The organism is Glycomyces paridis, from assembly GCF_004912155.1.
Lineage (GTDB): Bacteria > Actinomycetota > Actinomycetes > Mycobacteriales > Micromonosporaceae > Glycomyces > Glycomyces paridis.
In genome coordinates, this window is the sequence record NZ_STGX01000020.1 from 1 (window position 1) to 56,273 (window position 56,273).

Sequence of the window (56,273 nt, forward strand, 5' to 3'; positions counted from 1 at the left end):
TACGTCGACCATCACATACCGAACACACCCCACACCGGGGGGGATATCGGTTGGTCGGCATCGTCCGGAGGGCGGGACACACCACCACGCGATGAGGGACGCCAGTCCCTCCCCCCAGGAAGCCGCAACGCCGCCCGGGGAGCGCCAGGCCGGGCCCGGCGACACGCACCACCAGTGCCGTGCCACCCAAGGACCGGTCGAGGAGCGAAGCGACACACCGCACCACCGACACGACCGGCACCATCGGCGCTATCGGTACGACCGAATGCGACCTGGTACGACACCGTGCGCCACAGGCGCCCGACAGAACCGGATCGGATCGGATCGGAACTGGATCGGATCGGATCGGGTCAGGCCAAAGCCGGCCGGGCTGGAGTGAGCCGAAGCGGAGTTGCCGGACCGGAATGGGCCGGGCTGAAGTGGGCCAGGCCGGATCGGGTCGGGCCACATCGGATCGGGCCGGGTTGGGCCGCTTGGATTCTAGAGGTCGTTGCAACACCTTGATCTATAAGGGATTGCGATGGACTTCCAGATCCGAGAGGACCGGCACAAGGCCCGAGGGCGGGTCAGGTTGCACCGGAGCAGGTTAGGCCATAGCGGGCCGAACCGAAGCGGGCGGAGTCGGGTCGGTTCCGAGCAGGTCAGCCGGATCGGATCGGGTCAGGCCGAAACGGGTCGGGCCGGAGCGGGTCGGCGACCGACACTGGTGACAGCGGCGGTCGCGGCGGCGGAGCAGACCGCGACAGTGGTCGTGGGTAGGGTCGGGGCGGCTAGGCAGCGAGGCAGAGTGAAGCCGGTTGGCGCAATGTTCGCCGGGCGGGGCAGGCGAGACGGTGCCGGGCCAGGCGGGGCGGCAGGGCAGCGCGAAGTTGGGTGCTGTGGCCTTCACCGGGCGCAGCGAAGCGGCGCGGCTGGCATAGCGCGGGGCGAAGCGCGAGGGCGCCGGGCGAGGCCAGCGGACCGGAGCGGTCGAGCGCGGCGAAGCTGCGAAGTGGAGCGGCGGTTGCCGCACCATGTGTAGCGAAGCGACAGCGGTGGCGGGCCGGGCAGACCGGCCCGAGACTCGCTAGTCGAGCGGGCCGAAGGCATCTGAGCTGAAGCCGCGCAATCAGTCCGGCAGTGAAACGAACTCCCGCCGCCCGGGTCCGAGACGGCCTGACCATACGAGCGCTCCGGCACCAGCCGACCAGCTCGTTGTCGCCGCCCGCTTTGAGGCCGGGCGAAACCGACCCGGCCCGACATCCCAGCCGCACGAACCGTCCACCACTCTGTCGCCGCCCACTCTCACCCCGTCCCGCCGCGACCCGGCCACCGCGGTGTGGCTGCTCAGGTGGACCGGTTGGGGTCGGCGCTGCCCAGGTGGGCTGGGTCCGGTGTTGGGCCGGTTCAGGTTTCGGCTTTCCTCGGTCGGTGGTGGTCACGTTTTTTGACGTGGGTTCGTCAAGGGGGCAAAGGGAGCGACGAGGGGAGATTCATCATGAAGGAGCGCGGTGCATTCGGGCGGGTCGCGTTGGTGACCGGGGCCAATAAGGGGATTGGGCGGGCGACTGCTGAGCGGTTGGCGGGGCTTGGGTTTGCGGTGGTGGTCGGGGCGAGGGATGGGCGGCGAGGGGAGGCGGTGGCCGGTGCTATTCGGGGGTCGGGTGGGGAGGCGCGGGCGGTCGGGCTCGATGTCACCGTGCCGGCGACGATCGAAGAGGCGAGAAGGTCGATCGGGGAGTGGTACGGCCGGCTTGATGTGCTGGTCAACAATGCGGGGATTTCGGGGTCGGGGAACGCGGCGCCGGGGGATGCGGTGGACAGGGTGCCGAGCGTGGTGGATCTCGACGTGGTGCGGGAGGTGTTCGAGGTCAACGTGTTCGGGGTCATCGCGGTCACGAATGGGATGCTGCCTCTGCTGCGGCGTTCGGCGGGCGCGCGGGTCGTGAACCTCACCAGTCATTCGGCCTCGCTGGCCCTGTACGCCGACCCCGCGGGTCCGCTCGCGGGGCTGCCGTCGGCGGCGTATTCGCCCTCGAAGACCGCGCTGAACGCGGTGACCCTCCAGTACGCCAACGAGCTTCGTGGTGAGGGCATCCTCGTGAACGCGGTCGCTCCGGGTTTCGTGGACACCGAGATCAACGGCAACACCGGCGTCCTCAGCCCGGCGCAGGCCGCTGAGGCGGTCGTGCGCTTCGCCGTGCTCGGCGCGGACGGGCCGACCGGTGGTTTTCACAGCGCGGAGGGTCCGCTTCCCTGGTAGGTCGCTGGGGAGATTCGTCGGGGCGCTTTCGTGGTTCAATGGCGGCATGGCGGGGAGGAAGGCAAGGCGGAAGAAGGCGCATCCGACGCTGCGGTTTCTGGTGATGGCGCGTACGGGTTCGGGGCGGTATCCGCATCCGGTCGAGGTCGGGTTGTACCCGGACGGGGCGGAGTCGATCGTGTCGTTCTCGATCGGGCCGCATGTAGTGAACGCGGGCGGGCTGGTCCGCTTGGCGTTCGTGATCGACGAGCCGAGCGGGGAGTTGAATCCGGTGTTCCAGCAGGAGTTCGACGCGGCGGAGTTGCACTGGCTGGTGCCGTACCTGGTGCGGCTCCTGGCGCGGGAGGACGTCACGGAGGAGATCGTGGCAGCTTACCAGGCGCGGCATGGCAAGCGGCCCGAGTCGATGCACATCGGACGGCCCCGCGTCTGACCGGTCGTGGCCGGTCAGGCGGCGGTCTTGGGGGTCCGGTTCCTGCTGACGAGCCACCAGACGATCTGGAGCACGATGCCCAGAGCGGGGAGTCCGAAGACGACGGTGGCGAGGAGTTCATCCTGGGTCATCGATTCGAAGCCCGGGTGGTAGTTCTCGTCCGAGTAGAGGTACCGGAGTCCGATCGCGAGGGTCGCGGCGGCGAGTGCGGCCGAGCCGTAGACGATGCGGCGGCCAGGCAGCGGCCACGCGGCGGCGATGAAGACCGCGGCGATGGCGAGGAAGCTGGCCGTGAAACCGATCGGGGCGGGTCCAGACTCGTCGAGCATGAAGGCCAGGAACACGGCGTACATCGCGATGAACCCCGTCAGCAGCGCGCCGCCCTCGGCGACGTAGGTGTCCAGGCGGGGCCGGGGCATCCTCCACGACGCCCACAGCAGCCAGGGCACGGGGATCGCGGCGAGCACGATGAACAGCAGTTTCGCCGATTGGGTGCCGGGCTCGGCGAAGGCGAGCCAGCAGAAGAAGGACACGAGCCAGAGGACGGGGGCCGCCGTCCAGAAGGCGATGGAGGCGGGGCGTCCGATTCGGTCGGCGGTGCCGGGTGCGTTCATCATGGAGCAAGTATCGCAATGGTTACTCCCCGGTAAGTAGCGTTTTCGTGCCATCGATTCCGGCAGTCGGGCGGGGTGCCTCGACTCGGGCGGCGCCTGCGGGTGCGGCCGCCATGTGCCAGAGCGTGAACGGGGTATTGACGCGGCGCTCACTTTCGACTATTCCTATAGGAGAAGTCTGCTTTCTTGAGAGGACGTGCCCGTGAGCAGCGAAACTCCCCCCGATAGTGCCTCAAAACCCAACGCCCCCAACGCTGAGGAGGCCGAAGCCTCCGATGACGCCGCCACCCCGGACGAAGCGGGCCGGGCGGCCGTCAGCGAGGACTGGGCGGCGGTCGTCGTCGGCCTGGTCCTCCTCGCACTCGTCCTGATCGGCGCGATCCCCGAAGGAGTGATCCCGTAATGGCCACCGACCCCACCCCGGCCGTCGCCGCCGACGACTCCCCCGCCCCGGAATCCGCTGACCCCGGAACCTCCGAACCCTTCGCCGAACCGTCGACCGTCGAACCCTCCGGTCCGTCACGCCCGCATTGGGCCTTCGCCGCGCTCGGCGTGCTGATCGTGCTGGTGCTCGGCGCGCTAACGCGGTTCCTCGAACAGTCCGTGCCCGAGTGGGCGGCGGGGTCGGCGCTGGCCGATGTCGCCGCGGCCGTCGAGTACCCCGTCTACGCGATCGCGCTGGGCCTCCTGGGCGGTCTGGTGATCAGCCTGACCAGGTTGCGGGACAAGGTGTCCGGCGGCTTCCGCACCGAGTTCTTCATCAAGACGGGCCTGGTGCTGCTGGGCGCGTCGATCAACCTGTCCGTCATCGCGCGCGCCGCGGGACCGGCGATCGCGCAGGCGCTCATCGTGGTCCCGCTGGTCTTCTTCTTCACGTGGTGGCTCGCGGGCCGGCTCGGGTTGGACGAGAAGCTGCGGGCGCTGGTGTCCTCGGCCGTCTCGATCTGCGGCGTGAGCGCCGCGATCACGGCCGCGGGCGCGGTCCGGGCCCGCCGCGAGCAGCTCGCGTACACGGCGAGCCTGGTGATCCTGTTCGCGCTGCCGTCGATCTTCCTGCTGCCGTGGCTGGCCGACGTGTTCGGCCTGTCCGCACCGGTGGCCGGAGCGTGGATCGGCGGCAACATCGACACGACCGCGGCCGTCGCGGCGGCGGGCGCGATCGTGGGCGAGGAGGCGTTGCAGATCGCGGCGGTCGTCAAGAGCACGCAGAATGTGCTCATGGGGCTCGTCGCGGTCGCGCTCACCGCGTACTTCACGTTCCGTGTCGAGCGCGCGCCGGGAGCGAAGCGCCCCGGGCTCGGTGCACTGTGGACGCGGTTCCCGAAGTTCGCGCTCGGATTCCTGCTCGCCTCGGTGGTCGCCACCTGGTATCTCGACGTCGCGGGCGAGTCCGGTGCAGCGCAGATCGGTGTCGTGACCGACCTGCGCACCTGGTTCCTGATCCTGGCGTTCGTCTCGATCGGCCTGGAGTTCCGGCTCGCGCGGCTGCGCGAGGCGGGCTGGCGCCCGATCGCCGTGTTCGGCGGCGCGGCCGTGTTCAACCTGGCCGTGGCGCTGCTGGTGGCGTCGATCCTGTTCCGCGGCTTCGAAGTCTGAGGCCGCAGGCGCGACCGCCCGCCCCGGGGCCCAGCCCGGGACGGGCGGTCGCGCGCTTCAGTCCTGGTCGGCGTCCCAGCGGGCTCGGGCCGCCTCCATCTCGTCCAGGTGGTCGCGGGACCAGTCGGCGATCGCCACGACCAGACCGGACAGACTGCGCCCCAGGGCGGTGAGCCGGTACTCGACCTGCGGAGGGTTGGTCGGGAAGACGGTCCGGTCGACCAGGCCGTCGCGGCCGAGCCGCCGGAGCGTCAACGTGAGCATCCGCTGGGAGAGGTTCGGGACGGCGCGCTGGAGTTCGCGGAAGCGGCGCTCGCCCTTGGCGAGTTCGACCACGACGAGCACGGACCACCTGTCGCCGATGCGGTCGAGGACCTCGCGGATGCCGCAATGGTCCTCGCCACACGGGCCCGCGGCCTCATGCGCGCCGCCCTGGAGGGTTACCGCCGTGTGCCCTACCGACATTCGAGTGCCTCCTTACGCCTGGGCCGAACGCTACCCATCATCGGAGACGGCGCCAAACGGCGCCCGGACGATGAGGAGTTGCACATGATCATGGTCACCGGCGCATCCGGCGCCCTCGGTTCGCGGATCGTCGCGGCGCTGTCGGAGGCGGGACGGGAGGTCGTGGCCGGGACGCGCAGGCCCGGCGAGGCCGCCACAGGCGTCCCCGCCCGGCGGGTCGACTTCGACCGGCCCGGGGAGTTGTCGGAAGCCTTTGCGGGCGTGGAGGTCCTGGTGCTGGTCTCGGCCGGGTACGCCGAGGACGACGTGGTCGTGTCCCGGCACGAGGGCGCCATCGCGGCCGCGATTGAGGCTGGCGTGCGGCATGTGGCCTACACGAGCCTGGCCGGGGCGGGGGATCACCTCAGCATCGCGCTCGCGCATCGGGCCACCGAGCGTGCGCTCGCGACCTCCGGTCTGGAGTGGACGGTGCTGCGGAACGGCCTGTACGCCGAGCTGATCGCGCCTTCGGCAGCGACGGCGGCGGCGAGCGGCGTGCTCGACGCGCCGATGGGCGAGGGAAGCCTTGCCGTCGTGGCGAGGGCCGACCTGGCGGAGGCCGCGGCACTGGTGGCCTCCGAGCCGGAGGCGCACGCGGGCCACGTCTACGAGCTGGTCGGCGACAGGGCGCTGAGCGGAGCGGACATCGCGGCGGCGGTCGGGGCGCGCTACGAGCAGGTCTCGCTGGAAGCGTTCCGGGAGGCGCTGACGGGGGCCGGACTCCCGTCTTACCAAGTGGCGCACTCGGTGTCGATCTACGCGAACATCGCGGCGGGCTTTCTCGGCGGGACGGAATCGGACCTGCCCCGACTGCTGGGCCGCGAACCGAGGAGCGCTCTCGACATCGTCACCGGCGCCGCGTGACGGACTGAGCGGTCGCCGCAGCCCTCGGTGGCACCAGGCTGGAACACTGTCGCCATGTGGTTCAAGGGAATCGAAGCGATCGACTGGGCCGGGCTCGACTGGGCCGGCCTCGACCATGCGTACGGCCCGGCCGGAGACGTGCCCGAATGGCTGCGCCAGATGCGGTCACCGGATCCGGAGGCGCGCAGCCGCGCTTTCGGCGACCTCTACAACCAAGTGCTGCACCAAGGCTCGGTGTACGAGGCGACGGCGGCGGTCGTGCCGTTCGTGGCGGCCGTCGCCGACGCCCCCGACACGCCCGATCGCGGCAGCACCGTCGCATACCTGGCCGCGATCGGCGACAGCGCGATCGAACAGTGCGAGGGCAAGTGGACCAGCGAGCCCTCGGTCGCGGCGATGGCGGCACTGCGGGAACGCGCCGAGCGGTTCGCGGCCTGGTCGACCGACCCCGACCCGCGCGTGCGCCGGGCCGCCGCACCCGCGCTCGCGTGGTGCTTCGCCGACGCCGAGAAGGCCGCGACGCAGATTCGTGCGCGCCTCGAAGCCGAGGCCGACGCGCTCACTCAGGTTGCGCTCGTCGGGGCGGCAGCCGCACTTGCGTTGCGGGAGCATGCGGTCCATGAGGCGGTGGTCGCCGGTCTCGGCGCGCTGGCCGAGGACCGGCGGCGCATTCCGGAGGTCCGGCTCGCCGCGCTCGTCTCGCGGATGGAGTGCGCACCCGACGCCGCCGAGGGGGCTCTGGGTGCACTCCTGGGGCTCCTCGGCGAGATCGCGCCGCGCGAGCCGCGGCCGGACCCCGCCGTCGCGGCGCCGCAGGAGGGCGTGCCGCCGCAGGTCAATGAGGCGTTCCGGGACCTCGACCGGCAGGCTGCGGAGTCCTCGGTCGTGACGGACCTGCTGAAGACGGCGCACCGGGCGCTCGGCGACCGCCTCCAGGCGCGGACGGCGCTGCTGCTCGCGCAGATCGGCCACGGCGACGGGCCCGTGCGGCTCGCCGGCATCGGCAGTGTCTCTGTACTGGTGGGGAAATGGCGCGGGGACTTCCGGGGACTCGTCGGTGCGTTGGGCGCGCAGTTGGGCGAGCCTGATCGGTACACGGCAAGGGCTGCAAAAGCACTCGAAGCATGCGGGCCGATGGCCGAACCCGCGCGGGAGTCGCTGGCGGCCTATGTTGAGCGCAGCGGTCCCGGCGCGTGGGCGGCCGCGGACGCGGTGGTGCGCGAGGCGCACCAGAACGCGGTCCGGGCCCTGGCGAGACTGGACGACGAGCGGGCGCTGCCGAGCCTGCTCCACGCGTTCGAGTCCGGTGTGGACCCGTGGCGGGCCGTCCAGGTGGCCGGGGAGCTCCGCAGCGCCGCAGCGGTGCTCGCGCCGGTCATCGCACGCTACCTGAGCGGCTTGGATCTGAGCGGCGGGCACCGGATGAGCGTGAACGCGTCGCTCACCGCGCTCGGTGCGCTCGGCGACCCCGCGACGATTCCGGTGATCATCGCCGTGACGGCGTCGGCGGTCGGCGCCGAGGAAGCGCACGGGCCGTCACCGGTGCCCGCGTGTCTCAAGGCGCTGGCCGAGTTCGGGCCCGCCGCCGCCGACGCCGTCGAGCTGCTGCGCGGCTTGACCTCCGATGCCGATGCGGCCGTGCGGTGCGCGGCGGCCAAGGCCTGGTGGCGGATCACCGGCGACCGGGACGGCACGAGGGAACTCGCGGCGGGCCTGCTCGGGGCGCCCGCCTGGTTCGCGGTCGGGGACGGCGCCTCGCTGCTCGGCGAACTCGGCGCGGAGGCGGCCGCGTCGCTGCCCGCGCTTCGGCGCCTGTCGGGGCACAGGGACCACTGGGTGCGCGTCAAGGCGGCGTCGGCCGTGTGGGCGGTCGGCGGTGCGGATGAGGACGCGTTCGCGTTGGCGGCGTTGCGGAAGGAGTGGGAGGCCAATCGCGTCGTGGCCCGTGAGGTGGTGCCGGTCCTGGCGCGGAGGGGCGAGGCCGCCCGACCGCTGCTCGACCTGGTGGAGGGCGAACTCGCCAACGGGACTCGCGACGGGTTCACGGGCATCGCGGCGGACGAGCGGCTCGCGGCGCAATGCCGCGCCGTCGTCGCCGGGCTCCGCTGAGCGGGCTCAGTAAGGGAGGTCGAAGAGGGAGACGAGGGCGCGGTTGAGTCGTTCCATGGTGCGGCCGGAGAGGGTGCAGGCGCAGTCGGCGAGGCTCCCGACCGTGGCCTGGCCGAGTTCGGCGACCTGGACGTAGCCCGCGACGGGGTCCTGGTCGCCGCAGGGCACCGAGACGGGCCCCGGTTTGCGGCCGAGCGGTGCCACGAGGACGCGGCCGGTGTGTGTGTCGGCGTTGAACCGGTCGTCGGAGAGGACGACGACGCGCTGGCCGGTAGTGGTGTGCATGTAGACCTCGCCGCGCTTCAGCGCCGTTCGCTCCGGCATTGCGTCACTGCTCCTTGGCGCCCTCGGTCCATAGGCCGCGGGACTCGTGTTCGGTGGCTTCGAGCCAGCTCTCGTCGTCGAGTGCGTTCGCCCGGTTCCATTCGCGCAGCTCCGCGGCCAGTGCGGCCCGGCGGCCCTCGCGGGCGAGCCAGGCGGCCGGCTCGGTGCCCTGCGCGGCGGCGACGGCGGCGATGACCTGCCAGTCGTGCTCGTCGAGGCGAACCGTGATCGCTCGTTTCGGCATGGTGGCCAACCTGCTTTCAGGCGACGAGGGCGGCATTGCGGCCGTTGAGGGTGCAATGCGGGTCCCGTCGAGGATTGCACGGCGAGATGCCGGGGGCCAAACGCTCACGAGTGAATCGATACTGTTATATATTCGTTATCTTGCACATGCATATGCACGCAACTGATGCATATGAAGGGAGCTTACCCCGCGATCGGTCCCACGGCGTTCCCGCGAGGCACTCTGTCGGAAACTTGACAAAGCCGATTGACGTTGCACCCCTTGCAGGTGCGACACCGGGTGACGGAAGGGGTCAGTCCCGCTGATAGACGGTCCGGCCCGAGCGCCGGGCCCCGAGCGCGAGCCCGATGCGCGCGCTGTCGCGATCGGAGAAGCGGGCCGCGGCCTCTTCCACTGGGAGGAAGGCGAACTCGTCGAGCTCGGCGGCCTGGAGGCGGATCGCCGTGGGGTCTTCGATGACGCCGCAGTCGAACACGTAGATCGTCATCGGCTCGGGGACGAACGAGTGGTGCTGGACCCAGTGCAGGACGAGGAGGTCGCCGACCTCCACGTCGATCCCGATCTCCTCCTTGACCTCCCGCGCGCAGGCCTCGAAGGGCGATTCGCCGCGGTCGACCATGCCACCCACGAAGAGCCAGGAGTCGCGGTAGTTCGGCTTCACGATGAGGACCCTGCCCTGGGGGTCGGTGAAGAAGGCGCACGCGACGGCGTACGAGATCGAGAAGCCGTCGAGGATCTCCTGGGGCGGGTATCGGGGGTCGTTCATCTCCCGACCCTATCCGCCCGAAGCGGATCGGAGTTCGGCCGCGGCGGTCCGGCCGTTTCAGGCCTCGTCGCGCTGGTACTCCAGGAGCGCCAGGAGCAGGAAGGCCCAGGTCAAGAGGGCGAAGAACGCGACGTAGAGGACCGCGAAGACGCCCTCGTAGATCGCCGACTTCCACATGAAGTCGGCGTAGTCGGGGGTCGTGTCGAGTTCGATGATGTTGTCGTAGGCGAAGGTCCGGCAGAACAGGTACGCCGCGCCCGCCGCGAGCGCGACGGTGAAGGCGATGCGGGACTTGCGGGCCTGGGCGCGGCGCACGGTGTCGTCGGTGAACTCGTCGCGCCGATGGAAGGTCGCGAAGGTGATGAAGATGCAGGTGACCATCGTGATCGCGGTGAGGGTGGCCGGGTCGAGCTGGGTGAAGGGCCGCCCGTCCTGGTCGATGGGGACGACTTCGGCGAGGAGGTTCGAGAGCGGGAACAGGACGGAGACGCCCGCGAGGAGGCCCCACAGGCTGCGAAGGAAGCCGAGGAATTCGCGCAGCTCGGCGAGATAGGTCCGTCCCGTTGCCACTATGGCCTCCGTCACTCGATGGACATGAGGACAGCTTATAGTTGCGCGGCGATCCGCACGGTCCGAGGACGGTCCGAGGACTTCCCGCGCGGGGCGGTCGGTGGGAGGCTGGGGGTTCGGAGAGGAGGGGCCGATGCGGTTCCAGGGGTATCGGGTGGTGGTGACCGGGTCGGGGCGCGGCTTCGGCCGGAGCCTGGCGGTCGCGTTCGGGCGCGCGGGGGCCGAGGTGTTCGTGTCGGCGCGCGACTTCGCGGCGGCCGAGCGGGTCGCCCAGGAGGTCAGGCGGATCGGCGCGCGGGCCCACGCGTTCGAGTGTGATCTGGCCGAACCCGAGTCGGTCCGGGAGTTCGCGGCGGCGGTCGGCGACGTGGCCGATGCCGTGGACGTCCTGGTGAACAATGGCGCGCCCTATCTGGATGCGGGCGGCTTCCTCGACGCCGAGGACGAGCAGATCGCGGCCGTCGTCGCCGCGGGCGCGACCGGGACCGTGCTGGCCTGCAAGCACTTCCTGCCGCTGCTGCGCGGTTCCTCAAAACCCGACATCGTGACCGTGGTGTCCGGCTGCGGCGAGTACGGGAACCACCGGTCGGCGGCGCACGAGGCGTTCTACGCCGCCAAGAGCGCCCAGGCCGGGTTCGCCGAGGTGCTCTCGAAGCGGCTGCGTCCCGAAGGGGTGCGGGTGGTCTCGCTGTACCCGCCGGACTTCGACAACCCGGACCCGTTCGGCCCGGAGTGGGACGCCGAACGCCGAGACGGAGACCCGCTCTCGGCGAGGTCGCTTGTGGACTGCGTGCTGTTCGCGGTCGGGCAGCCGCGGGACTGCTACATCAAGTCGATTCATTTCGAGCAGGCGTGAACGGGCTACGGCCGCTCGCGTAGCGCGGAATACGTTCCTGCGCCGACGCGGGGATCGACGGGCGTCGAGGAATGTGGACGCAATGAACCGATCAACGATATTCAAGGGGCTCGCCGCGGCGCTGGCAGCCGCCGTCGCGCTCGTCGCGGTGGGCGGGCCGGCGCAGGCGCAGGACCCGCTGCTCGTCGAGACCGAGGGTGGGACGCTGCGCGGCGCCGCGTCCGGGGAGACCCGGCAGTTCCTGGGGGTGCCGTACGCGGCGCCGCCGGTGGGCGACCTCCGCTGGGCCGCGACCGAACCCGCCGAGCCGTGGGAGGGCGTGCGGGACGCGACCGAACCCGGCGCGGCCTGCGCGCAAGTCCGGGGAGGGGCGCTGTACGGCTCCGAAGACTGCCTGTTCCTCAACGTCCATGCCCCGCTTGAGGACACCGGCGACTCGCCGGTCCTGGTCTTCCTCCACGGCGGGGGCCTCAGCACCGGCGACGGAGCGATGCACGACCCGACGCGGATCGTGGAGCGCTCGGGCGCCGTGGTCGTCACCGTGAACTACCGGCTCGGGGCGCTGGGCTTCCTCGCGCACCCGGACCTGACCGATCCGTACGCGGGGAACTTCGGGCTCGCGGACCAGGAGGCCGCGCTGGCGTGGGTGGCCGCGAACATCGGCGCGTTCGGCGGCGACCCGGGCAACGTGACCCTGTGGGGCCAGTCGGCGGGCGGGCGCGCGGCCTGCGCGCTGTTGGCCGCACCAGGCGCACAAGGCCTGTACGACAAGGCGATCGTGCAGAGCGCCCCGTGCGGGAACGCGGTGACGACGCGGGCCGAGGCCGAACGGCGAGGCGCGGTCCACGCCGAGACGCTGGGCTGCAGGGAGGACACCGAGGCCTGCCTGCGGGAGGCCGACCTGGCCGACCTGGTGGCGCTGGGAACGGACGCGCCGCCGATCGTGCGCCGCGCCGCCGAACAGCCGTGGTCCCCGGTGGCCGGGACCAAAGCCCTTCCGCTGCAACCGCTCACGGCAATGCGGCTGGGCCTGGCCGCGGACGTGCCGCTGCTGCACGGCGGCACGAGCGACGAGATGCGCTCGTTCGTCTACCGCGCCTACGACGGCGGGTCCGGTCCGGTGACCGTCGAGGGCTATCGCGACGAGGTCGCCGACCTGTTCGGCGGCCGGGCCGCCGACGCGATCGTGGAACGCTATCCGGCGCAGGCGTACTCTTCGCCGAGCGTGGCGCTCGCGACGCTGCTGACCGACTACGGCGCCATGATCGGCACCTGTTCGCAGGTGCCCGCCTTCGAGGCGGCGCGGTGGGGCGCGCCGGTGTACGCCTACGAGTTCGCGGAGCCTTCGCCGCAGGTGATCAACGGGTTCCCGATGGGGGCGCATCACAGCGTCGACCTGGACTACCTCCTCGAAGTCGACTACGGGTGGGCGGAGCCGACACCGCCCGAGGGCGCGGAGAAGGTGCTCGCCGACGCGATGATCGACCACTGGACCGCGTTCGCGGCCACCGGCGACCCGGGCTGGGACCGGTACCGGGACGGCGAGGCGCTCGCCATGTCGATCGACGGGACCGGCATGGTCGACGTCGCCGAGGGGCACCACTGCGGGTTCTGGAAGCGGTACCGGTGAGTGAAGGCCCTGGACCGCAAGGGGTCCAGGGCCGTGAGGCGAGGGCCGGCGTCTTCGCGATCGCGAAGACGCCGGCCCTCGCCGTTCGAAGCCGGGCCCGCCGGTCTCCCGGCGGCGCGCCTGCGACCGCTGCCGTTCGGACCGCCGTTCCCGAACCCGCCGCCGCTCAGGCCGCCGCGGGCTGGACCTGCGGCACGACGTCGGTGATGAGGTCGGCGCACCACTGGAGGAGCGCGAGGCCCTCGACGGGCTTGCCGCCGATCTTGGAGGTGGTCGGGCGCGGGACGCTGATGAGCCCGGCGGCGTCCTTGTAGTGCGCGTCCGGGTAGTGGCGGCGCAGGCGCATCTGCCGCGAATCCGGCAGTTCCACAGTGGAGAACCGGAGGTTCTTGCCCTGCAAGGCGACGTCGGTGAGGCCGTGCTCGCGGGCGAGGAGCCGGAAGCGCGCCAGGTGGAACAGGGTCTGGACCTGGTCGGGGGCGGGGCCGTAGCGGTCCTCCATCTCCTCGCGGACCTCGTCCAACTCCGAGTCGGAGTGCACCTCGGAGACCTTGCGGTACATCTCGAGGCGCAGCCGCTCGACCTCGATGTAGTCGAACGGGATGTTCGCGTCCAGCGGCAGCTCGACCTTGACCGGGGCCGGGGGCTCCTCGCCGCCGCCCTTGAACGACGTGACCGCCTCGCCGACCATGCGCAGGTACAGGTCGAATCCGACGTCGGCGATGTGCCCGGACTGCTCGGCGCCCAGGAGGTTCCCGGCGCCGCGGATCTCCAGGTCCTTCATGGCGACGTACATGCCCGCGCCGAGCTCGGAGTGCTGCGCGATCGTCGCGAGCCGCTCGTGCGCGGTCTCCGACAGCGGCTGCTCCGGCGGGTACAGGAAGTACGCGTACGCGCGCTCGCGGCTGCGCCCGACCCGGCCGCGGATCTGGTGCAGCTGAGAGAGGCCGAGGAGGTCGGCGCGCTCGACGATGAGCGTGTTCGCGTTCGGGATGTCGATGCCGGACTCGATGATCGTGGTCGAGACGAGCACGTCGTACTCGCCCTCCCAGAAGCCCTGCATGATCTTCTCCAGTTCGGACTCGCCCATCTTCCCGTGCGCGACCGCCACGCGCGCCTCGGGCACCAGCTCGCGCAGGCGCGTGGCCGCGCGGTCGATGGACTCGACCCTGTTGTGCAGGTAGAACACCTGGCCGTCGCGCAGCAGTTCGCGCCGGACGGTGGCGGCGACCTGCTTGGCCTCCCAGGCGCCCACATAGGTCAGCACCGGGTGGCGCTCCTCGGGCGGCGTGGAGATCTGCGACATCTCGCGGATGCCGGTCACCGCCATCTCCAGGGTGCGCGGGATCGGCGTGGCCGACATGGTGAGGACGTCGACGGCGGTGCGCAGCGCCTTGAGCTTCTCCTTGTGCTCCACGCCGAACCGCTGCTCTTCGTCCACGATGATGAGTCCCAGGTCCTTGAAGCGGGTCTCGGCCTGGAGGAGCCGGTGGGTGCCGACGAGGATGTCGACCTCGCCCGCGGCGATGCCGCGCTGGATCTCGGCGGCCTCCTTCGCGGTCTGGAACCGCGAGAGCTGCTTGATCTTCACCGGGAACTGGCCCATGCGCTCGACGAACGTGCCGTAGTGCTGGCTCGCCAGGAGCGTCGTGGGCACCAGGACGGCGACCTGTTTGCCGTCCTGCACGGCCTTGAACGCCGCGCGCACCGCGACCTCGGTCTTGCCGTAGCCGACGTCGCCCATGACGAGCCGGTCCATCGGCACCCGGGCCTCCATGTCGGACTTCGTCTCGATGATGGCCGACATCTGGTCGGGCGTCTCGATGTAGGGGAAGGCGTCCTCCAGCTCGCGCTGCCAAGGGGTGTCGGGGCTGAACGCGTGCCCCTCGGCCGCCTGGCGGGCCGCGTACAGCTGGATGAGCTCGGCCGCGATCTCGCGGACGGCCTTGCGGGCGCGGCGCTTCGTCTTCTGCCAGTCGGTGCCGCCGAGCTTGTGGACGGTCGGCTGCTCGCCGCCGACGTAGCGGGTGAGCTGGTCGAGCGCGTCGGTGGGCATGAACAGCACGTCGGCGGGCTGGCCGCGCTTGGAGGGCGCGTACTCGATGACGAGGTACTCGCGCTCGGCGCCGCCGATGGTGCGGCGCACCATCTCCACGTACTTGCCGACGCCGTGCGCGTCGTGCACGACGTAGTCGCCCGGGGAGAGTTCGAGCGGGTTGACGACGCCGCGTCGCTTGGCGGCCTTGCCCTTCCGAGGCTTCTGGGCCGCGAGGGCCTTGCCGCCGGCGATGTCGGCGGCGGTGACCACGACGAGACCGGAGGCCTCGTCGGCGAACCCGAGCGCGAGCGTGCCGGTGCAGGCGACGACCTCGCCGGGGCCGAAGGACTCGGGCGCGGACTCCACGCGGGCGCCGACGCCTTCGGCGCGCAGTTGCGAGGCGGCGCGCTCGGCGCCGCCGAGGGCCGGGTAGACGACGGCGACCGCGCGGTCCGCGCGCGTCCAGGCCTGCATGTCGGCCACGAGCCGCTCGCTGTCGCCGTGGTAGCGAGGCGATTCGGTGATGCCGAGGTCCACCGTCACCGCATCGTCGTCCACGCCGCCATAAGTGAGGGGTTCGCCGGTGATGGCCGCGAGTTCGGCCGCGACCGCGTCTTCTTCAGGGGCGGCGGCGAACGGCGAGATCGTCCACCAGCGCCGGCCGCCCGCGAGCGCGGCGGTGCGGGCCTCGGCGAGGTCGTGGAAGGTTCCGGCGCCGAGGTCGACGGGCGCTTCGCCGCCCGCGGCGGCCGCGGCCCAGGAGGCTTCGAGGAACTCGTTGGAGGTGGCGACGAGGTCGAGGGCGCGGGTGCGGATGCGCTCGGGTTCGATCGCGACGATGAGGGTCCCGCGCGGCAGCACTTCTTGGAACAGCTCCAGGCGGTCGGGTCCGGCGAGGGCCGGGAGCAGCGACTCCATGCCTTCGACGGGGATGCCCTGGGCGAGTTTGGCGCACATCTCCCCCAGGCCGGGGTAGGTCTCGCCGAGGGCGGCGGCGCGTTCGCGGACCTCGTCGGTGAGGAGCAGTTCGCGGCAGGCGACGGCGCGCAGCTCGTCGGCCGGGTCCAGGGAGCGCTGGTCGGCCACGGAGAACTCGCGGATGGAGTCGACCTCGTCGCCGAAGAACTCCAGGCGCACCGGGTGCTGGGCGGTGGGCGGGAAGACGTCGAGGATGCCGCCGCGCACGGCGAACTCGCCGCGCTTCTCGACCAGGTCGACCCGGTCGTAGGCGAGGGCGACGAGGTGGGCGGCCAGTTCGGTGAGGTCGGTCTCGTCGCCGCGGCGCAGGTGCACCGGTTCGAGGGAGCCGAGGCCTTTGAGCTGGGGTTGGAGGGCGCCGCGGACGGGTGTGACGATGACCTTGGGGACGTCGCCGGCGTGGAGGCGGTGCAGGAGTTCGAGCCGGGCGCCGACGGTGTCCGAGCGCGGGGAGAGGCGCTCGTGGGGCAGGGTCTCCCAGGCCGGGTACAGCGCGATGTCGTCCTCGGCGATGAAGGAGGCGAGGGACTCGGCGAGCTCCTCGGCCTCGCGGGAGGTCGCGGTGATCGCCAGGACGGGGCCGGGGCTGTGGGTCGCGGTCTGTGCCAGGGCGAGCGGGCGCGCGCCGGGGACGGCGACCACGTCGACCGGGCGGTCGGTGGAGGCGGCGAGCTCGGCGAGGCGCGCCACCTTCGGGGAGGCTGCGGCGGCCGTGAGCAGGCTCGCGAGTTTCGGTGCGGTGCGGCCTTCGGACATGCGGGCTCCCTGCGCGGTTTCGGATGCGGCGGTGGTGCGCCGGTGTGTGATGCTCGACCGTGCCTGGAGCACGACAATTGGCCGGAAACAGGCTTGTGGGCCTGTTCCGGCGGCCTGTCGAGTCTACCTCGCGGCGGGGGCGGCGCCGTCTAGTCGGTGGCGCCCCGCCCGCCCTGGTCGAAGATGAGGGTCTGGACTTCGGGCAGGTTGTAGAGCATCCCGACGACGACGAGGACGGTGAGCACCGGCAGGAGGATGCGGTTCTCCTCCTTGCCGCCCGCGCGCAGGGCGATCTTGTTGGGCAGGCCGATGTCCTTCCAGCGGCGGCCCTGGATGGGGATCGGGAAGAACAGTGGCGAGCCCATCTTGGTGATCATGTCGCCGAGGATGTGGATGAAGCAGCCGATGCCCATGGCGAGGCCGAGAATCCAGTAGTCGCGGCCCTCGGGGAGGAGCCGGAACATGCCGTAGGCGGCCACCAGCGAGACGCCGGTGACGACGATCCAGCCCTTCTTCTCGACGGTCTCGGCGAGCAGGCCGCGTACGGCGAGTCCGGTGAGGACGAAGAGGATCGCGACCACCGCGGGCTTGCCGAAGAAGTAGGCGAGGTACCCGGTGCCTACGCCCACGAGGGCGGCGTGGACGGCGGTGTGGGTGAAGGTGCGGTGCCCGTTCTTGCGTTTCTTGTCCTTCTTGGACTGTGTGAGCAGGTAGAACCAGTAGCAGAGGCGCTCGACGATCTCGGCGACGAACAGCGAGACCACGCCGAACGAGCGGGCCACAGTGGACCCGCCCTTGTTCTCGGTCACCTTGCCGGCGCAGTCGATGTCGGGGTAGAGCGAGGCGCCGGCGCACACGATGGTGCCGACGACGAGTTCGGCCGAGGACTGGTCGATGCCGAACGCGATGTCGGCGACGGCGGATCCTGCGAGCCACAGGGCGGCACCGGACATGGCGTGGGTTGGGCCCATGACCATAGCGGGGGACTCCTTCTAGGGCGGTGTAATTCGCGGGCAGGGTCGGGAGGATGGTGAGACTATCCCACACGTGCGACGGCCCCGGTGTCCCAGGCGCGAGGAATGTCCAGGCCCGCAACGGGGTTCGGCCACCGCTCCGAACACGACCCGTGGCCGCAGGTGACGCCCGCGTCCCGGCGCCGGGACGTGGCGCGGAACCCGCATCCGCCGCGGACGGCCCGCGCTATGGTCGAGGGGTGTTCGACTCCGCCAGACTCGCCGCCTACCTCAAGCGCATCGGGATCAGCGCGCCCCGGCGCCCGACGCTGCACGCCCTGCGCCGCGTCCACCGCGCCCACATCGACACGATGCCCTACGAGAACCTCGACATCCAGTTGGGCAGGCCGATCCGGCTCGACGCCGACGCCCTGTACGCCAAGCTCGTCGAGGGCGGGCGCGGCGGCTACTGCTACGAGCAGAACGGGGTCCTCGCGCACGCCTTGGAGGCCATGGGCTTCGACGTGCGCCGCGTGCTCGGCGGGGTGGCGCGCGAGACCGAGGGCGACGGCAACTGGTGGAACCACATGCCGCTGGTCGTGCGGCTCGCCGACGGCTCGGAGTACCTCGCCGACGCCGGTCTCGGCACGGGCTTTCGCGACCCGCTGCCGGTCCGCAGCGGCAACTTCCGCGTCGGCGCGTTCAACTACGGCCTCTGGCCGCTCGGCGGCGAGCTGTGGCGCTGCTCGATCGACGCCCGGATCGCCGACCTGACCTTCGACTTCGGACTCCAGGAGCGCGCCCCCGAGGACTTCGCCGAGAAGTGCCGGGACCTCTCGACCTCTCCTGAGTCCCCGTTCGTCAAGACCCTCACCGTCCAGCGCCCCGGGGAGGCGGCCGTCGCGATCCTGCGGGCGCGCACCTTCACCGTCTACGCCCCGTCGCTCCCCGACGACAAGTCCGTGCGCACCGTCGCCGACCCGGCCGACTTCGCGCGCCTCCTGCGCGGGCACTTCAGACTTACCCTCTCGGACGACGAGGTCGACGCCCTGTGGGCCAAGGCCGACGAGCAGCACGAACGCAGACTCGCCGAAGAGGCCGAGCAGTCGAGCAAGGCCTCCGCGTGAGGCCGTGAGCGACCTCGCCCGCGCTCACCTGCGCGCCTTCCTGAACCGCGACGGCCGCGAGCTGCGAGCCTTGCAGCGCAGGAACCCCCGGTGGAGTCCGTCCGAGGACTTCGGGCACGTCGTCTCGGTCTTCGAGCTCGCCGTGTACGCCCGCTTCGGCGAGCGGCCCGACCCCGAAGCGTTGCGGGCCTTCCTTACCGAGGCCCTGGAGGACGCGGCCCGGTCCCGACCGCCCGTGCGGCCGCTCGCGGTGCAGTCGGCGGTCGAGGAGGCCTATTCCCTTCCGGACGACGAGGAGCACCGCGACCCGCCCGACCTGCGGGCCCGGGAGGAGCGGCGGACGGCGATCTGGTTCGCGTTGGAGCGGCTGGTGCCTGCCGACCCCGCGGCGATCGAACGGCTGCTCGCGAACGCCGCCGAGTTCGGCGACGCGTGCACTGAGTACGGCGCCGAACTCGCCGGAACGTTCGGTACGCCCGCCGCGTACGCAATCCGCTCGGGCCTGGCGCGCTGGCGCGATTCCTAGGACTGCGAGCGCTGGCGGACGGCCTCGTAGAGGGCGACCGATCCGGCGTTGGCGGCGTTGAGGGACGAGGCCGCCTTGGGCGACATGGGGATGCGGGCGGTGGCGTCGACAAGGTCGAACCAGGACTTGGACATGCCGGCGGTCTCGTTGCCGACCACGATGAGCGCCGGTCCCCCGAGGTCGTGTTCGGACAGCGGCTGCTCGCCGCGCTCGTCGGTGCCGACGATGATCGGCTGGGCGGGCTGCTTGCGCGCCCACTCGGCGACCTCGTGCGCGGAGGCCGCGTGGACCACGGGCACGGCGAACAGGCTGCCGGTGGTGGCGCGGACCGCCTTGGGGTCGTAGGGGTCGGCGGCGTTGCGGCCGGTGACGACCACCGCGTCGGCGCCGAAGGCGTCGGCCGAGCGGATGAGGGTGCCGAGGTTCCCGGGGCTCGTGGGCCGGTCGACCGCGAGGCCGAGCCAGCCGGGGCCGACGTCGAGGTCCGCGAGCCGCCGCTGCGGGATCGCGACCTGGGCGAGGAGTTCGGGCACGTCCTCGTCCTTGCCGCCGAGCTCGGCCATGAGCGGCGCCGACACCGCGACGAGCTCCGCGTCCGGGGTCTCCAGGAGGTTCCGGGCCCAGTCCGAGAGGCGCGGCCGGTCGGCGTCGTACAGCAGGGCCTCGACCGTCCAGCCGTGCTCGACGGCGAGCGTGACCGGGCGGACCCCCTGCACCAGGAACGAGCCGGCGCGGTGGCGCTTGGTGCGGTTGTGCAGCAAGGTCTCCCACTGCTGGAAGCGCGCGTTGCGGACGCTGACTCGCAGGACTTTCGACATGGTCTCCGCACTCCAGGGCAGGTCGGTTGAACCGGGCGAACCTACCACGGCCCCACCGGCGGGCCCCGGACCCAAACCGGGGCCCCGGGCGGGGATCAGCCGGTGTTGCGCAGGCCTGCCGCGATGCCGTTGACGGTGATGAGCAGGGCCCGCTTGAGCTGCGGGTCGCCCGCGCCGTCGGCGCCGCCCTCGGAGCGGTAGCGCTTGAGCAGCGAGATCTGGAGGTGGTGCAGCGGCGCCAGGTAGCGGTCGCGGACCTCCAGGGTGCGGGCGAGCTGCGGGTTCGCGTCCAGCAGCCGCTCGCCGCCGGTCAGCGCCAGCACCTCGTTCACCGTGGACTCGTGCTCGGCGCGGATCACGTCGAAGATCGGGCGCAGCCCGGCCGGGACGAGCGTCGAGACGTACTGGCCCGCGATCGACAGGTCCGTCTTCGCCAGCGTCATCTCCACATTGGAGACGAAGTTGCGGAAGAAGTGCCACTTCTCGTACATCTCGGCGACCTCGTCGCCCAGGCCCGCGGCCCGCGCCGCCGCCAGGCCCGCGCCCACGCCGTACCAGCCGGGCACGATCTGGCGCGACTGCGTCCACCCGAAGACCCACGGGATCGCCCGCAGCCCGTCGAGACCCGCGTCCGTGTTCGGGCGCTTCGACGGGCGCGAACCGATGTTCAACGCCCCCAGCAGCTCCGTGGGGCTCACCGCCCAGAAGTACTCGGCCAGTCCCTCGCGGTCGAACAGGCCCCGGTAGGCGGCCCGCGAGGCCTCAGAGGTCTGGTCCATGACCTCGTACCAGCGCTGGAGGACCTCGGGCTGGTGGCGCGGCTCGGTGTGCAGCAGCGTCGCCTTCAGCGAGGCCGCCACCGTCAGTTCGAGGTTCTCGCGCGCCAGCGCGGGCAGCGTGTACTTGTCGGAGAGCACCTCGCCCTGCTCGGTGATCTTGATGGCGCCGTCCAGCGTGCCCGAGGGCTGGGCGAGGATCGCCTCGTGGGTGGGGCCGCCGCCGCGGCCGATGGTGCCGCCGCGGCCGTGGAAGAGGCGCAGGCGCACGCCGTGCTTGGCGGCGGTGTCGCGCAACTGGCGCTGGGCGCTCTGGATGTTCCACTGGCTGGCGGTGATCCCGGCGTCCTTGTTGGAGTCGGAGTAGCCGAGCATGACCTCTTGGACGTTGCCGCGCGCGGTGACGATGGCGCGGTAGGCGGGCAGGCTCAGGAGCTTGTCGAGGAGGGCGTCGGCGCCGGCGAGGTCGGCGACCTCCTCCATGAGGGGTACGAAGCCGATGTCGGCGCGTCCGCGGGCGACGTCGATGAGCCCGGCGTCGCGGGCGAGGATCGCGGGGGCGAGGACGTCGGCCGGGTCGTGGGTCATGGAGATGATGTAGGACTCGACGATGTCCTTGCCGAACTGCTCCTGGGCGTCGAGGATCGCGTGGAAGACGTTGAAGGTCTTGCGGTTGCGTTCGGTGAGGTCGACGTTGGCGGGCGCGAGGGGGCGCTGGCCGGAGAGCTCCTTGGCGAGGAGGTCGTCGCGGTCGGCGGCGGTGAGGTCGGCGTAGGGGCCGGGGAGTTCGCCGGTGGCGTCGTAGAGCTCGGCGAGGACGGCGTGGTGGGCCTCGGAGTGCTCGCGCACGTCCATGGTGGCGAGTTGGAGGCCGAAGGCGCCGACGGTGCGGATGACGCGGTCGAGGACGCCCCTGGCGGGCAGTTGGCCGCGCTGGCGGGCGAGGGAGTCGCGCATGACCTGGAGGTCGGTGAGGAGTTCGCGACCGTCGGCGTAGTCGAAGCCGGGGTGGTGGGGCAGGCCTTCGGCGTGGCGGGCGCGGGTGTTGGCGAGTTTGGCCTCGATGGCGCGGGACTTGAGGCGGTAGGGCTCTTCGGCGTGGATGCGCTTGTAGCGGGCGGGGATCGCGGTGCCGAGGCGGTCGAGGTCGGCGGCGACGGAGTCGAGCAGCTCCTGGGAGGCGGGGCGGACGGCCTGGGACACGGAGAGCTCGTTGATGAGTCCGGCGACGGCGCCTTCGGCGGCGGCGATGCCGTGCTCGTGCTGCATGAGGAGAACTTGCTTGGTGACCTCGGGGGTGACGAAGGGGTTGCCGTCGCGGTCGCCGCCGATCCAGGTGCCGAAGCGCAGGGGCGCGTGGCCGGGGCGGGGGGAGCCGCCGAGGTCGGTGAGGGTGGCGTTGAGGTCGGTGAGGACGCGGGCGGCGGCGTCGCGGTAGAGGTCGGTGAGGTAGTAGATGGCGTTGCGGGCCTCGTCGGTGGGCTCGGGCTTCTCGACGCGGAGTTCGTCGGTCTGCCAGAGCAGGTCGATGATCTCGGCGAGGCGGGAGTTGACGGCGTCGACGTCGGCGGAGCCGAGGACGGCGCGCTCGGCGGTCTCGGCGTCGAGGAGGTCGGCGATGCCGCGGAGCTTGACGAGGATGGAGCGGCGGGCGGCCTCGGTGGGGTGGGCGGTGAAGACGGGGCGCACTTCGAGGCGTTCGGCGGCGGCGGCGATCTGGTCGGCGGGCACGTCCTCGGCGGTGATGTCGGCGCGGGCCTGGGAGAGCCAGCCGCCGTGCTCGGCGCGGGAGCGGCGCATGTCGCGGGCGCGGTGGACCTGCTCGGTGATGTTCGCCAGGTGGAAGTAGGTGGCGAAGGCGCGGGCGAGGTCGACCTCCTCGTTGACGTCGAGCTTGGCGAGGCGGGAGGCGACGGCTTCGGGCTCGTGGCGGACGAGGCCGCGGACCTCTTCGACGAGTTCGAGGAGCTGGGGGCCCTCCTGGCGGACCAGGGCCTGGCCGAGGAGGTTGCCGAGCCGCCGGATGTCGCGGCGGAGCTGCTTGTCGTCGGTGCCGCTGGAGGAGTCGAAGTAGTCCATGGAGGTCTCCACTGGTGGTCTGGGCAAACCCTAGGGGCCGCTCGCGCCGACGTCCTTGTCCGCGGTGAACTGCTTGAGCACTGTGCGAAGGAGCAGGTACGGCCACCGGTTGCGCAGCCGTCAAACTGCAGGCCACGGCAAGCGCATGCGGAGCCGTGGCGTAGCTAGGTCAGCGTAACTTACCGGTAATGGCCGCGCCACTTTCTCGGTCCGCCATGCGGGACGGAGGGGCCGGTTGCGACCGCAGCGGGTGGGGAATGTGACGGAGCCGTGGCATACCCTGGTGCGACCGATACCGAAGCCGCCCCGATCGTTCCACCGCGAAGGGATCCCGACCGCCGATGTCTGACTGGGTACTGCCCGACGAGATCCTCGCCGAGGCGCCGAGCCACACCCCGCTTCCGCACGAGCTGGCCGATCTGGAGCTGCTGCTTTACGGTGCGTACGCACCGCTGCGGGGGTTCATGAGCGAGTCGGAGGCGCGGTCGGTGACGCGGACCGGGTCGCTGGCGGACGGTACGGCGTGGCCGGTGCCGGTGACGCTGGACGTGCCGATGGACATCGCGCGGCGCCTGGACGACCCCGATCCGAAGCGCCGTGTGCTTCGCATCACGGACCCCGAGGGGGCGCCGGTGGCGGCGGTCGAGTGCAACGGCCTCGACGCGCTCGGACCCGACATGGTGCGGGTGAGCGGCCCGGTGCGGCGCATCGCGGACGCCGCGCACGGGGTGTTCACGGGTCTGCGGGCGACGCCGGAGCAGGCGAAGGCGACGTACACGAAGCCGCGGGTGCTGGCGCTGGTGGCCGAGCGGCCGCTGCACCGCCCGCAGCTGGCGCAGCTGGCGCGGGCCGCGCGGAACCTCGCGGCGCACGTGCTGGTGATGATCCCGACCGGCGACGAGACGAACGGCGACCGCGACCTGCGCCTGCCCACGGCAGCGCTGGTGCGCTCGGTGCTGGCGGCGAAGGACCGGCTGCCGACGGCGACGGTGCTGACGGTGCCGCTGTCCAAGCGCGGCGACCGGCTGCGCGACGGCCTCTTGACGGCGAAGGTCGCGGCCGCGTACGGCGCGACGCACCTGATGACCGGGCCCGACGGGCTCGGCGGCGGCGACGGCGTCCGGTCGATGGTGCCGCGCGAGCTGGCCTACGACACGCGTGACGGCCAGTGGCGTCCCATCGAGGACATCGAGCCGCCGTTCCGGCGCACGGCCCTCTCCGACGCCGAGATCGCCGACATGCTCGACCGCGGGTTCGGGCTCCCGGAGTGGCACACGCCGCCGAGCGTGGCCGCGGAGCTGCGCAAGGCGCGCCCGCCGCGGCGCCAGCGGGGCCTCGTCGTGTTCTTCACCGGCCTGTCCGGTTCGGGGAAGTCGACGATCTCGCGCGGGGTGTTCGAGGCGCTGCTGGAGGACGGGACGCGCACGGTGTCGCTGTTCGACGGCGACGTGGTGCGCCGGCTCCTGTCGAGCGGCCTGGGCTTCTCGCGCGCCGACCGGTCGGTGAACGTGCGCCGGATCGGGTTCGTGGCCGCCGAGGTGGCGCGCCACGGCGGCATCGGGATGGCCGCGCCCATCGCGCCCTACGAGGGCGACCGGGCCGAGGCGCGGCGCATGGCCGAGGCCGCGGGCGCCGACTTCGTGCTGGTGCACGTGGCGACCCCGCTCCAGGTGTGCGAGGCGCGCGACCGCAAGGGGCTGTACGCGAAGGCGCGGTCGGGCGAGATCCCGGAGTTCACGGGGATCTCCGACCCGTACGAGGAGCCGCCGGCCGCCGAGCTGGTGATCGACACGACCGACATCACGGTGGGCGAGGGCGTCGAGCAGGTCCTCGAGTATCTCTCGGAGGGCGGCTGGCTGGAGCCGATCGGTCTGCGCCTCGCCTGAGGGACGAACGCGAAGGCCCCGGACGCGGCGCGTCCGGGGCTTCACGTCTGTTCAGAGCAGTGTGGACCAGTAGTCCCAGAAGCCGGTGCCCACGATGAGGATCACCGCGAGGTAGAGCAGCGCCAGGCCGATCCAGTGGAACCGCAGGACGTCGTCGACCGCGCCCTTCCAGTCCTCGCCGACGGGGATCGCGCCGGTGCGCAGGTTGCGGACGGTGGTCGCCCAGAAGATCGGGATGACCACCGACCACACGGCCATGCACCAGGGGCACAGCACCCCGATCATGTACACCGACTGGAAGATCAGCCAGGACACGAAGACGAGCCCGGCGAGCGTGCCGAGGTTGAAGGCCAGCGCGATCCACCGCGGCAGCGCGACCCGGCCGAGCGTGAGGACGCCGGTGAAGACGACGAGCGGGAAGCACACGAGCCCGATGATCGGGTTCGCGAACCCGAACACCGAGGCCTGCCACGTGCTCATGACCGTGCCGCAGGACAGGACCGGGTTGAAGTCGCAGGAGATGACGTGGTCGGGGTCCAGGAGCGAGGCGATCCGCTCGTAGGTCAGGTCGAACGCGGCGGCGAGCCCGACGAGCCCGCCCAGGAGCAGGACGAGCCCGGTCGCGACGCGACCCCGGACCTCCGTCTCGTTCTCGCCGAACGCCTCGTCCATGTGCGCCCCTCGGTCTGCCTCGGTGCTTGCCGTCGAAGTCATGATCACGCAAGGGTAACGACCGCGGTGCGGTCGAGGTTGCGCCGCTGTGACCGGTCAGGCCCGCAGCGACTTGCCGCCGTCGACGACGAGCGTCTGCCCGGTCACGTAGGAGGCCGAAGGGGCGCAGAAGAACACGGCGGCCGCGGCGACCTCCTCGGGCGTGCCGGGTCGGCCGATCGGCCCGTCGAGGCCCTTCTGGAGTTCGGGCACCGTCGAAGAGCCCGTGCGGATCAGGCCCGGCGCGATCGCGTTCACCGTGACGCCGTCGGCCACCACCTCGGTCGCGAGCGCCTTGGTCAGCCCGGTGACGCCGGCCTTGGCCGCGGCGTAGGCGGCCTCGGCGGGGACGGCGTTGACGACGCCCGCGGTCGCGGCGATGTTCACGATGCGGCCCCAACCGCGCTCGGCCATCGACTGGACGAACGCGCGCGAGACGAGGAACGCCGTGTCGAGGTTGCGGGCCAGCTCCGACTGCCAGTCCGCATAGGACAGCTGGGCGACGGGCTTGACCACGGCCGGATCGGACTTGGAGGTGAGGCCGGCGTTGTTGACGAGGATGTCGACCTCGCCGACCGAGTCGGCCACGGCGTCGGCGAGCCCGCCGACCTCGGCCTCGTCGGCCAGGTCCGCGACGAACCCGATCGCGTCGATCTCCCCGGCGCGCTCGTGGATGCGCTTGGTGGTGGAGACGATCGCGACCGTCGCGCCCGCCAGGCGCAGCCGCGTCGCGATCGCGAACCCGATCCCGTCGGGGGCGCCCGCTCCGGTGACCAGCGCGATCTTCCCGGCGAGCGAGTCGAGCTCTTGGAGCCTGCCGCGCTGCGCGGGGGCCAGCGGCGACTGGCCCGTCGAGGGCAGGTCGATGACCTCGGCGAGTCCGGCGTCGGCGGACGAGTCGAATGACGAATCGAATGAGTCGAGGCTCGTGCGCGGTTCATTCATGGACGCAGTCTCTCACGGCGCCCTGAGCAAACACACCGCCGCCGGGCCGAATCGGGTCGAACCGCCACCATAGGGTCAGCGTGTGCGGGGCGGGGACGTGCGGGGCCGCCGCGCGCGTGGCACCATCGGAGGATGGAGCCCGAGACCGGCCGGGTGCTGACCGCGCTGGCGCGCAGCGCGGTCGCGACCTCGTTCGCGCCCCGCCCGCCCGGCGCGCGCGAACTCGTCGCGCAGGCCGGAGGCGGCCCGGCGCTGGAACGGCGGGCGGCGACCTTCGTGACGCTGGAGCGCGACGGGACGCTGCGGGGCTGCATCGGGGTGCTGACGGCCTTGCGGCCCTTGGGCGTCGACGTGGTCCGCAACGCGCGGGCGGCGGCGCGCGACCCGCGCCTGCCGCCGGTGGCGCCCGAGGAGGTCCCCGGCCTGCACGTCACGGTGACGGTGCTGTCCCCGGCGGTCCCGTTGCGGGTCAACGGTTTCGAGGAGCTGCTGGCGGCGCTGCGCCCAGGGATCGACGGCCTGACGCTGCGCGAGGGCGCGAGGCGGGCGACGTTCCTGCCCTCGGTGTGGCAGGGCCTGCCCGAACCGGGGCGGTTCGTCGCCGCACTGCTGCGCAAGGGCGGCTGGCCGCGCCGCCTGTGGGCGCGGGGCGTGCGAACGGCCGCCTGGCCCGAGGGCCTGGCGGCCGAGCACTACACCGGCGAGTCCTTCAGCGCCTAGGCGACCCGCAGGGCGTCCCACAGGCGCCGGCGCATCCACTCCGAGGGCGTCACGCCCTCCTTCGTGGCGGCGACCTTGATGTCCTTCTCCATCTTGAGCGGCAATCGGATCGAACGCGACACCATGATCGGCGCGTCCGGCGCCGACTCGGGCAGTGCCGCCTCCAGCGCCCGCATCTCCTCGACCGAGGGCATCGGCAGCTTCGTCAAGTCCTGCGCCAACAGTGCCTGCGCGGCCTCAACCAGCCGCTTGGCCTCGTTATCCCTGCTCATCGCGACGGGTCTCCTCCCACTTCTCAAGCAGGTCGCACTCGTGTCCGTGCAGCTCACGCGCGCCCGCGATGTCGTAGTCCAAGCCGTTTCGCTTCACACAGGCGACGACCAGGGCCCGGCCGCTGTCGGCCCGGCCCCAGATCGTCAGGGTGTGCACACCCTGCGACCAGGCCGGAACCGGGAAGCGTGGCCTGGTGCTGCTCAGCACCTGCATTACCTCGTACGGTTCGATTCCTTCGGGGAGGTGCTCTAGCGCCCCCAACGCCCATTCAAACGGCATGGCTCGAACGTATCCCAAACGTACCCCGAATTCGGTAGGACACGCCAGGGGTTCGCGTAATTCGCGAGTCGGGTTACTCCGGGAGCGCCACCAGGGTGCCTTCGGCGACCTTGGCCGCCGCGCCGGTGACCGAGACCGACACGGCCGCGCCGTCCTCGATCGCGACCTCGCCGAGCAGTCGCGAGGGCCGGCCGATCTCGGCTCCCTGCGCGATCGCGAAGCGGTGGACGCCGTCGCCGCGCACCAGGCCCTCGGCCGCCAGGTGGACGCCCAGGGCCAGCGCGGCCGAACCCGTCGCGGGGTCCTCGCCGACCCCGTCGTGGAACAGGCGGGCGTGGACCTCGCCGGTCGCCGGGTCGAAGCTGAAGGGGTAGACCTTCTCCAGTTCGGTGAGGTGAGCGGTGGCGGCGGTGACGTCCTCGTCGGCGACGCGCACGAAGTTGTGCCCATATCCGGCGCTCGCGAAGCCGGGGCGGCCGAGCACGCGGGCAGGGTCGAGGCCGATCGCGGCGGCGGCGACGGCCGGGTCGATCGGGTCGCCGGTGCTCAGGACCGTGGAGGTGAGCTTCGCGGTGGACGCGTCGACGGTGAGGCTCATGAGTCCGGCCGCGCACTCCTGGACGACCGTGCCGGCGTCCGGGACCACCCGGCCGGACTGCGTCATCGCCAGCGCCGCGCCGACGGTGGGGTGCCCGGCGAACGGCAGTTCCTCCGCAGGGGTGAAGATCCGGGCGCGGTAGTGGGCTCCGGGGACGGTCGGCGGGAGTGTGAAGACGGTCTCGGAGAAGCCGAACTCCTTCGCTATGGCCTGCATCTGCGCCGACCGGAGTGCCTGGCCGTCGTGGACGACCGCGAGCTGGTTGCCCGCGTAGGGGCGGTCGGTGAACACGTCGTAGATCGCGAAGGGGAGCATGACGGTAAGGCTACGCTCACATTGGCGTTCCGAAATGCCTCGTTACGATTGGGTCATGTCTGACACCGCTGCCGTCGTCGAGGCCGTGCACGAGGCGCTCTCGCACGTCAACGACCCTGAGATCCGCCGCCCCATCACCGAGCTGGGCATGGTCGACGCCGTCTCGGTCGACGGCGGTCGCCTCACCGTGACCATCCTGCTCACCGTGGCCGCCTGTCCGCTGCGCGACACGCTGCAACGGGACGTGACCGACGCCGCGCTGACCGTCGAGGGGATCGACTCGGTCGACCTGACCTTCGGCGTCATGAGCGAGCAGCAGCGGGCCGACCTCCAGGTGAAGCTGCGCGGCGGGCGCCAGAGCGCCGAGCCGGTGATCCCGTTCAACCTCCCCGAGTCGCGCACGCGCGTGTTCGCGATCGCCTCGGGCAAGGGCGGGGTCGGGAAGTCCTCGATGACGGTGAACCTGGCGGCGGCGCTGGCCGCGAAGGGGCTGTCGGTGGGTGTGGCGGACGCCGACATCTACGGGCACTCCATCCCCAGGATGCTCGGGGTCGAAGGCGCGCCGACGCAGGTCGAGGACATGATCATGCCGCCGCAGGCGCACGGCATGAAGGTCATCTCGATCGGGATGTTCACGCCGGGGAACACGGCGGTGGTGTGGCGCGGCCCGATGCTGCACCGGGCGCTCCAGCAGTTCCTCGCCGACGTGTACTGGGGCGAGCTGGACGTGCTCCTGCTCGACCTGCCGCCCGGGACCGGCGACATCGCGATCTCGGTGGCGCAGCTGCTGCCGACCGCGGAGCTCGTGGTCGTGACGACGCCGCAGCAGGCGGCGGCGGAGGTCGCCGAGCGGGCGGGCGCGATCGTCACGCAGACGCACCAGAAGCTCGCGGGCGTCGTGGAGAACATGTCGTGGATGGCGCTGCCCGACGGCTCTCACATCGAGCCGTTCGGTTCGGGCGGGGGCAAGACGGTGGCCGAGGCGCTGACGCGCGACGTCGGCGCAGAGGTGCCGCTGCTGGGCCAGATCCCGCTGGACCCGAAGCTGCGCGAGGGCGGGGACGCGGGCGTGCCGCTGGTGATCTCCGACCCCGACTGCGAGGCGTCGCGGGCGATCCGGGCGATCGCCGACCAGCTGGCGGTCCGCAAGGTCTCCCTGGTGGGCAAGCAGCTCGGCCTGACTCCTACCGCTTGACGATCGGACCGGGCGTCCGGACCGGGTCATACGCGAACAGGCGGGGCGGCCGTAAGGGCCGCCCCGCCGTCTGCTCCGGGTCCTCGATCGGTCAGTCAGCGAACTCGCACGATATGAAGTCCTGCGGTTCGGCGGGGCCGGTCGCGATGAATCCGAACTCGACCGATCCGCCGCTCGCGATGGCGGCGTTCCAGCCGAGCGGACTCGTGGTCACATCCGCGCCGGTCTGCTCCCACTCGGCGTTCCACAGCTGGGTGATCCGCTGGTCCTCGGTCCAGGTCCAGCCGACGTCCCAGCCGTTGATCGAGCTCTCACCGTAGTTGCGGACCTGGACGGCGCCCTGCCATCCCGAACCCCAGTCGTTCACGACGGAGACCGTCGCCTGGCAGGCCCCTTCGTCGGGCGGGAACCCGGTGGTCACCGACACCGACGAGCCGAGAGCGCCCTCGTCCCCTTCGGGCACACCGGTCACGGTGTAGACGTACTCGGTGTTCGGTTCGAGGTCGGTGTCGGTGTACTCGGTGCTGCCGCCGGGCAGGACCGCGATCACCGTCGAATCGCGCCTGACCTCGATCTCGTTGGTCCACGGCGGGGTGTCCCAGGTCAGTTTCACGGTCTCGGTGGTGGGGGTCGCGGCGAGGTTCTCGACCGCGGCGAGGTCGTCCGGCTGCGGATCGGATCCCTCAGTGGTGTCCGCGACGAAGTTCGCGATCCACGACAGCGGCGCGTTCCAGTTGACGGTCAGCTCGTTGGTCGCGAACGAACCGATGTCGTCGATGTAGCACCCCTGTCCCGTGCAGTCCTGGAGCCAGCGTTGCGCGACGGGGTCCCAGGTGGAGCTGACCGAGTTCGGTCCGCCCGAGATCGTCCCGACCGGCGGGTTGGGCAGGGTCGGGTCGAGCTGGTTGGCGTACCAGCGGCTGTGCATATTGCGCGAATCGTGCGTGCCGTACCCGGTCACGTACGAGTTGTTCAGCGCGTTGCGGCCCAGGATGTAGTCCAGACCGGCGTACACCCCGTCGCGGAAGCGCTCGTCGCCGCTCAGGTCGTACGCCACCGCGGTGACGATCATCGCGTTCAGCACGTTGCTGTTAGAGCCCCAGTCGAACTGGCCGCTCTGGCCGTAGGCCAGGTCCCACGGGCTCGCGGCCTGTCGCGCCAGGTAGTCCTCGCCGGCCGCGACCACCGAGTCGATCACACGCTCGCGATCGGCCAGCGAGTTCGGCACCGCCGCGAGCTGGAGCCGCGCCAGCGGCGCCACGGACTGCCAGCCGAAACCGTTGGCGTCGAACACGTCGTCGGTGTGCAGCTGCGATCCGAGGATGAAGTCCTCGTAAGCCGACTCCCCGGTGGTGAGGAACAGCTCGGCGGCGGCCCAGTAGAACTCGTCGTCGAGTTCGGCGTCACCGTACCCGCCGCTGCCGGCCGGGACGTTCTCCTGCGCCAGCATGTCCGGGTTGGCCGTCGCCGCGTCCCACGCGGTCTCGGCCGCGGTGCGGCACTCGGCGGCGAAGGCCTCGTCGTAGGGGGAGAACAGGCGCGCGCACTGGGCCGCGGCGGCGGCCAGGTTCAAGGTCGCCGCGGTCGAGGGCGGGCCGAGGTAGCGCGGCTGCGGATCGTCCGCGGGCAGCAGCGGCAGACCGGTCCAGGCCTCGTCGGACATCTTGTGATGCGCCATCCCCGCCAGCTGCTCACCCGCGGGCACCTGCATGCTCAGCAGGAATTCCATCTCCCAGCGCGCCTCGTCCAGCACGTCGGGAACGCCGTCGCCGTGCTCGGGAATGCGCAGGCTGCCGTCGCCGAGCCGGTCGGCGTCGCCGCCGTCCGCGTGCAGGGCCCGCTCGTAGGTGCCCATGACCTGGGCGACCGAGATGCCGCCGTTGACCACGTACTTGCCGTGGTCGCCCGCGTCGTACCAGCCGCCGGACACGTCCAGCGAGTAGTCGCACGTGCCCGGATAGCAGGGCACGTCCACGTCGCCCTGGTTCGGAGCCGCGCCCACATGCCCGGCCTCGCGGCCGTACCCGGGAGCGATCTCATCGTCGATCGCGATGCCCGAGCGCTGCGGGTAGTAGAACGACAACGCGTCGATCGCGAGGCTGTCGTAGGCGCCGGCGCCGATCGCGAACGGATACGACACCTCGCCGTCGGCGGTGAGGGTGAAGCCCTCGCCGGTGGCGGTCACGTCGGAGAGGTCGATGGTGTGCACCGCCAGGTCGCTGGTCGGCTCGGTCCCGTGCGGATCGGTCACGCCCGAGGCGACCTCGGCGCCGGCCGCGTCTTGCAGCGCCCAGGCCACCGACTCGGTCGCGTCGCTGACGAGCGTGGCGCGCTTGGGGCCCTCGGGCAGGTATCCGACCTGGTTGACCCGCACCCGCGGGCCCGTGTCGGGTTCGTACACCGGCGGTTCGGCGTCGGACAGCACCGCCACATCGGAGATGCAGAACTGCCACGGCTCGGCGTGACGGCCGATCTGGAACGCCAGTTGGGCGTCCGACCAGTCCTCGTTGGCGGTGAACGTGTAGGAGTAAACCTGCGGTTCGGTGTCCAGGACCGGGAACTCCTCGATCGCGCTCGGCCATGGGTCGACGTCGCGCTGCACCAGCGCCCGCACGCTCAAAGGCGTCGAGGCCCTGGCGGTGAACCGCAGCTCGTAGGACTCGCCTGCGGTCAGCGGCAGGTCGTTCTGACCGATGATCGCGTCCCAGGCGTTGGCGGTCCCGCCCGGCACGTCCAGGCACCACTCGCCGTCGGCCACCGCACCGATGAGGTTCTCGGTGTGCCACCACGGGTCGGTGCCAGAAGCGAAGTCGCCGTTGATGATCAGGTTGGTCGGTTCGTCCTGGGCGTACGCGGTGGTCACGGCGGCCGTCGACACAGCGAGAGCCGCGACCGCGGTAGCGGCCAGGATCAGGCGGCGTCTGACGCGGCCCGTTCGACGTAGCATGAGAGGTCCTTTCCCCGGGGTTGGGAGCGATTCCACTCAGATCTTTGCATTGATAAACATCAATGTCAATAGGAGTTCGCCACTGCGGCGCGGTCGCACCGGGCGAGAGCCCGCCCGACCTCGGGTCGAGCGGGCCGACGCCGCTACTGAGCGCTGTGGAGGGCGGCGTTGAGCTCGCCCCAGGTGCCGGTGCGCGGGCGCACTTCGAGGCGGCCGGTCTGGGTGTTGGTCCAGAACTGGAGGTCGTCGCGACCAGAGAGCGTCGCGGCCTTGACGACCTCGCCGTCGGGCAGGGTGACCTTCGAGCCGGCGGTCACGTAGCAGCCGGCGGCCACGACGCAGTTGTCGCCCAAGGAGATCCCGATGCCGGCGTTGGCGCCGAGGAGGCAGCGCTCGCCGATGGAGACGACCTCTTTGCCGCCGCCGGAGAGCGTCCCCATGATGGAGGAGCCGCCGCCGATGTCCGAGCCGTCGCCGACGACGACGCCCGCCGAGATGCGACCCTCGACCATCGAGTTGCCGAGCGTGCCGGCGTTGAAGTTCACGAAGCCCTCGTGCATGACCGTCGTGCCCTCGGCGAGGTGCGCGCCCAGGCGCACCCGCGAGGCGTCGGCGATGCGCACGCCCGAGGGGGTCACGTAGTCGGCCATCGGCGGGAACTTGTCGAGCGACTTCACTTCGAGGACCTGGCCCTCGGCGCGCAGGCGCAGGCGCACGTCGTTGACCTGGTCGGCCGGGACCGGGCCGACGTTCGTCCACGCGTTGTTCGGCAGCAGGCCGAAGATCCCGGTGAGGTTCACGGTGTGCGGCTTGGCGATCCGGTGCGAGAGCAGGTGCAGGCGCAGGTACACGTCGGCGGTGTCGACCGGCTCGTCGGCGAGGGACTTGACGACCACGGACACGCCCTTGGCGGTGGTCCCGGCCGGGCCGGTCCGGTCGACCGCGGGGGCCTCCTCGCCGGTCGGGGCCTCGCCGAGGCCGAGGCGGGTGAACCACACGTCGAGGACGGTGCCGTCGGCGGCGACCGTGGCCACGCCGGAGCCCCAGGCTGCGTCGGTCAGGAATTCACTCATGCACAGAGCCTATCGAGGCGGCGGGTATCGTCTGCGGGTGTGACAGTTTTGAGTGAGGCAGTCCTCGCCGACCCGGTCGCGCTGACCCGGGCCCTGTGCGACGTCCAGTCGGTCTCCTGGAACGAGGCCGAGATCTGCGACGAGGTCGAGGCCGCCTTGAAGCGGCTGGGCCACTTGACGACCGAGCGCGTGGGCAACACCCTCGTCGCCCGCACAAACCTCGGCCGCGACCGGCGCGTCATGCTCGCCGGGCACCTCGACACCGTCCCGGTCAACGACAACTTCCCCACGCGCACCGAAGGGGACGTGATGTGGGGCCTGGGCACCTCGGACATGAAGTCGGGCACCGCGCTCGCGCTGTGGATCGCGGCCACCGTCGAGCACCCGAGGTTCGATTTGAGCTTCGCGTTCTACGAGTGCGAGGAGATCGAGGCGAAGCACAACGGGCTCAACAAGCTCGCGAAGTCGCGGCCCGAACTGCTCGCCGCCGACTTCGCGATCCTCCTGGAGCCGACCTACGGCCTGGTCGAGGCCGGATGCCAGGGGACCATGCGCGCGCGCGTGACCACCCGCGGGAAGCGGGCCCACTCGGCGCGGTCGTGGAAGGGCGAGAACGCCATCCACAAGATCGCGCCGGTCCTGGAGCGGCTGAACGCCTACGCGGCCAGGGAGGTCGAGGTCGACGGCTGCACCTACCGCGAGGGCCTGAACGCCGTGTTCATCGGCGGCGGCGTCGCCGGGAACGTCATCCCCGACGAATGCTGGGTGGAGGTCAACCTCCGCTTCGCGCCCGACCGCGACGAGGCCGCCGCCGAGGCGCACCTGAGGGAGGTCTTCGACGGGTTCGACGTCGAGGTCACCGACTCGGCCCCCTCGTGCCGGCCCGGACTCGACCGGCCCGAGGCCGCCGGGTTCGTCGCCGCCGCCGGCGGCGAGTTCCGCGCCAAGCTCGGCTGGACCGACGTGGCCCGCTTCGCCACCCTCGGCATCCCCGCCGTCAACTACGGACCGGGCGACCCCAACCTCGCCCACAAGCAGGACGAACGCGTCGAAATCCCGCGCATCCGCACCTGCGCGGAAGCGCTGCGAGCCTATGTGGAGGAATCATGACGTCCAAACGCCGCGTCACCGCCGACGAGCACCTGCTCGACACGCGGCACAGCGAGGAGTGGAAGCAGAAGGCCTCGTGGCGGGTCATGAAGATCCAGGCCGAGTTCGTGGAGGGCTTCGAGACGCTCGAAGCCGCCGAGCTCGGTGACGCCATCGGCGTCTACGGGTCGGCCCGCACCCCCGTCGACTCCGAGGAGTACAAGCTCGGCGTCGAGCTGGGTCGCAAGCTCGGCGAAGCCGGGTTCTCCGTCATCACCGGCGGCGGCCCCGGCGCGATGGAGGCCGCCAACCGCGGCGCCGCCGACGCGAACGTCAAGTCCGTCGGGCTCGGCATCGAACTGCCCTTCGAGCAGGGCATCAACCCGTACGTGGACATCCAGCTGGACTTCCACTACTTCTTCGTCCGCAAGGTCATGTTCCTGAAGTACTCGTGCGGGTTCTGCGCCCTCCCCGGCGGCTTCGGCACCCTCGACGAGCTGTTCGAGTCGCTCACGCTCGTGCAGACCGAGAAGGTCGGGCGCTTCCCGATCGCGCTCATCGGCACCGACTACTGGGGCGGCCTGGTCGACTGGCTGCGCAAGACCATGGTCGGCGAGGGCAAGATCAACCCCGACGACGTGGACCTGCTCCTGGTCACGGACGACCTGGACGAGGCCGTCGAGCACATGAAGCACGCCGCCTGACGAGTCCCCCGGGGCCCTTCGCGCCCGCCTTCAGAGGCTGCGCAGGGGGGCCTTCGGGGGCCGGTCGCCCTTGATCGAGGCGACCATGTCGAGCACCTCGCGCGTCGCGGTCACGTCGTGCGCGCGGAAGACCCGGGCGCCGTTCCAGGCCGAGACGGCGGTGGCCGCGAGCGTCCCGTTCAGGCGCCGGTCCACCGGCAGGTCGAGGGTCTCCCCCACGAAGTCCTTGCGGGACAGGGCGACCAGAACCGGCCAGCCGGTCTCGACCAGTTCGTCGAGGCGGCGGGTCAGGTCGAGCGAGTGGTACGTGGTCTTCCCGAAGTCGTGCGTCGGGTCGATGAGGATGCCGTCGGCGCGCACCCCCGCCGCCACCGCGGCCTCGGCGTTCGCGACCAGTTCGGCGCGGACCTCGGCGACCACGTCCCCGTAGACGGCCTTCTTCGCCACCGTGCGCGGCTCCAGGCCGCCCGTGTGCGAGACGACCAAGCCGGCCCCGGTGTCGGCCGCGACCTCGATCACCGACGGGTCCCAGCCGGCCCACGTGTCGTTGATGAGCTCGGCGCCCGCCGCGACCGCCTCCCGGGCGACCTCCCCGCGCCACGTGTCCACCGAGATGACCAGCTGCGGGTGCCTGTCGTGGACCGCCGCTATGAACGGCACCACCCGCTCGATCTCCTCGGCGACCGTGACCTCCGGCCCGTCCCCGGCCTTGACGCCGCCGACGTCCACGATGTCGGCGCCCGCCGCCACCGCGTTGTCCACGGCCGCGACCGCCGCCTCGAACCCGAAGGTCGCCCCCGAGTCGAAGAACGAGTCGGGGGTCCGGTTGACGATCGCCATCACCGCGTGATCGCCCGCTTCGAACACCCGTCGGCCAAGTTTCAACGCTCGCATCCGTCTATGCTGACAGCCGCGACAGCCGCCCGCCAGCCGTACCGGTGCCGGCGGGGCGAAGACAGACGGAGACGCGCGGCCACACCGCCCGCTCCACGATGTGAACGAACAGAAGGAGCCTCCGATGCCCCGCTTCGACCGGACGCACACCGACGACCTCGCGGCGTACATCAAGGCGAGCCCGACCCCGTACCACGCGTGCGCGGAGGCCGGACGGCTCCTTGAAGCGGCCGGGTTCACGCGGCTCGCGGAGAGCGACCCGTGGCCCGACGCCGTCGGCGGGTACTACGTGGTGCGGGACGGGTCGATCATCGCCTGGCGGGTCAACACCCTGGACTACGACGCCTTCCGCATCTTCGGCGCCCACACCGATACCCCGACCTTCAAGGTCAAGCCCAACCCCGACACCGGCGGCGGCGGGTGGAAGCAGGTCGCCGTGGAGGTCTACGGCGGCGTCCCGCACCAGACCTGGCTCGACCGCGACCTCTCCGTCGCCGGGCGCCTGGTCATGCGCGACGGCTCCGAGGTCCTCGTCCACGTCGACCGGCCGCTGCTGCGCATCCCGCGACTGGCCATCCACCTCGACCGGGGCGCCAACGAGGGCCAGAAGTTCAACGCGCAGTCGCAGCTGACGCCGATCTGGGGCCTGGGAGAACCGCGCCAGGGCGAGTTCCTGGAGTTCGTCGCCGCCGAAGCCGGAGTCGATCCCGAGGACGTGTTCGGCCACGACCTGTTCGCCGCCGCGCTCGACGAGCCTGCCTACCTCGGCAAGGACGACGAGCTGTTCGCCGCGTGGCGCCTGGACAACCTCACCAGCACCCACGCCGGGGTCGCGGCCCTCATCGCCGCCGAGGACACCGGCACCCGCGTGCCGATGCTCGCCGCGTTCAACTACGAGGAGATCGGGTCCATGACCTACTCCGCGGCGCAGAGCCCGTTCCTCGAATCGGTCCTGCGCCGCCTCATGGGCGACGACTACGAGGGGTACGCGCAGGCGATCGCCCGCTCCGGCATGATGTCCTCCGACACCGGGAACGCCCTGCACCCCAACTACCCCGAGAAGCACGAGCCCGGCCACCGGCCGCTGCCCGGCGGCGGCCCGATGATCAAGGTCAGCGCCAACCAGCGGTACGCCAGCGGCGCCGAGGAGCAGGCGCTGTTCCGCCGCTCCGCCGACGCCGCGGGCATCCCCTGGCAGACCTACGTCAACCGCAACGACATCCCCGGCGGCACCACCATCGGGCCGATCTCGGGCACGCAGCTGGGCATCCTCACCGTCGATGTCGGCCTGCCGATCCTCTCGATGCACTCGGCGCGGGAGCTGTGCGGCGCCGAGGACCCCGGCCGCCTCGCCGACCTCGCGCTGGGCCTGTTCACCCACTAGTGGCGACGCTCCTGCACTTGGACGCCTCGGCGGCGGTCGAGGGCTCGCGCTCGCGGGCGCTCACCGCCGCGCTGGCGCGGGCCTTCCGCGAGGCCGCGCCTGGGAACACGGTCGTGCACCGCGACCTGCACGCCGAACCGCTCCCGCACCTGCCGCACCCGGGACTGCACTGGGCCGCGCCGGTGCGGACCGGGGCAGCGCCGGACGCGGCGTCCGCGGCGCTCCAGGACCGGCTCACCGCCGAACTGCTCGGCGCCGACGCCCTGGTCGTGGGGTTCCCGCTGTACAACTACTCGCTGCCCTCCTCGCTCAAGGCCTGGATCGACCACGTGCACGTGCCGGGCCTGACCGCGCCCTCGGCGGTCTCGGGCACGCCGCTGGCCGGGCGGGCGGCGGTCGTGGTCGCCACCCGCGGCGGCGACTACGGGCCCGGGGCGCCGAACGAGGGCCGCGACCTGGCGACGCCGGTGCTCGAGCTCGTCCTCGGCGAGGAGATGGGCATGGCCGTCACGTCCGTGGCCGTCAACCTGACGCTCGCCGGATCCGACCGGCCCGAGCAGGCGCGGCGCAGCGAACGCGAGTACGCCGAAGCGCTTGCGGCACTGCGGGCGCTCGGAGGGAGGCTCGGCCGATGCCGCGAGAAGCATTGACGCGAGTGGCGGATGGGGCGCGTGCGACTCCTTCACGTTGGGGCCCAGCGGTTTCGGGCTCCGCTCCGGACCACTCGCGATCGGCCCCGCCCCGGTAAGGTGGTGTGGCGCACCGCGCGGGCCGGACTGGTCCCGGCGCGGCCCGCGGACGTACTAGGAGGCGGCATTGACCTGGCGGACCGAACTCGAACGCGCCGCCGCGCGACTGCGCGAGGCCGGCGGGTCCGCCGACCGGGCCGAACGCCTGCTCGCCGCCTCCGCCTCGCTGCTGGCCGCCGACGACACCGAGCGCCGCCGCGCCGACCTCGTCGCCCGACTGCGCACCGCCGCGGCCGCCGCCGCCACCGGCTGGCTCGGCGACGACCTCGCCGCCGCCCCGACCGACACGCCCCTGTGGACGGACGAGCCCGCGAGCGCCGGACTGCGCGTCGGCACCGCCCTGCTCGACGGGCCCGAGGACGACGGCGCCCCCGCGTTCCCCGCCGTCGCGGGCCTCCTCGGCAAGGGCCACCTCGTGTGCGACGGCGACGCCGCCGACCCGCGCGTCGCCGGCATGATCCAGTCCCTGCTCGTGCGCGTCACCGCCGCCCACCCCAACCTCGAACTCAGCCTCGTCGACGGCGTCACCCTCGGCCAGGTCTTCGCGCCCGCCACCGCACTCGTGGACGCCGGGATCGCCCAGCCCGTGGCCACCGACCACCTCGCGCTCGGGCGCCTCCTCACCGCCGCCGAGAAGCGCCTCACCGAACTGCGCGACGTCGCCGCCCGCGGCCAGTCGATCGCCGACCGGCCCTACCACCTCATCGTCATCGCCGGGCTCCCGCCGGAGGTCGGCAAGTCCATGCGCGAGCGCCTCGCCGCCCTCGCCCACGCCGGGCCCGCCGCCCGCTGCCACCTCGTCCTGTGCGGCTGGCGCAACACCCCGCACCGCGAGGCGCTCCCCGCGATCGAGCACGCGACCTACCTCGCCTGCGACGAGGAGACCGCCCGCCTCGGGACCCTCCCGCTGCCGGTGCGCCTCGACGCGCCCCCGACTCCCGCGCTCGCCCGCGCCGTCTTCGGCGCCCGCGCCCGCCAGCGCCGCGAGGCCGGGGAGCTGTCGGTGGCCGACCTGGTACCCGCGGAGCTGTGGACGGCGTCGAGCCGGGACGGCCTGACCACGGTGATCGGCCGCGACCAGGCCGGCGCGTCCACGGGCGGAGACGTCGAGGTCTCCTTCGACGACGCGACGCCGCACTGGCTCATCGGGGGGCGCACCGGCGGCGGCAAGACCGTGTTCCTGCTCGACGTGCTCTACGGGCTGGCGACGCGGTACTCCCCCGACGAGCTGGAGCTGTACCTGCTGGACTTCAAGGAGGGCGTCTCGTTCACCGAGTTCACGCCCTCGGGACTGGACCCGTCGTGGATTCCGCACGTCAGGGCGGTGGGTGTGGAGTCCGACCGCGAGTACGGGGTGGCGGTGCTGGGCGCGCTGCGCGCGGAGCTGAGCCGCCGCGCGGGACTGATGAAGCGGGCCGGGGCGACGCGGCTGGCGCGGCTGCGGGAGCTGCGCCCGGAGGTGCGGCTGCCGCGGATCGTAGCGGTGGTGGACGAGTTCCACGTGCTGTTCGCCGGGAACGACCGGCTGGCGGGCGAGGCGGTCGCGCACCTGGAGGAGCTGGCGCGCAAGGGCCGCTCGTACGGGGTGCACCTGGTGCTGGCGAGCCAGACGATCTCGGGCATCGAGGCGCTGTACTCCAAGAAGGACTCGATCTTCGGGCAGTTCCCGCTGCGCGTGGCGCTGCCGGGCGCGAAGCACCTGCTGGACGAGGGGAACGACGCGGCGGACGGTATCGGCGTGGGCCAGGCGGTCCTCAACGACGCGGGGGGCATCAGGGGCCGCAACCGGACCTGCCGGTTCCCGGACGCGTCGAGCGCGGAGGACCTGCTGGCGCAGCTGCGGCACCGGTTGTGGGAGCGGCGCGGCTCGGACGACGAGCCGGTCGTCTTCCGCGGCTTCGACGAGCAGCATCTGACCGGGGACCCGTCGTTCGCGGCGTTGCGGGCGACGCACGCGCCGCGCGCCCTGCTGGGCCGGGCGGTGGACGTGCGGATGTCCACGGTGGGCTACCAGTTCGACCGCAGTCCGGGCCGGCACCTGGCGGTGCTGGGCACGTCGATCGTCGCGGCGGACGTGCTCGCGGCGGCGGCGCTGTCGCTGGGGCGCCAGCACGAGCCGGGGTCGGTGGTCTTCGAGGTCGCGGCGACCGCGGCGGGCGCCGAGGAGATCGCGGCCGCGGTCGCGCAGAGCCTCGCGGCCGAGGGCCACGAGTGCCGTGCGCCGCAGCCGGGTTCGATCTTGGCGGGTCCGCGGGAGAAGCCGACGTACCTGGTGTGGTTCGGGGCCGACGGGGCGGACGGGCAGCCCGCGGCGCTGCGGCGCCTGCTGCTGCACGGCCCGGCCGACGGCGTGCACCTGCTGGGCTGGTGGCGCGGAGCAAGGCGTTTCCTGGACGACATAGGCGGCTCGACGGGCCGCGAGAGTTGCGCGGGGGTGGTGGCGCTGAACATCGCGGCGAACGACCTCGCGGCGATCACGGGCGGGTACGACCGGTCGTGGGAGGCGCGGGCGAACCGGTGCCTGGTCATCGACCGGCACGCGGGGACCGAAACGCTGGCGGTGCCGTACGTGCGGCCCGGCCGGCTCGACGAGGGACTTGAGGACGGCGCGGCCGAGCCGCTGCGCGGGGAGGCGGCCCGATGAGCCTGAGCGCCTATGAGGACCTGGTGCACGAGCTGGCGCGCCTGGACGCGGACGCGGCGGCGAGCGGGGCGCAGGCGTCCCGGCGCCTGGCGCGGCGGCGCGAGGCCCTGAGCTCAGTGCGGTCCGATCTGGACGAGCAGACCGGCGCGCTCGCGGAGCTGTCGGCGTCCCTGCGCCACACCGCCCCCGACTTCACGCCCGAGCCCGCCGAAGGCGAGGACGTCGACGAGGTGCTGGCGCGGGCGCGGGAGTCGTTGCGGGAGGCCGAATCCGCGCGCGTGGCGACGGTGCGGGCCGCGCAGCGCCCCACGATGCTGCCGAAGGCCCACCACGTCGTGCGGGAGCTGCTCCTGTACGGCGGCAGCATGATCGCCTGCCTCGCCGTGCAGTTCGCGTATCTGGCGGCGGCGGGCGGGATCGGAGGGAGCTGGTGGATCGTGTTCCTACCGCCGGTGGGGGCGACGCTGGTGGGGTATCTGCTGGTCGGAGCCGCGAACCGGCCCCGGTTGCCGCTGTTGGACCGGGAGGGCAGGCCCGTCAAGGCGGTCGTTCCGCACAACCCGCGTCTGGGAGTGACTCTCGCGGTCTGCACAATGGCGCTGTTCGCCTATTTCGCGTTCTTCGCTTAGAACTGCTTGGAGGAACCACCCGTGGGTTTCGTGCTGCCTCTCCTCGTCGCCGCCGTAGGCGTGTGGATCGCCTTCTCGATCGTCGTGTGGGCCACCGGCCGCGACACGCTCCTGGACCTCTCGCCGGCCGGCGCCCCACCCGGCCTGGGCGAGGGGGAGCCGGTGGACGAGTCCGCGATCGCGTCGGTCAGGTTCGACACCGGTCTGCGCGGCTACCGCACCACGCAGGTCGACGCCGCCCTCAACCGCCTGGCCTGGGAGATCGGCCGCAAGGACGAGCAACTGGCGGTGCTGCGCTCGCGCCTTGAGGACGCGGGCCTCGACGCCGCGGCCGAATCCGCGCCGGAGTCGGTCGACTCGGCACCGGTCGACCCCGCCGCGGTCGACGCTGACGCCGATGCGGCCGAACGTGAGGCAGGGCGCGAGGATTCAGGTGGGACGGCGCCGCGCGACGACGCGTGATGGGATGTCCCCATGCGTTATTGGCTGCTGGTGTTGGACGACGACGAGTACTCAGAGCAACAGGCGTACGAGGTCGCGGCGGTGACGCCGTCCGCGGCCCCGCCCGAGGGGGCAGGGGACGGCGACGAGGTCGCGCTGGCCGGGCCCGAGGGCGTGTTCGCGCTCGGGGCGGTGGAGCGCGGGGCCGTGGCCTACCGCCGCCGCCTGGAGGAGCCCGCGAAGACCGTCGCGGCGCCCGGCGCCGACGGCGGGGAGGACCCGGCCGCGGGCTGGGCCGCGCTCAACCCGGACTCGTGGGAGGACCTCGTCCGTTCGCTGCCGGTGCCCGAGCGGCGCAGCGACTGGCTCGTGACGCTCTCGATGCCGATCGAGGCGGTCGACAAGGCCGAGGCGGTGCGCCAGTTCTGGTCGTACATCCGGTCGCTGGGCCCCAAGGAGCTGCCGACGTTCGTCTCTCCGTACGGACGGGAGATTGAGGGCACTTCATTCCTTTTGGGGGTCGAGCACGAGCAGGACCCGGAGGAGTAGGCAGCGTCCGTCACTGCCGCTCAAGACAAATCACACAAGTCGCAAACGACCTTTTTGGTCGATTTCTCCGCAACTTTGTCACATACTCGGAGGGGCGAGTTGGCCTTCGCCCACGTCATCGGGGAAACTTGATCTAGCAACGTCGAGTCGCAACCTGCGACCCTGGATCGAGGGGAGACCAAAATGGCGGCCATGAAACCGCGGACTGGCGACGGCCCACTTGAGGTGACGCAGGAGGGCCGCGGCATCATCATGCGAGTTCCGCTCGAAGGCGGTGGGCGACTGGTCGTGGAGATGACTCCGGAAGAAGCCGAAACGCTCAACAAAGAGCTCCAGGGAGCGTTGGAGTAGGCCTCCTTCGCGGCACCACCCCGCGGGCGGTCACCCCACCGCCGCATCGACCTGGGAGTTCGCCTCGGGCCCGTCCGAGGCGAACTCTCTTTTGCGTACCCGGGGCCGGACGCGCACCGGTCCCGGACCGCCCGGCACGGGCCGGAATCGCGGGGCACGCGAAGGAGCGGCGAAACCGGCATAGACTCGCCCCATGACTTCCGGCACCCAGCCGCCCCAGGCAGATCCGGGCAATCACCAGACGAACCCTCCGCAGTGGCACGCGCCCGCGGCGCCGACCGCTCCGGCGGCCCCTGCGTCCCAGTGGTGGCACCCGCAGGCGGAGGCCGACCCCTGGCGGGACCCTCACAGCCGCGCCGTCATCGAGACCCGCCCGGCCTCCGGCGCGCCCCCGGTCGAACCGCTCCCGGCCCCCGCCGCCTCGCCCGCGCGGCCCGCGCTCGGCCTCGTGGTCGCCGTCTCGGCCGTCACCGCGCTCATCGCCGGGACGCTCGGCGCGGCCCTCGGCGTCTGGGCCACCCGCACCGACACGATCGGCGGCACCGTGAGCGGCGCCGAGCCGCAGACCGAACGCGACCCCGAGTCCGTCGCGGGCGTCGTCGAGCAGATCATGCCCTCGGTCGTCACCGTCCTCACCGCCGACGGCGGCAACGGCTCGGGCTTCATCGTCTCCGACGACGGCTACCTCCTCACCAACCACCACGTGGTCGTCGGCGGCGGCACCGAGGCCGCCGAGGAGCTCGAAGTGCTCTTCAGCGACGGCAGCGTCACCACCGCCGAGGTCATCGGCTCCGACGCCGACTCGGACGTGGCCGTCCTGCGCATCGAGGGCGACGAGCACCCGCCGATGGTCCTGGCCGACTCCGACCGCGTCGCCGTCGGCGACCCGGTCCTCGCCGTCGGCGCGCCCCTCGGGCTCTCCTCCACGGTCACCGAGGGGATCGTCTCGGCGATCGACCGGCCCGTGCTCACCGAGAACAACAACGGCGAGGTCGAGTCCGTCATGGCCGCGATCCAGACCGACGCGGCGATCAACCCCGGCAACTCCGGCGGCCCCCTCACCGACATCGCCGGGCAGGTCATCGGCATCAACACCGCCATCGCCTCCACCGCCGCCGAAGGCGAGGCCGGGAACATCGGCATCGGCTTCGCCATCCCGATCAACCAGGCCAAGCGCATCGCCGACGAGATCGTGGCGACCGGCTCGGCCACGCACACCGTGCTCGGCGCCGAACTCGGCGAGTCCGAACTCGGCGTCGGCGTCACCCTCAGCCGGATCGTCCCCGGTTCCCCCGCCGACGACGCCGGCCTTGAGGACGGCGACGTCCTCACCAGTTTCGACGGCAACACGATCACCGAGAACACCGAGCTCATCGCCCTCATCCGCAAGCTCGCGCCGGGCACGGTCGTCACCGTCGTCTACGAGCGCGATGGCGAGGAGCACAGTGCCCAGGTCACGCTGGAAGCGGCGGCGGACTGACGTGGGAGTACGCTAGGCGGAGGTTTTTCAGGTATCAGTAGTCACAGTCGGTCATCGGAGGGTCAGCGTGTTCGGAGGCTTGGGCGGAACAGAGTTCCTGGTCATCATCCTCATCGCGATCTTCCTGTGGGGTCCCGACAAGCTGCCCAAGGCCCTCGCGAACCTGCGCCGGTTCATCTCCAAGGCCAGGAACATGGCCTCGAACGCCGCCGCGGACCTCAGTCGCGAGATCGGCACCGACATCCGGCCCGAGGACCTCAACCCCAAGACGTTCGTCCGCAAGCACATCCTGACCGAAGAGGACCAGGAGATGCTGACCAACCCGCTCAAGTCGACGATGCGCGACCTCCAGGACGGCACCAAGCCGCTCCAGCAGGGCCTCACCGACGCCACCCGCGACGTCGAGACCACGCGCCGCAGCGTCAACCGCGGCTCCATCACACGCGGGACGAACGGCTCGGCTGTGCCCGCCGCCGAGGACGCGGCGGCCCCCGCCGAGCGCACCCGCGGCCGCGCCGCCGACTTCGACGACGTCACCTGATCGGGGACACCTGTCGCAGGGCCCTGCGACACTGGCCCGATGATCGGAAAATGGCACGGCCTCATCGTCAACTGCCCTGACGCCTCGGCGCTCGCCGAGTTCTACCAGGAGCTGCTGGGAATGGTCCGGGTGCAGGACGAGGGCGACTGGATCGTCATCGGCGACGCCCCCGACCGGCCCGGCGTGGCCTTCGAGCAGATCGCGGACTACCGCCCGCCCACCTGGCCCTCCTCCGAGGTCCCGCAGCAGATGCACTTCGACGTGCGCGTGGACGACCTCGACACCGCCGAGACCGCGGTGCTCGCGCTCGGCGCGCGGCGCCTCGACGGCGGCGGCGAGACCTTCCGCGTGTACGCCGACCCCGCGGGCCACCCGTTCTGCCTCGTGCAGTTCTGAGCGCACGCGAAAGCGGCGCGGACCGGAGTCCGCGCCGCCTCGAAACCGTGCGATGGAACGCGGGCTACATGCCCGAGCCGGCCATGCCGATCGTCGCCGCGCCGCTGAGGTACAGGATGATCCACAGCGAAGCCCAGGCGAGCTCGATGATGCCCAGGACGAGGCCGGTGATCGCCATGCCCTTGCCGCCGGCCTGGCCCGCGTTGACCTTCTTGATGGCCACGCCGCCCATGACCGCGGCGAGGATGCCGCAGACGAAGTTGACGAAGGGGACGCAGAAGAGCGCCACGGCGATGATGCCGAGCACCATCGAGGCCACCGACAGGCCCTTGGGCAGCTGCGGGCCGTAGGGGCCCGGGGCGGCGCCGTACGGCGGCGGGTAGCCGGGCGCGGGGGGCGGCAGCTGCGGTGCCGCGCCGTAGGGCTGCGGCTGCGAGGGCTGGCCGTAGCCGGGCTGCTGCGGTTGCGGGCTGTAGCCGGGCTGCTGCGGCTGGGAACCGGGCTGGCTGCCGTACGGGTCGTACTGGAAGCCGCCCTGGCCGGACGGGTCCGGGTTCGGAGGATAAGTCATCGCTGCTTGCTCTCTGCTCGGGCGGAAACGGCGTGGGGAGGTTCACGATAGCCGACTCGCGCCAGCGGACGGTGACGAGGCCGGTTCGCGATTCACGGTTCGGGAAGGCGCTCAGCCGCGGGTCTGGACCCGTCCTCTGAGCACGATCAGTGCCGGTTCGCGGACCGCGGCGAGGTCGGCGCGCGGATCGCGGTCGTACACGACCACGTCCCCCAGATCGGCCGGGAGGCCGAGCCATTCGCGGGCGCGCCAAGACGAGGCCGCGAGCACGTCGGCGACCGGGAGGCCCGCCTTCTCGTGCAGCAGCAGCATCTCCTCGGCGGCCAGGCCGTGGTCGATCCCGCCGCCCGCGTCGGTGCCGAGGTAGACCGGCACGCCCGCCTCCCAGGCCGAGCGCACGACCCCGGGAAAGCCGGCCTTGAGGCGGCGCATGTGGTCGGCGTAGCGGGGGAACTTCGCGTCGGCTCCCGCGGCGATGTCCTCGAAGGTCTCGATGTTGATCATGGTGGGCACCAGCGCGATCCCGCGCGCGGCCATGCGGTCGAGCAGGTCCGGGTCGAGCCCGGTGCCGTGCTCGATCGAGTCGGCCCCCGCCTCCACGACGCAGGCCGCGGCCTCCTCGGAGAAGGTGTGGACGGCGACCTTCGCGCCCTCGGCCTGCGCGGCGCGGATCGCCCCGGCGAGCACCTCGGGCTCGAAGGAGGGCGCGAGGTCGCCGCGCGAGCGGTCGATCCAGTCCCCCACGAGCTTCACCCAGCCGTCCCCGAGCTTCGCCTGCCGCGCCAGCGCGCCCGCGACCTCCTCGGGTTCGCATTCGAGGCCGATGCCGCGCAGGTAGCGCCTGGAGGCGGCGACGTGGTGCCCGGCGCGGACGAGGCGCGGGACGCCGTCCTCGCCGACGAGTTCGGGATACGGGTAGGGCGACCCGGCGTCGCGGATGGCGAGCACCCCCGCGTCGCGGTCGGTGCGCGCGAGGGCGCGCGCCTCCTCGACGCTCTCGATGGGCGCGGCGCCCCGGCGGATGCCGATGTGGCAGTGCGCGTCGACCAGGCCCGGCAGGGCGTACCCGGAGGTGGCGACGGTGCGCGCGCCGGGCACGGGCTCGAAGCCGAGGCGGTCGCCGTCGATGTAGAGGTCGCGCACTGTGTCGTCGGGAAGCCAGACGACGCGAAGGTGAAGCGGCTGGTGCGGTTGCGGTGTCATCGCCTCGCAGTATCGCCCGGCACCGCCGGGAAGTCCAGAGCGGCACGCGGACCGGCGCGAGGCGCGGAGGGGACCCCCCACCCAGGGTGGGAGAACAAGGTAGCTCCCCACCATGCTCGCCCGGCCCGACAAGATCGCGCTTGCCCGTGCACGCTCGTGGGCGGGATCACCCGGCTATCGTCGGGAGGCGATGCGGGCGGACGGAGGGGCGAGGCGAGTGGAAGTGGACGGGGTCGAGTACTTCCCGGTGACCGGCGAGGCCGAGGCGCTCGCTCTGGTCCATGCGAAGAGTGACACGTACGTCGACTCGCGGCGGCTCGCCGAGTACGCGGTCTCGCTCGGCGTGGCTCCGCCGCGGTACACCCCGCTCGGAGTCCTGCCGCTCATCGTCACCGTCTGGTTCCCGGGTGCGACAGAGGGCCTCCTCGTGTGGGATCTGCACGAGATGGAGGAGGGCGACCCCGATGAGGGCCGCCCCTGATCCGAGGCGAGCCGCGGTTACTTGTCGCGCTTCTTCTGGTCCTTGAGGAACTGGTCGAAGTCGATGTCGGGCAGGTCGGCCGGGTTGAACTGCGAGAGGTCGGGCATCTGGCCGGGGAGGCCAGCGGGGAGCTGGGGCTTCGCCGACGCGCCGGCGCCGGGTCCGCCGCGGCGGACCACGGGCTTCTTCTTGGCCTTCTTGCCCTTGCGCTTGTTGTAGGGCGACTTGGTGGCCTTGGTGCCGGTGGGCAGGCCCATCGCGCCCGACATCTGGCGCATCATCTTCTGGGCGTCCTTGAACTTGGTCAGGAGCTGGTTGACCTCGGAGACGGTGACGCCGGAGCCGTTGGCGATGCGCAGGCGGCGCGAGCCGTTGATGAGCGAGGAGTCGCGGCGCTCGGTGGGGGTCATCGAGCGGATGATGGCGGTGGTGCGGTCGATCTGCTTGTCGTCGATCGAGTCGATCTGTTGGCGCATCTGGCCGCCCATGCCCGGCATCATCTTGAGGATGTTGCCGATGGGGCCCATCTTGCGGATGGCCTGCATCTGCTCCAGGAAGTCCTCGAGGGTGAAGTCCTCGCCCTGGAGGAGCTTCTGGGTCATCTCCTCCTTCTGCCCGTCGTCGAACACGGCCTCGGCCTGCTCGATGAGGGTGAGCATGTCGCCCATGCCGAGGATGCGCGAGGCCATCCGGTCGGGGTGGAAGACGTCGAAGTCCTCCAGCTTCTCGCCGGTGGACGCGAAGAGGATCGGCTGCCCGGTGACGTGGCGGACCGAGAGCGCGGCGCCGCCGCGGGCGTCGCCGTCGAGCTTGGAGAGGACCACGCCGGTGATGCCGACGCCGTCGCGGAAGGCCTCGGCGGTGTTGACGGCGTCCTGGCCGACCATGGCGTCGATGACGAAGAGGACCTCGTCGGGGTTGACGGCGGCGCGGATGTCGCGGGCCTGCGCCATCATCTCCTCGTCGATGCCGAGGCGGCCGGCGGTGTCGACGATGACGACGTCGTGGCCCTTCTGGCGGGCCTCGTCGATGGAGTCGGTGGCGACCTTGACGGGGTCGCCGACGCCGGAGCCGGGCTGGGGCGCGTAGACGGCGACGCCGGCGCGTCCGGCGAGGACCTGGAGCTGGCCGACGGCGTTGGGCCGCTGGAGGTCGGCGGCGACCAGGAGCGGGGAGTGCCCGTCGCCCTTGAGCCACTTGGCGAGCTTCCCGGCGAGGGTGGTCTTGCCCGCGCCCTGGAGGCCGGCGAGCATGATGACCGTGGGGGCCTGCTTGGCGTAGTTGAGGCGCCGGGTCTCGCCGCCGAGGATGCCGACGAGCTCCTCGTTGACGACCTTGACGATCTGCTGGGCGGGGTTGAGGGCCTTGGAGACCTCGGCGCCCTTGCAGCGCTCCTTGATCTGGAAGATGAAGGTCTTGACCACCGGGAGCGCGACGTCCGCTTCGAGCAGGGCGAGGCGGATCTCGCGGGCGGTGGCGTCGATGTCGGCATCGGTCAGGCGGCCTTTGCCGCGGATCGACTCGAAGATTCCCGACAGTCGATCTGACAATGCGTCGAACACGGGCGGACCTCTCGGTGGGTTGGCTGGACTCCTACGAGCTTAACGGGGCGCCCCGGGGGGCGCGAGAACAGGACGGCCGCCCCGTGGCGGGGCGGCCGTCCTCAGCGGTGACGTGAAGCCGGTGCTAGGCGTTGACCTTCTCGGACTCCCCGGCGACGACGGGGGCGTCGACGCCGATGTTGCCGTTGACGGGCAGGTCGTAGCCGGCCTCGCCGTGCTGGGCGGCGTCGATGCCGGCGAGTTCCTCTTCCTCGCTGATCCGCACGCCCATGGTGAACTTGAGGATCAGGCCGATGACGAGGGCGACGACGAAGGAGTAGGCGACCACGGCGACCACGGCGATGGTCTGGTTGAGCAGGAAGCTGAAGTCCCCGCCGTAGAAGACGCCGGAGGTGCCGCCGGTGACGTCGCCGAAGGCGAACAGGCCGACCGCGATGGAGCCCCAGATGCCGGCGACCATGTGCAGGCCGACCACGTCGAGCGAGTCGTCGTAGCCGAGCTTGTGCTTGAGGCCGATGGCGAGGGGGCAGATGAGGCCGGCGACGAGGCCGATGAAGATCGCCCCGATGGGGGTGACCAGACCGGCGGCCGGGGTGATGGCGACGAGGCCGGCGATGACGCCGGAGCAGGCGCCGAGCACCGAGGGCTTGATGCCGCGGATGCGGTCGATGAGGAGCCAGGCGAGGATCGCGGCGGCGGTGGCGACCTGCGTGTTGAGCAGGGCGAGACCGGCGATGGCGTCGGAGACGAAGGCGGAGCCGGCGTTGAAGCCGAACCAGCCGAACCACAGCAGGCCGGCGCCGATCACGACCAGGGGCAGGTTGTGCGGGGCGAAGTTGCCGTCCTTCCAGCCGATGCGGCGGCCGACGACCAGCGCGAGGCCGAGGGCCGCGGCTCCGGCGTTGGCGTGGACCGCGGTGCCGCCGGCGAAGTCGAGGACGCCGAGCTCCTCGATCCAGCCGCCGCCCCACACCCAGTAGGCGACGGGGGCGTAGACGAGGACGACCCACGCGGTGGCGAAGACGACCCAGGCGCTGAACTTCATGCGGTCGGCGACGGCGCCGGCGATGAGGGCGACGGTGATGATGGCGAACATCATGCCGAAGGCGGACATGGCGCCGGCGGAGACGCCGCCGTCGACGGTGCCGAGCTCGGTGACGTAGCGCAGGCCGAAGGCGGAGCTGACGTCCATGCTGAAGATCGGGTTGCCGTCGCCGGAGCCGACGGCGATCGACTCTCCGACGAGGGTCCAGACGATCGAGACGATGCCGATGGCGACGAGGCACTTCATCATCATGTTGATGACGCTCTTGGCCCGGGTCAGGCCCCCGTAGAACAGGGCGAGACCGGGGGTCATGAGCAGGACCAGGGCGGCTGAGGTCAGGATCCAGGCATTGTTGCCGGTGTCGAGCTCGGGCATGGCCGCCTCCTCTCTCCAGAGATAGGTAAGGGCGAAGGGCTGGGTCTTGGGTCCGGCGTCGAGGGGAGCGTCGCTGCTCGGTGAGGTGTCACGCGCCGACCGCGGGCCTTGCGGCCCGTGTCGCCCGCCGTTGCCGGCGGGAAGCGGTCGGCGCGTGATTCTCCTACCTACCGGAGTGAAGCCAGCTTCACGAAGACGTGTTACGCGACCCGGGCCTGCGTGTTAAGAAGCTGTCGCGAAAGATTTCGAGCGTGTGAACTCCGGCTCACAGCGGCCGCTATGACCCCCACCACTGGCACTCCTGGTGCGGTTGTGGCATTTGCGCTATTTGGGACGGTCCGCTGGACCGTTATGTCGCCATGACCGTGCTGTTACGGAACTGTGCTCTAATGTGGGTGGAAGTCGTTGAAAGTTATCGCTCACATCACTCGGCGTATCGTCGTACGGGACCGCGGCCACACTGGTCCTGGGAACGGCCCGCGAAAAGCGGCCGCGGCGAAGCCCGCGAGCCGAGAAGCACATGCATGAAAAGAGACCGACTGCGATGGCGCAACCGAAGAAGGCAGCCAGTATCTGGGACGTGGCGCGGCTGGCCGGGGTCTCCCACCAGACCGTCTCCCGGGTGGTGAACGGATCGCCCCGCGTGGCCGCGGCGACCAGGGACAAGGTCCTCGACGCCATCGCCGAACTGGGCTACCGGCCCAACCGGCTGGCCCGCAGCCTCGCCGGCGGGGCCGCCGAGTCGGTCACCGTCCTCACCGCCGACACCTCCCTCTACGGGGCCGAGGCGGCGCTGCGCGGCATCGAGCGGGCCGCGCGCTCCCTCGACTGGAGCGTCCAGATCTCCGTCCTCGACCCCGCCGAGACGCACTCCGACGCCGACATCATCGCCCGCCTCCCCCGCGCCGGCGAGCCGACGATCATCATGGCCCACGACGAGCCCGGCATGAGGGCCAAGCAGACGCTCCTGGACACGCAGCCGCACGCGATGGTCGCCATCGGCTCCTACACCGCCGAGGAGCTCGCCGCCTCCCCGTGGCTGGTGGGCATGGACGACGGCAAGGCCGCCGCCGAGGCCACCCGGTACCTCCTCGACCTCGGCCACGACACCGTCCACCACGTCGCCATCCCCACCTCGACGGGCACCTTCGGCGGCGGCCGCGCGCACCGCGCCGACGGCTGGGCCCGCGTCCTGCGCGAAGCCGGGCGCGAGGTCCCGAACCTCGTGCCCTCCGGGTGGACCATCGCCGAGGCGTTCAAGGCCGTGCAGCCGCTCGTGGCCGACCCCGACGTGACCGCGATCCTCTGCGGCAACGACCACCTCGCCCTCGCCACGCTGCGCGCCGCCCACCTGGCCGGCCGCTCGGTCCCCGGCGACCTGTCGATCATCGGCTTCGACAACACCCCGTTCTCGGCGTTCACCACCCCCGCGCTGACCACGGTCAACCAGGACTTCGAGAGCGTCGGGCGCGGCGCCTTCGAGCTGCTGCGCCACCGCGTCGACGGGTCCATCCCCCGCCCCAAGCCCGGCTGGCCCGAGCCCGAACTCATCGTCCGCGAGACCTCCGGCCCGCCCGGCGCCCGCACCTGACCCACGGAAGGCCCCGCCCCTCGAAAGGCGCCGTCCCCGAAAGGCCCCGCCATGCCCCTCGACTTCGACCCCTCCGCGGCCGGCCCGGCCCGGATCGGCGTGGACTTCTCCGCGCCCGCAGGCCCGATCCTCCACGGCGCGGCCGGCTCGCTGTACGGCGTCTCCGAGGACGGCGTGCCCGGTGACGAACTGCTCGACGCCCTCGACATCACCACCCTCGCGGTGAAGCCCGACGGCGGTGCGCAGCACCCCGGCGGCGACGCCTCCGCGGCCGTCGCCGCCCTGCGCCGCAACGGCTCGGGCCTGGCCTTCGTGTACCTCCAGGACCTGTTCGCCGCCTGGCCCTACGAGGACGTGGGCATCGACGTCTACCACGAGCGGCTGTTCGCGGTCGTCCCGCCGATGCTCACCGAGGCCAACGCCGGGCGGCTCGTCCTCGTGCCGTTCAACGAGCCCGACTGCATCTGGTACGCCCTCGGCGAGAACGACCCGGCCGCCTTCGACCGGTTCCTGGCCGACTGGATCACCACCGTCCAGCTGCTGCGCGCCCTCGCCCCCGGCGTCCCGCTCGCCGGGCCCAACGAGTCGCGCTACCACCCGGAGTTCCTGCCGCACTTCCTCAGGCGCGCCCGCGACACCGCCACGCTCCCGGAGTGGATGGCCTGGCACGAACTGGCCCCCGACGCGCTCGCCGGGCACCGCGGTCACCACCGCGACTACCGCGCGCTCGAACGGTCCCTCGGGATCGACCCGCTGCCGGTCAACATCGACGAGTACGGCGGCAACCGGGACCTGTCGGTGCCCGGGCGCCTCGTCCAGTGGGCCGCGGCCTTCGAGGAGACCGGCGTCCACGCCGACATGGCGTACTGGACCGCCGCGGGCAGCTACTCCGGGGCCGCGCCGCAGCCGAACGTCCCCGGCGGCGCCTGGTGGTTCCTCAAGGCCTACTCGGGCATGACCGGCGCCACGGTCCGCGTCCACGCCCCCGCGCCCGACGGCGACGACGCCCTGCAAGGCCTCGCCACCCTCGACGGGACCGACGCGCAGATCCTCGTCGGCGGCACCGGAGCGGACTTCACCATCGCCGCCGCCGGGCTCGACCCCGCGGTCTGGGGCGAGACGGCCACGGCCGTCCTCCACCGCATCGACTGGTCCGGCTACGAGGGCGCCGCGGGCCCGCCCATCCCGATCGCGCAGGTCACCGGCCACCCCTCGCTCCTGGAGATCCCGGTCGAGTCCCCGGACCCGATGGCCGCGTACTGGGTCGCGATCGCACCCGGCCGGGCCGCGCCGATCGCGCCACCGCCGTGGAAGGGCCGCTGGGAGGCCGAGGGCGCACACATCACCTCCGGGACGGTCAACCGCCAGGGCCGCACCGCCGACGGCAACGGCTTCGCCGCCTCAGGCGAGTACGACGTCGGCGAGCTCAACACCAACGACTCGGCCGTCGAGTTCACCGTGGTGGTCCCCCGCTCCGGCGACTACGACCTGGCGATCTTCTACGCCCACATGTACGGGCGCGGACACGAGCCCATCGAGCCGCAGCCCGCCGAGCAGGTGCTCACCGTCAACGGCGCCGAGCGGTTCGTGCGCTACCCGACCACGATGAACTGGCAGCACCGCTCGATCGCCACCGAGCCGGTGCGCCTCGACGCCGGGGCGAACACGCTGCGCCTGTCCAAGTCCGGCGCGATCGGCACCGCCAGCGGCGAGGCGACCCTCGACAAGATCGAGCTCACCGAGCGCCGGCCCGACCGCACCGTCTACGAGGGCGCGCAGGCCCGCCGCGGCGGCACCGTCTTCGACCTCTACGCCCGCGAGGACGGCTACCACCGGATCGACGGCGCCGCCTCCGGCGTCCTGGCCGGGCCGCAGAACCAGCACGTCCCGGTCGACCTCGCCCGCCCGGTGTTCCTGCACCGCGGCGTCAACCGCCTGCGCTGCCGCGAGGGCGTCGAGCGCCTGACCGTGACCCCCGCCGAGGGGCCCGCGCCGATCCAGGTGCTCGCCCACGAGGCGGTGCGCTCGGGCGGTTCCTGCCTGGTCGTCAACGACTTCGCCGTCGGCGGCCACGTCATCGGCTGGAACGGCCGCGGCGCCTCCGCGACCCTCACCGTCCCGGCGCAGGCGGGCCCCCACGCGCTCCTGGTGCACTACGCCAACGGCGAGCGCGGCCGGGCCCACGAGTACAACATCGACCTCGTGACCCTTCACTGCGACCTCACCGTCAACGGCGCCAAGGCCGGACGCCACCCCATGCGCGGTACCTGGACCTGGAACGACTTCTGGTCCTACCCGGTGATCGTCGACCTCCGCGACGGCGCCAACACCATCGTCCTCGACAACCCCGACGCCCCCACCGCCGACTTCGAACGCTTCCGCATAGCACCGCTCAACCCCTGACCGTCCTGTCCTGTTCCCGACAGTTCGAGGAGTGCTCGTCACCTTCTCGTCCCCCGATCGTTGGACACGGACGGGACGGTGGCGAGGGTTCCCGACTTGCCACATACTGGTGGGAGCCCGGCCGTCCCGGTCCATGTACGAAGAGAAGCCGGGAAAGGAGGCCGACATGGTAGACCTCGCCGAGAGGGGAACCGCTTTGGTGACCACAGAATTTCCGTATTCACTGGATACCGGCGCTGTCATGACCTTGCGCGAAGCGTGGGAACAATTGGAGACGCCACCTGGCTACCGCGCGGAGATGTTGCGAGGAGAGATCATCTTGTCGCCCACACCGATCGACAAGCACAATCGGATCTTCGGATCCCTTGTGACACGACTGGCGGCGAAGGCGGAGGCCGAGGACTGGTCGGTCACTAACACGCAAACGATCTCTCTACCCGCGACCGACGAAGAAGCGGTACCCGACCTCATCGTGATACCGCAGGAGGCGATGGACAGCGGCGAATGGCGGAAGAGTGCCGAGGAGGTCCTGCTCATCTGCGAAATCACCTCCCCGTCCACAAGAACGCGCGATCGCGAGTACAAGCTGAAAAGCTATGCTCTGGCAGGGATCCCGCTGTACCTCATCGTCGACCTCTACGACCATGAAGGCACGGTCACGGTCTACAGCGAACCGGACGGCGAAGGCGCCTACATCGAGCACCAGACGGTCGGGTTCGGCCGATCCATTACGCTCCCCGACCCGATCGGAGTCGAGATCGACACCAGTCGGTTCGTACCGAAGTCCCGCAAGGACTGAGGCAGGCGAAAGGCCCGCGCCGTGCGGCGCGGGCCCTTGTCGTGTGCTGGTCAGGCGGCGAGGTCGTTCAGGGCCTCGACCTGGGCGTCGGTGAGCTCGACGTCCAGGGCGCCGTAGTTCTCCTCCAGGTGGGCGATGGAGCTGGTGCCCGGGATGGGGAGGATGTTCGGGGAGCGGCGCAGGAGCCAGGCGAGCGCGGTCTGGGCCGGGGTGGCGCCGATCTCGGCGGCGATCTTGCCGACCGGGCCGTCGGGGCCGGCGTGCTCGCCCGCGGCGATGGGGAACCACGGGATGAACGCGATGCCCTGCTCGGCGGTGTAGTCGAGGACGGCCTCGCTCTGGCGGTTGACGAGGTTGTAGAGGTTCTGGACGCTCGCGATCGGGGCGACGGCCTGGGCCTCCTTGAGCTGGTCCACGGTGACTTCGGAGAGCCCGATGTGGCGGATCTTGCCCTGCGCCTGGAGGTCGGCGACGGTGGCGATCTGGTCGGCGATCGGCAGGTTCGGGTCGAGTCGGTGGAGCTGGTAGAGGTCGACGGTGTCGGTGCGCAGTCGCCGCAGGCTCAGTTCGACCTGCTGGCGGATGTAGGCGGGCTGGCCGAAGGCGACCCACTCGTGCGGCGAGGGGCGCGTGTTGCCGCCCTTGGT

At 71.6% G+C, this 56,273-nt stretch carries 52 protein-coding genes (1 of these 52 running past the window's edge); 29 read left to right on the plus strand and 23 right to left on the minus strand.

The window, feature by feature from the left end:
• Positions 1-1,477 precede the first annotated feature (1,477 nt).
• Positions 1,478-2,242 (plus strand): SDR family NAD(P)-dependent oxidoreductase, encoded by a 765-nt coding sequence (locus E9998_RS21715; protein ID WP_136531797.1) that lies wholly within the window; start codon positions 1,478-1,480, stop codon positions 2,240-2,242.
• A gap of 46 nt (positions 2,243-2,288) precedes the next feature.
• Positions 2,289-2,675, plus strand: coding sequence for a hypothetical protein (locus E9998_RS21720; RefSeq protein ID WP_136531798.1), 387 nt, complete (start codon positions 2,289-2,291; stop codon positions 2,673-2,675).
• A 14-nt stretch (positions 2,676-2,689) separates the two neighbouring features.
• On the opposite strand, the gene E9998_RS21725 is transcribed toward E9998_RS21720, so the two are convergent.
• Positions 2,690-3,292, minus strand: coding sequence for a hypothetical protein (locus E9998_RS21725; protein ID WP_136531799.1), 603 nt, complete (start codon positions 3,290-3,292; stop codon positions 2,690-2,692).
• 199 nt (positions 3,293-3,491) lie between these two features.
• Here E9998_RS21725 and E9998_RS21730 point away from each other — a divergent pair, with 199 nt between their 5' ends.
• Positions 3,492-3,692 (plus strand): hypothetical protein, encoded by a 201-nt coding sequence (locus tag E9998_RS21730; protein ID WP_136531800.1) that lies wholly within the window; start codon positions 3,492-3,494, stop codon positions 3,690-3,692.
• Positions 3,692-4,885 carry a YeiH family protein gene (locus tag E9998_RS21735; protein ID WP_136531801.1) on the plus strand — a complete coding sequence of 398 codons (1,194 nt, stop codon included), beginning with the start codon at positions 3,692-3,694 and terminating at the stop codon, positions 4,883-4,885. Before E9998_RS21730 ends, E9998_RS21735 begins: the two co-directional genes overlap by 1 nt.
• 57 nt (positions 4,886-4,942) lie before the next feature.
• Here the strand turns inward: E9998_RS21735 and E9998_RS21740 are convergent, their stop codons facing one another.
• Positions 4,943-5,350, minus strand: a complete 408-nt coding sequence (locus tag E9998_RS21740) for a winged helix-turn-helix transcriptional regulator (RefSeq protein ID WP_136531802.1) — start codon at positions 5,348-5,350, stop codon at positions 4,943-4,945.
• An 84-nt stretch (positions 5,351-5,434) separates the two neighbouring features.
• Between E9998_RS21740 and E9998_RS21745 the strand changes: the two genes are divergently transcribed.
• The gene (locus E9998_RS21745; RefSeq protein ID WP_136531803.1) at positions 5,435-6,253 is read left to right on the plus strand and encodes an NAD(P)H-binding protein; all 819 of its coding nucleotides are present in this window, start codon (positions 5,435-5,437) and stop codon (positions 6,251-6,253) included.
• A gap of 54 nt (positions 6,254-6,307) precedes the next feature.
• A complete protein-coding gene (locus tag E9998_RS21750; protein WP_136531804.1) occupies positions 6,308-8,362 on the plus strand; it encodes a HEAT repeat domain-containing protein in 2,055 nt (684 codons plus the stop codon).
• A 6-nt stretch (positions 8,363-8,368) separates the two neighbouring features.
• Here E9998_RS21750 and E9998_RS21755 read toward each other — a convergent pair whose 3' ends face one another.
• From E9998_RS21755 to E9998_RS21770, 4 genes are all read right to left on the minus strand, one after another.
• Entirely contained in the window at positions 8,369-8,686 is a 318-nt protein-coding gene (locus E9998_RS21755) for a type II toxin-antitoxin system PemK/MazF family toxin (protein WP_136531805.1), read from the minus strand.
• Between the two features lie 4 nt (positions 8,687-8,690).
• Positions 8,691-8,930, minus strand: coding sequence for a hypothetical protein (locus E9998_RS21760; RefSeq protein ID WP_136531806.1), 240 nt, complete (start codon positions 8,928-8,930; stop codon positions 8,691-8,693).
• Between the two features lie 292 nt (positions 8,931-9,222).
• Positions 9,223-9,696, minus strand: coding sequence for an NUDIX domain-containing protein (locus E9998_RS21765; RefSeq protein WP_136531807.1), 474 nt, complete (start codon positions 9,694-9,696; stop codon positions 9,223-9,225).
• Between the two features lie 57 nt (positions 9,697-9,753).
• A complete protein-coding gene (locus E9998_RS21770) occupies positions 9,754-10,266 on the minus strand; it encodes a hypothetical protein (protein ID WP_136531808.1) in 513 nt (170 codons plus the stop codon).
• A gap of 133 nt (positions 10,267-10,399) precedes the next feature.
• Here E9998_RS21770 and E9998_RS21775 point away from each other — a divergent pair, with 133 nt between their 5' ends.
• Together E9998_RS21775 and E9998_RS21780 are read left to right on the plus strand one after the other, a co-directional pair.
• The gene (locus E9998_RS21775; protein WP_136531809.1) at positions 10,400-11,122 is read left to right on the plus strand and encodes an SDR family oxidoreductase; all 723 of its coding nucleotides are present in this window, start codon (positions 10,400-10,402) and stop codon (positions 11,120-11,122) included.
• An 82-nt stretch (positions 11,123-11,204) separates the two neighbouring features.
• Positions 11,205-12,752, plus strand: a complete 1,548-nt coding sequence (locus E9998_RS21780; RefSeq protein WP_136531810.1) for a carboxylesterase/lipase family protein — start codon at positions 11,205-11,207, stop codon at positions 12,750-12,752.
• A gap of 166 nt (positions 12,753-12,918) precedes the next feature.
• On the opposite strand, the gene mfd is transcribed toward E9998_RS21780, so the two are convergent.
• Both mfd and E9998_RS21790 read right to left on the minus strand, forming a co-directional pair.
• Positions 12,919-16,524, minus strand: a complete 3,606-nt coding sequence (gene mfd / locus E9998_RS21785) for a transcription-repair coupling factor (RefSeq protein ID WP_136531811.1) — start codon at positions 16,522-16,524, stop codon at positions 12,919-12,921.
• Between the two features lie 149 nt (positions 16,525-16,673).
• Positions 16,674-17,501 (minus strand): metal-dependent hydrolase, encoded by an 828-nt coding sequence (locus tag E9998_RS21790; RefSeq protein ID WP_204745591.1) that lies wholly within the window; start codon positions 17,499-17,501, stop codon positions 16,674-16,676.
• A 236-nt stretch (positions 17,502-17,737) separates the two neighbouring features.
• On the opposite strand from E9998_RS21790, the gene E9998_RS21795 reads away from it, so the two are divergent.
• A complete protein-coding gene (locus E9998_RS21795; protein WP_136531812.1) occupies positions 17,738-18,604 on the plus strand; it encodes an arylamine N-acetyltransferase family protein in 867 nt (288 codons plus the stop codon).
• 4 nt (positions 18,605-18,608) lie between these two features.
• Positions 18,609-19,130: a hypothetical protein gene (locus E9998_RS21800; protein ID WP_136531813.1), complete on the plus strand. Its 522-nt coding sequence runs from the start codon at positions 18,609-18,611 to the stop codon at positions 19,128-19,130.
• Here E9998_RS21800 and E9998_RS21805 read toward each other — a convergent pair.
• Both E9998_RS21805 and ppc read right to left on the minus strand, forming a co-directional pair.
• A complete protein-coding gene (locus E9998_RS21805; protein WP_136531814.1) occupies positions 19,127-19,948 on the minus strand; it encodes a TrmH family RNA methyltransferase in 822 nt (273 codons plus the stop codon). The genes E9998_RS21800 and E9998_RS21805 overlap by 4 nt on opposite strands.
• Positions 19,949-20,043: 95 nt before the next feature.
• Complete coding sequence (gene ppc, locus E9998_RS21810) at positions 20,044-22,803, minus strand: phosphoenolpyruvate carboxylase (RefSeq protein ID WP_136531815.1); 2,760 nt, start codon at positions 22,801-22,803, stop codon at positions 20,044-20,046.
• Positions 22,804-23,144: 341 nt separating this feature from the next.
• Between ppc and cysC the strand changes: the two genes are divergently transcribed.
• A complete protein-coding gene (cysC, locus tag E9998_RS21815; RefSeq protein ID WP_136531816.1) occupies positions 23,145-24,689 on the plus strand; it encodes an adenylyl-sulfate kinase in 1,545 nt (514 codons plus the stop codon).
• Positions 24,690-24,740: 51 nt separating this feature from the next.
• Here cysC and E9998_RS21820 read toward each other — a convergent pair whose 3' ends face one another.
• Both E9998_RS21820 and E9998_RS21825 read right to left on the minus strand, forming a co-directional pair.
• Positions 24,741-25,361 carry a vitamin K epoxide reductase family protein gene (locus E9998_RS21820; protein ID WP_136531817.1) on the minus strand — a complete coding sequence of 207 codons (621 nt, stop codon included), beginning with the start codon at positions 25,359-25,361 and terminating at the stop codon, positions 24,741-24,743.
• A 96-nt stretch (positions 25,362-25,457) separates the two neighbouring features.
• Positions 25,458-26,345, minus strand: coding sequence for an SDR family NAD(P)-dependent oxidoreductase (locus tag E9998_RS21825; protein ID WP_136531818.1), 888 nt, complete (start codon positions 26,343-26,345; stop codon positions 25,458-25,460).
• Positions 26,346-26,477: 132 nt separating this feature from the next.
• Between E9998_RS21825 and amrA the strand changes: the two genes are divergently transcribed.
• Entirely contained in the window at positions 26,478-27,065 is a 588-nt protein-coding gene (amrA, locus tag E9998_RS21830; RefSeq protein WP_136531819.1) for an AmmeMemoRadiSam system protein A, read from the plus strand.
• Here amrA and E9998_RS25560 read toward each other — a convergent pair.
• The 3 genes from E9998_RS25560 to E9998_RS21845 form a co-directional block, all read right to left on the minus strand.
• Positions 27,062-27,337 carry a hypothetical protein gene (locus tag E9998_RS25560; protein ID WP_158299933.1) on the minus strand — a complete coding sequence of 92 codons (276 nt, stop codon included), beginning with the start codon at positions 27,335-27,337 and terminating at the stop codon, positions 27,062-27,064. The two genes, amrA and E9998_RS25560, sit on opposite strands and share 4 nt — an antisense overlap.
• Entirely contained in the window at positions 27,324-27,617 is a 294-nt protein-coding gene (locus E9998_RS21840; RefSeq protein ID WP_136531820.1) for a hypothetical protein, read from the minus strand. Before E9998_RS21840 ends, E9998_RS25560 begins: the two co-directional genes overlap by 14 nt.
• Before the next feature lie 73 nt (positions 27,618-27,690).
• A complete protein-coding gene (locus E9998_RS21845; RefSeq protein WP_136531821.1) occupies positions 27,691-28,530 on the minus strand; it encodes a PhzF family phenazine biosynthesis protein in 840 nt (279 codons plus the stop codon).
• A 55-nt stretch (positions 28,531-28,585) separates the two neighbouring features.
• Here E9998_RS21845 and E9998_RS21850 point away from each other — a divergent pair, with 55 nt between their 5' ends.
• Positions 28,586-29,725, plus strand: coding sequence for an Mrp/NBP35 family ATP-binding protein (locus E9998_RS21850; RefSeq protein ID WP_136531822.1), 1,140 nt, complete (start codon positions 28,586-28,588; stop codon positions 29,723-29,725).
• A 91-nt stretch (positions 29,726-29,816) separates the two neighbouring features.
• On the opposite strand, the gene E9998_RS21855 is transcribed toward E9998_RS21850, so the two are convergent.
• Together E9998_RS21855 and E9998_RS21860 are read right to left on the minus strand one after the other, a co-directional pair.
• On the minus strand, positions 29,817-32,588 hold the full coding sequence (locus tag E9998_RS21855) for a glycoside hydrolase family 9 protein (RefSeq protein WP_204745592.1): 2,772 nt from the start codon (positions 32,586-32,588) through the stop codon (positions 29,817-29,819).
• A gap of 227 nt (positions 32,589-32,815) precedes the next feature.
• Positions 32,816-33,745, minus strand: coding sequence for a DapH/DapD/GlmU-related protein (locus E9998_RS21860; protein ID WP_136531824.1), 930 nt, complete (start codon positions 33,743-33,745; stop codon positions 32,816-32,818).
• A 39-nt stretch (positions 33,746-33,784) separates the two neighbouring features.
• Between E9998_RS21860 and dapE the strand changes: the two genes are divergently transcribed.
• Both dapE and E9998_RS21870 read left to right on the plus strand, forming a co-directional pair.
• Positions 33,785-34,855 carry a succinyl-diaminopimelate desuccinylase gene (gene dapE, locus E9998_RS21865; RefSeq protein WP_136531825.1) on the plus strand — a complete coding sequence of 357 codons (1,071 nt, stop codon included), beginning with the start codon at positions 33,785-33,787 and terminating at the stop codon, positions 34,853-34,855.
• Positions 34,852-35,538, plus strand: coding sequence for an LOG family protein (locus E9998_RS21870; protein WP_136531826.1), 687 nt, complete (start codon positions 34,852-34,854; stop codon positions 35,536-35,538). Before dapE ends, E9998_RS21870 begins: the two co-directional genes overlap by 4 nt.
• A gap of 30 nt (positions 35,539-35,568) precedes the next feature.
• On the opposite strand, the gene folP is transcribed toward E9998_RS21870, so the two are convergent.
• Positions 35,569-36,432: a dihydropteroate synthase gene (gene folP, locus E9998_RS21875; RefSeq protein ID WP_136531827.1), complete on the minus strand. Its 864-nt coding sequence runs from the start codon at positions 36,430-36,432 to the stop codon at positions 35,569-35,571.
• 124 nt (positions 36,433-36,556) lie between these two features.
• On the opposite strand from folP, the gene E9998_RS21880 reads away from it, so the two are divergent.
• The 10 genes from E9998_RS21880 to E9998_RS21925 all read left to right on the plus strand — a co-directional run bounded on the left by E9998_RS21880 (position 36,557) and on the right by E9998_RS21925 (position 45,596).
• The gene (locus E9998_RS21880) at positions 36,557-37,816 is read left to right on the plus strand and encodes a M18 family aminopeptidase (RefSeq protein ID WP_136531828.1); all 1,260 of its coding nucleotides are present in this window, start codon (positions 36,557-36,559) and stop codon (positions 37,814-37,816) included.
• A 17-nt stretch (positions 37,817-37,833) separates the two neighbouring features.
• Positions 37,834-38,466: an FMN-dependent NADH-azoreductase gene (locus tag E9998_RS21885; protein ID WP_204745593.1), complete on the plus strand. Its 633-nt coding sequence runs from the start codon at positions 37,834-37,836 to the stop codon at positions 38,464-38,466.
• Positions 38,467-38,632: 166 nt separating this feature from the next.
• Positions 38,633-41,209, plus strand: a complete 2,577-nt coding sequence (locus tag E9998_RS21890) for an FtsK/SpoIIIE domain-containing protein (RefSeq protein WP_136531830.1) — start codon at positions 38,633-38,635, stop codon at positions 41,207-41,209.
• Complete coding sequence (locus E9998_RS21895; RefSeq protein ID WP_136531831.1) at positions 41,206-41,838, plus strand: hypothetical protein; 633 nt, start codon at positions 41,206-41,208, stop codon at positions 41,836-41,838. The genes E9998_RS21890 and E9998_RS21895 overlap by 4 nt, the downstream gene beginning before the upstream one ends.
• Positions 41,839-41,859: 21 nt before the next feature.
• Entirely contained in the window at positions 41,860-42,300 is a 441-nt protein-coding gene (locus E9998_RS21900; RefSeq protein WP_158299934.1) for a DivIVA domain-containing protein, read from the plus strand.
• A gap of 12 nt (positions 42,301-42,312) precedes the next feature.
• Entirely contained in the window at positions 42,313-42,828 is a 516-nt protein-coding gene (locus E9998_RS26545) for a hypothetical protein (RefSeq protein WP_136531833.1), read from the plus strand.
• Between the two features lie 183 nt (positions 42,829-43,011).
• Positions 43,012-43,179, plus strand: coding sequence for a DUF3117 domain-containing protein (locus E9998_RS21910; protein WP_081913440.1), 168 nt, complete (start codon positions 43,012-43,014; stop codon positions 43,177-43,179).
• A 193-nt stretch (positions 43,180-43,372) separates the two neighbouring features.
• Complete coding sequence (locus tag E9998_RS21915; protein WP_136531834.1) at positions 43,373-44,659, plus strand: S1C family serine protease; 1,287 nt, start codon at positions 43,373-43,375, stop codon at positions 44,657-44,659.
• A 79-nt stretch (positions 44,660-44,738) separates the two neighbouring features.
• Complete coding sequence (locus tag E9998_RS21920; RefSeq protein WP_158299935.1) at positions 44,739-45,200, plus strand: twin-arginine translocase TatA/TatE family subunit; 462 nt, start codon at positions 44,739-44,741, stop codon at positions 45,198-45,200.
• Positions 45,201-45,239: 39 nt separating this feature from the next.
• Entirely contained in the window at positions 45,240-45,596 is a 357-nt protein-coding gene (locus tag E9998_RS21925) for a VOC family protein (RefSeq protein ID WP_136531836.1), read from the plus strand.
• Positions 45,597-45,660: 64 nt separating this feature from the next.
• Here E9998_RS21925 and E9998_RS21930 read toward each other — a convergent pair whose 3' ends face one another.
• Positions 45,661-46,167, minus strand: coding sequence for a DUF4190 domain-containing protein (locus E9998_RS21930; protein WP_136531837.1), 507 nt, complete (start codon positions 46,165-46,167; stop codon positions 45,661-45,663).
• 111 nt (positions 46,168-46,278) lie between these two features.
• Positions 46,279-47,370: an amidohydrolase family protein gene (locus E9998_RS21935; RefSeq protein ID WP_136531838.1), complete on the minus strand. Its 1,092-nt coding sequence runs from the start codon at positions 47,368-47,370 to the stop codon at positions 46,279-46,281.
• Between the two features lie 217 nt (positions 47,371-47,587).
• On the opposite strand from E9998_RS21935, the gene E9998_RS21940 reads away from it, so the two are divergent.
• Positions 47,588-47,851, plus strand: a complete 264-nt coding sequence (locus E9998_RS21940; protein ID WP_136531839.1) for a hypothetical protein — start codon at positions 47,588-47,590, stop codon at positions 47,849-47,851.
• A gap of 17 nt (positions 47,852-47,868) precedes the next feature.
• Here E9998_RS21940 and ffh read toward each other — a convergent pair whose 3' ends face one another.
• Positions 47,869-49,413 (minus strand): signal recognition particle protein, encoded by a 1,545-nt coding sequence (gene ffh, locus E9998_RS21945; protein ID WP_136531840.1) that lies wholly within the window; start codon positions 49,411-49,413, stop codon positions 47,869-47,871.
• A gap of 124 nt (positions 49,414-49,537) precedes the next feature.
• Positions 49,538-50,833: an ammonium transporter gene (locus tag E9998_RS21950; RefSeq protein ID WP_136531841.1), complete on the minus strand. Its 1,296-nt coding sequence runs from the start codon at positions 50,831-50,833 to the stop codon at positions 49,538-49,540.
• 544 nt (positions 50,834-51,377) lie between these two features.
• Here E9998_RS21950 and E9998_RS21955 point away from each other — a divergent pair.
• From E9998_RS21955 to E9998_RS21965, 3 genes are all read left to right on the plus strand, one after another.
• On the plus strand, positions 51,378-52,424 hold the full coding sequence (locus E9998_RS21955) for a LacI family DNA-binding transcriptional regulator (protein ID WP_136531842.1): 1,047 nt from the start codon (positions 51,378-51,380) through the stop codon (positions 52,422-52,424).
• A 51-nt stretch (positions 52,425-52,475) separates the two neighbouring features.
• Complete coding sequence (locus E9998_RS21960) at positions 52,476-54,827, plus strand: carbohydrate-binding protein (RefSeq protein WP_136531843.1); 2,352 nt, start codon at positions 52,476-52,478, stop codon at positions 54,825-54,827.
• A 166-nt stretch (positions 54,828-54,993) separates the two neighbouring features.
• A complete protein-coding gene (locus tag E9998_RS21965) occupies positions 54,994-55,626 on the plus strand; it encodes a Uma2 family endonuclease (protein WP_158299936.1) in 633 nt (210 codons plus the stop codon).
• A gap of 50 nt (positions 55,627-55,676) precedes the next feature.
• On the opposite strand, the gene E9998_RS21970 is transcribed toward E9998_RS21965, so the two are convergent.
• Positions 55,677-56,273: the 3' portion of an aldo/keto reductase gene (locus E9998_RS21970; protein WP_136531845.1), read on the minus strand. It continues 246 nt past the right edge of the window; the window shows 597 of its 843 coding nt (coding positions 247-843); the start codon falls outside the window, past its right edge; its stop codon occupies positions 55,677-55,679.

Coding starts and splice junctions, on each gene's coding strand:
- E9998_RS21715 (WP_136531797.1), top strand. CDS start 1,478: ATGAAGGAGCGCGGTGCATTCGGGCGGGTCGCGTTGGTGACCGGGGCC.
- E9998_RS21720 (WP_136531798.1), top strand. CDS start 2,289: ATGGCGGGGAGGAAGGCAAGGCGGAAGAAGGCGCATCCGACGCTGCGG.
- E9998_RS21725 (WP_136531799.1), bottom strand. CDS start 3,292: ATGATGAACGCACCCGGCACCGCCGACCGAATCGGACGCCCCGCCTCC.
- E9998_RS21735 (WP_136531801.1), top strand. CDS start 3,692: ATGGCCACCGACCCCACCCCGGCCGTCGCCGCCGACGACTCCCCCGCC.
- E9998_RS21740 (WP_136531802.1), bottom strand. CDS start 5,350: ATGTCGGTAGGGCACACGGCGGTAACCCTCCAGGGCGGCGCGCATGAG.
- E9998_RS21745 (WP_136531803.1), top strand. CDS start 5,435: ATGATCATGGTCACCGGCGCATCCGGCGCCCTCGGTTCGCGGATCGTC.
- E9998_RS21750 (WP_136531804.1), top strand. CDS start 6,308: ATGTGGTTCAAGGGAATCGAAGCGATCGACTGGGCCGGGCTCGACTGG.
- E9998_RS21755 (WP_136531805.1), bottom strand. CDS start 8,686: ATGCCGGAGCGAACGGCGCTGAAGCGCGGCGAGGTCTACATGCACACC.
- E9998_RS21760 (WP_136531806.1), bottom strand. CDS start 8,930: ATGCCGAAACGAGCGATCACGGTTCGCCTCGACGAGCACGACTGGCAG.
- E9998_RS21765 (WP_136531807.1), bottom strand. CDS start 9,696: ATGAACGACCCCCGATACCCGCCCCAGGAGATCCTCGACGGCTTCTCG.
- E9998_RS21775 (WP_136531809.1), top strand. CDS start 10,400: ATGCGGTTCCAGGGGTATCGGGTGGTGGTGACCGGGTCGGGGCGCGGC.
- E9998_RS21780 (WP_136531810.1), top strand. CDS start 11,205: ATGAACCGATCAACGATATTCAAGGGGCTCGCCGCGGCGCTGGCAGCC.
- mfd (WP_136531811.1), bottom strand. CDS start 16,524: ATGTCCGAAGGCCGCACCGCACCGAAACTCGCGAGCCTGCTCACGGCC.
- E9998_RS21790 (WP_204745591.1), bottom strand. CDS start 17,501: ATGGTCATGGGCCCAACCCACGCCATGTCCGGTGCCGCCCTGTGGCTC.
- E9998_RS21805 (WP_136531814.1), bottom strand. CDS start 19,948: ATGTCGAAAGTCCTGCGAGTCAGCGTCCGCAACGCGCGCTTCCAGCAG.
- ppc (WP_136531815.1), bottom strand. CDS start 22,803: ATGGACTACTTCGACTCCTCCAGCGGCACCGACGACAAGCAGCTCCGC.
- cysC (WP_136531816.1), top strand. CDS start 23,145: ATGTCTGACTGGGTACTGCCCGACGAGATCCTCGCCGAGGCGCCGAGC.
- E9998_RS21820 (WP_136531817.1), bottom strand. CDS start 25,361: ATGGACGAGGCGTTCGGCGAGAACGAGACGGAGGTCCGGGGTCGCGTC.
- E9998_RS21825 (WP_136531818.1), bottom strand. CDS start 26,345: ATGAATGAACCGCGCACGAGCCTCGACTCATTCGATTCGTCATTCGAC.
- amrA (WP_136531819.1), top strand. CDS start 26,478: ATGGAGCCCGAGACCGGCCGGGTGCTGACCGCGCTGGCGCGCAGCGCG.
- E9998_RS25560 (WP_158299933.1), bottom strand. CDS start 27,337: ATGAGCAGGGATAACGAGGCCAAGCGGCTGGTTGAGGCCGCGCAGGCA.
- E9998_RS21840 (WP_136531820.1), bottom strand. CDS start 27,617: ATGCCGTTTGAATGGGCGTTGGGGGCGCTAGAGCACCTCCCCGAAGGA.
- E9998_RS21845 (WP_136531821.1), bottom strand. CDS start 28,530: ATGCTCCCCTTCGCGATCTACGACGTGTTCACCGACCGCCCCTACGCG.
- E9998_RS21850 (WP_136531822.1), top strand. CDS start 28,586: ATGTCTGACACCGCTGCCGTCGTCGAGGCCGTGCACGAGGCGCTCTCG.
- E9998_RS21860 (WP_136531824.1), bottom strand. CDS start 33,745: ATGAGTGAATTCCTGACCGACGCAGCCTGGGGCTCCGGCGTGGCCACG.
- E9998_RS21870 (WP_136531826.1), top strand. CDS start 34,852: ATGACGTCCAAACGCCGCGTCACCGCCGACGAGCACCTGCTCGACACG.
- folP (WP_136531827.1), bottom strand. CDS start 36,432: ATGCGAGCGTTGAAACTTGGCCGACGGGTGTTCGAAGCGGGCGATCAC.
- E9998_RS21880 (WP_136531828.1), top strand. CDS start 36,557: ATGCCCCGCTTCGACCGGACGCACACCGACGACCTCGCGGCGTACATC.
- E9998_RS21895 (WP_136531831.1), top strand. CDS start 41,206: ATGAGCCTGAGCGCCTATGAGGACCTGGTGCACGAGCTGGCGCGCCTG.
- E9998_RS26545 (WP_136531833.1), top strand. CDS start 42,313: ATGCGTTATTGGCTGCTGGTGTTGGACGACGACGAGTACTCAGAGCAA.
- E9998_RS21910 (WP_081913440.1), top strand. CDS start 43,012: ATGGCGGCCATGAAACCGCGGACTGGCGACGGCCCACTTGAGGTGACG.
- E9998_RS21915 (WP_136531834.1), top strand. CDS start 43,373: ATGACTTCCGGCACCCAGCCGCCCCAGGCAGATCCGGGCAATCACCAG.
- E9998_RS21925 (WP_136531836.1), top strand. CDS start 45,240: ATGATCGGAAAATGGCACGGCCTCATCGTCAACTGCCCTGACGCCTCG.
- E9998_RS21930 (WP_136531837.1), bottom strand. CDS start 46,167: ATGACTTATCCTCCGAACCCGGACCCGTCCGGCCAGGGCGGCTTCCAG.
- E9998_RS21935 (WP_136531838.1), bottom strand. CDS start 47,370: ATGACACCGCAACCGCACCAGCCGCTTCACCTTCGCGTCGTCTGGCTT.
- E9998_RS21950 (WP_136531841.1), bottom strand. CDS start 50,833: ATGCCCGAGCTCGACACCGGCAACAATGCCTGGATCCTGACCTCAGCC.
- E9998_RS21955 (WP_136531842.1), top strand. CDS start 51,378: ATGGCGCAACCGAAGAAGGCAGCCAGTATCTGGGACGTGGCGCGGCTG.
- E9998_RS21960 (WP_136531843.1), top strand. CDS start 52,476: ATGCCCCTCGACTTCGACCCCTCCGCGGCCGGCCCGGCCCGGATCGGC.
- E9998_RS21965 (WP_158299936.1), top strand. CDS start 54,994: ATGGTAGACCTCGCCGAGAGGGGAACCGCTTTGGTGACCACAGAATTT.